The following is a 54,724-nucleotide window of genomic DNA, read 5'->3' as shown; positions in this document are numbered from 1 at the left end:
GCAACAATCGTCGTGCGCATGATGCGCTGGTTGCCGCAAACCCGAACGAATGCCCCAACTGCGGTGAGCTGAAGCGCCCGCATCACGTCTGTGCCGCCTGCGGCCACTACGGCGAGAAAGAGATCATCGCACAGGTTGATGAGATCGATCTGGACGAAGACGCGGCTTAAGACGCTTCCTCACGGGCTTACGCATGACGGCTTCGCCCGAGCATAGACAGGCAGACCGCAGACGGATCACCATCTCGGTCGATGCCATGGGCGGAGACGCCGGGCCCGCGGCTGTTGTCGCGGGCATTGCGTATTCCGCACAGAAAAATCCCGATATCGCGTTTATCCTGCACGGCCCCGAGGCCGAGCTGCGCCCGCTGGTCGAAAAAAAGCGCGGTCTGGCGGAACGTGTGCGCATCGTGAACGCCACCGACGTGGTCACGATGGAAGACAAGCCAAGCCATGTCATGCGCAATGGCAAGGGCACGTCCATGTGGTCGGCCCTGGAATCGGTGCGCGAAGGCGAGGCGCCTGTGGCAGTGTCTTGCGGCAATACCGGTGCGCTGATGGCGTTGAGCATGATCCGCCTGCGCAGATTGCCGGGCGTGAACCGACCCGCCATCGCGATTCTCTGGCCGTCGAGCAATCCGCAGGGCTTCAACGTGATGCTGGATGTGGGCGCCGATATCCGCGCCGATGCTCAGGACCTGCTGCAATATGCGCTGATGGGCGCGTCTTATGCGCGCAACGGGCTGGCCTTGAACCGCCCCCGCATCGGGCTTTTGAATGTGGGCACCGAAGAGCATAAGGGCCGGCCCGAGCTGAAAGAGGCGCATGAGCTGATCAAATCCTTTGCCGACAAGGCGAATTTCGACTTTGTGGGCTTTGTCGAAGGCGGCGATATTCCCGGTGACGTCTGCGACGTGATCGTGACCGATGGGTTTACCGGCAATGTGGCGCTGAAAACCGGCGAAGGCACAGCCAGCCTGATCGGCACGCTGCTGCGCGAGGCGTTCCGTTACACGCCGCTGTCACGGCTGGCGTCGCTTCTGGCGCTGACCTCGCTCAAACGGCTGCAGAAACGCATCGATCCTCGACGTGTGAATGGCGGCGTGTTCCTGGGCCTGAACGGCACCGTTGTGAAATCCCATGGCGGTGCGGATGCGACCGGTGTTTCCGCCGCGATCAAGCTGGCGTTCCAGCTTGCGCAGTCCGGGTTTTCGGAAAAGCTGGCCGCACGGGTTGCATCTGCCGCAGCTCTTGCTCAGGATAGCGAGGCGCAGACCGGAGACGGGGACAATCCGGGCAGCCAAAAGCAAGACGAATAAAGGACAGGCAACCCGATGACACGACGTGCGGTCGTGGTAGGCGTAGGCCACTACCTCCCGGAACGGATCGTTCCCAATTCAGAATTCGAGGAAACGCTGGACACCAGCGATGAATGGATTCGCGCGCGTTCGGGCATCGAACGGCGTCATTTTGCGGCAGAAGGTGAAACCACCTCGGATATGGGGGCTGCGGCGGCGCGCAACGCGTTGAAGGACGCCGGGTTAAACGCGGAAGATATCGACGCGGTGATCGTCGCTACCTCGACCGCTGATCTGACCTTCCCCTCTGCCGCCACGATGATTCAATCCGAGCTGGGCATGACCAGCGGTTTTGCCTTCGACGTGCAGGCGGTTTGCGCAGGCTTTGCCTATGCGCTGGCCAATGCCAATGCGCTGATTCTGTCCGATCAGGCCAAACGCGTGCTGGTCATTGGCGCGGAAACCTTCAGCCGGATCATGGATTGGACCGATCGCAGCACCTGCGTGCTGTTCGGTGACGGGGCCGGAGCGCTGGTGCTTGAGGCTCAGGAAGGCGCAGGCACGTCCGACGACCGGGGTATCCTGTCCACCGATCTGAATTCGGACGGCCGGTACAAGGACCTGCTGTATGTCGATGGCGGCGTATCGACCCAAAGCACCGGATATCTGCGCATGCAGGGCAATCAGGTGTTCCGCCATGCAGTTGAGAAATTGGCCGCAACCGCCGAAAAAGCCTTGGAAAAAGCCGGATTGACCAGTGACGACGTGGATTGGATCGTGCCGCATCAGGCCAATATCCGCATCATTCAGGGCACCGCCAAGAAGATGGGCCTGCCCATGGAGAAGGTGGTCGTGACCGTGCAGGACCACGGCAACACCTCTGCCGCGTCGATCCCCCTGGCGCTGTCAGTGGGCAAGGAACGCGGCCAGATCAAGCCGGGCGACCTGATCGTCACCGAGGCCATCGGCGGCGGGCTGGCCTGGGGGGCGGTCGTTCTGCGCTGGTAACGCGCGAAACCCCGCAAATTCAAACCCTTGCGGGATACGGTTGTTGACTCGCAAAGCGCTCAGACCCTATCGTCGTCCAAAACCAGGGGATTGGCATGGGCGAAAAGACTCTCACACGTATGGATCTGAGCGAAGCAGTGTTTCGCGAAGTGGGCCTGTCACGCAATGAAAGCGCTCAGCTGGTTGAATCGATGCTCAACCACATGTCGGATGCGCTGGTACGCGGGGAACAGGTGAAAATCTCGTCTTTTGGCACCTTCTCGGTGCGCGAGAAATCGGCCCGCGTGGGCCGCAACCCCAAGACCGGCGAAGAGGTGCCCATTCAGCCCCGCCGGGTTCTGACCTTCCGGCCCTCGCATCTGATGAAAGACCGGGTTGCCGCGGGGAACAAGAAGTAACCAGGGGGCGCGCACATGGACAAGTCACCCGACGCCTTCCGCACCATCAGCGAAGTGGCCGAATGGTTGGGTGTTCAGACCCATGTTCTGCGATTCTGGGAAAGCAAGTTCAGCCAGGTCAAACCGGTCAAGCGTGCCGGCGGGCGACGGTATTACCGCCCCAGTGACATGCAGCTTTTGGGGGGCATCAAGAAACTGCTGCACGATGATGGCATGACCATCAAGGGCGTGCAGAAACTGCTGCGTGAGGAAGGCGTGGCGCATGTGGCGGGATTTTCCCAGGATCTAGACGGCACGGCAGAGACTGCCGCTGAGCAGGAGGTTGGCGAAAACGTCGTCCGTTTCAACGCACGCCCGGAAGAGGCTGCCACGGCCGAACCTGCCATTACAGCTCCTCCTGCGCCGGCAACGACGCCTGAGCCCGAGGCCCCTTCCCCGCTTCCTGCTTTCCTGACGCAACCCATGGGCGGCGCGACCGAGGCCCAGGCAAAGAAACCCGATATCGTCGATGCGCCCGATCCGCCCGCGGATGACCAGATCACCGCGGCCGCCGGAGCGCTGAGCCATCTGGCCGGTCTGAACGCGGTGGACAGCGATGCCGCCAGGGCCCTTGCCCCTCTGATTGGGCGGCTTGCGGTTCTGCGTGACCGGATGGCCGAGGCCGGGGCCTAGTCCCGGATCGCAGAAGCGCACGCCGATCACGTGTTTGGACGAATTCCCCCTTGCCCCCGATGCCAAAACCAGTATGAACGCTGGCAAGTCGGGCTATGGCGCAGCCTGGTAGCGCGTCCGTCTGGGGGACGGAAGGTCGCAGGTTCGAGTCCTGCTAGCCCGACCAATTTCAAAGCCGCTCGTCCGGACATCCGGCGGGCGGCTTTGACATATGGGGGATGGACGCGATGAGAACCGGCGTGTTGGCCGACAGCCAGATCCGGCAGATGATCCAAAGCGGCGCCATCCGCGCCACTGACCCGATTCTCGACAACCAGATCCAGCCCGCCTCGCTTGACCTGCGGCTGGGCGATGTCGCCTACCGTGTGCGCGCATCGTTCCTGCCGGGCGCGTCCACGGTGGCAGAGCGTCTGGAGGATCTGACCATGCACAAGGTGCCGCTGACAGGCGGTGCGGTGCTGGAAAAGGGCTGCGTATACGTGGTGCCGCTGATGGAGGGTCTGACCCTGCCTTCGGGGATGACGGCGGCGGCATCGGCCAAAAGCTCGATCGGGCGGCTAGATCTGATGACGCGGGTGATCACCGATCAGGGGGTGGAGTTCGACCGAGTGCCCGAGGGCTATGATGGCCCGCTTTATGCCGAGTTGTGCCCGCAAAGTTTTTCCGTGGTGGCGCAACCGGGCCAGCTGTTGAACCAGATCATCTTCCGGCAGGGCAAGACCCTGCTGAGCGATGCCGAACTGCGCGCGGTGCACGCGCGCACGCCCATCGTCAATGGCGATCCGGTGATCTCGGACGGGCTGGGTTTTTCGGTCGATCTGAAACCGGCGCAGGGCGATCTGGTGGGATACCGCGCCAAGCCGCATACCGGCGTGGTCGATCTGTCGAAACTCGCCCATTACGACCCGGCGGATTACTGGGAAGAGGTCCGCACTCGCGACGGGCGGATCATCCTGGATCCAGGTGCCTTCTATATCCTGGTCAGCCGCGAAGCGATTGCCATTCCGCCCGATTGCGCAGCGGAAATGGCCCCTTATCTGGCGATGGTGGGTGAATTCCGCGTGCATTACGCTGGCTTTTTCGACCCCGGTTTCGGTTTTGACGCCGCAGGCGGGTCCGGGTCGCGCGGCGTTCTGGAAGTGCGCTGCCACGAAGCGCCCTTCGTTCTGGAGCACGGTCAGATCGTGGGACGGCTTGTCTATGAAAAGATGAGCGAAATTCCCGATCAGCTTTACGGTCAGGACATCGCGTCGAATTATCAGGGCCAGGGGCTGAAACTCTCCAAACATTTCCGCATGCCCGCCTGATCCCGCTTGCCGCATGGCAAAGCCCGGTTAGACTGGGGGCCAAGGATTTTCGAAAATCCTTGGCGCACCAGGAATGTGAAGCGGGGTCCGAATTTTCGAAAATTCGGGGCGCGCGGAAAGGATACGGGATGGCGGACGATACCAGCCGATTCATGGCGATGAAGGGGGCTGGATATTACAGCCAGGCCACTGTGGGCGCGCGCAACGTGATCACCGGTGCGATCCCTGTGGTCAAAGCGGCCCTTGCCGCGCAGGATCTGGGCACGCAGACCGGCGCGATCACCTTCACCGATATGGGCTGCGCGGATGGCGGCACGTCGCTTGACATGTGGGGGGCTGTGCTGGGCGATCTGCGCGCGGAGTTTCCCGGGCACGCGCTCCAGCTGACCTATACGGATCTGCCGAAGAACGATTTCAGCCAGCTCTTCCAAATCGTGCATGGGCTGACCGATCTGCCCTCTTACGCGGACAAGATCGACAACCTTTACATCATGGCGTCGGCCACGTCCTTTCACCATCCGATTGTGCCGCCCGGCACTTTGAACCTGGGCTTTTCGGCGACGGCCAGCCATTACATATCGGAAACGCCGGCGCAGATCCCCGATCACGTGCATATGGTGGGTTCAACGGGCGCGGTTCGCGACGCGTTCAGGGCGCAGGGCGCCCGCGACTGGGAGGCCTTTCTGCTGGCCCGCGCGCAGGAACTCGCGCCCGGCGGACGGCTGGTGCTGTACAATTTCGGGATCGATGAACAGGGCCGGTATCTGGGTCATACCGGCGGGCAGTCGATGTTCGACATGTTCGCGCGTCTGTGGCGCGCTCTGGTCGAAGACGGCACCATCACCGAAGACGAGTACCGCGCCACGAATTTCCCGCAGCATTACCGCACGGTCGAAGAATTCGCAGCACCCTTCCGCAACACGGATAACCCCGTCTACAAAGCCGGTCTGCGGCTGGAAGAGATCGGCACGCTGCACACCCGCTGCCCCTTTGAGCAAAGCTTCACCGAAGATCACAAGGACGCGGCGCGCTTTGCGAAGGACTATATTCCGACGCTCAGATCCTGGTCAGAACCCACCTTTGTCGCAGGCCTCAGCGGCACGCGCCCTGCGGAAGAGATCGCGCCGATCATCGACCGGTTCTATCAAAGCTATGAGGATGCCGTGGCGGCAGAGCCCGAAGGGCACGCGATGGATTACATCCATGCCCGTGTCGTGGCCTTCAAAGACGGCTGAGGCCGCGCCACACCTGCAGGTCTGGCCCGGTCACATGTCAGTCAGTGCAAAACGCGCTTAGCCGCGCGAGTTATCCTTGCGGTGCACGGGGTTGCCGTAATCGTCGATATAGACGTCATCGCCCTGCGCTTTCTTCCCGTTGCGCATCTTCTTTGCAGCGCTCGAGGCACCCTGGATGCCCATATCCACGCCTTTATTCACGGCAATGCGCATCACCCGGCGGATGATCATGTTGATGATTTGGTTCGCGTTCATCGCTGATACCCTTTCCTGCTCTCACCAGTGATATAGCAAGAAATCTTGACGATTTCAGGGCATTTCTGACGATTAATCCTCGAAAAGCTCGGATTGGTCGCCGTCGATCTCTTCTTCGTCCTCATCATCCGCGCCCAACGCGGCGATGGATCCGGGGGGTGGGCGGTTTTCCAACAGTCCTGCGGCGCGAAGTTCCTTGAGCCCAGGCAGATCGCGCGCGTTTTCCAGCCCGAAGTGATCCAGGAAATCCTGCGTGACCACGAAGGTCACCGGCCGGCCCGGCGTCATCTTGCGGCGGCCGAAGCGGATCCACTCCATCTCAAGCAATTGGTCGATGGTGCCGCGGCTGACCGACACGCCGCGGATCTCTTCGATTTCGGCCCGGGTGACGGGCTGGTGATAGGCGATGATCGCCAGCGTCTCGATGGCGGCGCGGCTGAGTTTGCGCGTCTCGACCGTTTCCTTCTGCATCAGGAAACCCAGATCGGGCGCGGTGCGCATCGCCCAGGCGTCGCCCACCTTCACCACGCGCACGCCGCGCCCTTCATAGCGTTTGCTCAGATGCACCAGCGCCTCGGCCGCGTCGCAGCCATGGGGCATGCGCCCCTGCAGTTCGCGCACGGTGATCGGTTCGGCGGTGGCAAACAGGATCGCTTCAACCATACGTTCCTGTTCGGCCATGGGCGGGGCTTCGAACAGGCTTTCTTCGACCGTTTGTTCGGCTTCGTTGCTCACTGGGGTTTATCCTTGCTGCGCAGCCTGATGGGCGCGAATGTCTCGCTTTGCTGGATTTCTAACCGGCCTTCCTTCACAAGCTCAAGCGTGGCCGCAAAGGTCGAGGCCGTGGCAGACCGGCGGCGGACCGGATCGACGTCCCATCCGTCGGGAAGATAGGCGGACAGATCCGTCCAGTCGGGCGAATACCCGATCAACCCTCGCATCCGTTCCAAAGCCTGTTCCATGGTGAAGACCGCTTCGCGATCCATCACGAAGGGGCGGAAATCGTCGCGGGTGCGGATACGGGCATAACCCTGCATCAGATCCAGAAGCGTTGCGGTATAGGTCACGCGTTTGACCCGCGTAACGTCTTCCGTCACACCGCGGGCAAAGAAATCCCGCCCGAGCCGGTCACGCGCCATCAGGCGGGCGGCGGCGTCGCGCATGGCCTGCAGGCGTTCAAGCTGGAAGGCCAGATGGGCGGCCAGTTCCTCGCCCGAGGGGCCGTCTTCTTCCGGATCGGGCGGCAGCAGCAGCCGCGATTTCAGGAAGGCCAGCCACGCGGCCATCACCAGGTAATCGGCGGCCAATTCGATCCTGAGCGCCTTGGCGCGTTCCACGAAAGCCAGGTATTGCCGCGCCAGCGCCAGGACCGAGATCTTGCGCAAATCCACCTTCTGCGTGCGCGACAACATCAGTAGAACGTCAAGCGGCCCCTCAAATCCGTCGACATCCACGACAAGCTGTTCCGCCGCCATCCGTTCGGCGACCGACACCTCGTCTTCTTCAAAGATGTTTTCAGCCATATACCTGCCCGCCCATGAGCGTTTTAAGCTCAGCCTCGCAGGCAGGAATGTCAATATCCATGGGGGGTTTCCGCGCGTCCAAAGCGGCCTCGGCGCGGGCTTGTGCGGCCTGCGTCATCTCTCCGGCGGCACGGGCGACCTCGGCGCGTTCGGTCAGGGTGCCGTTGCAATGCAGGATCACGTCGCAGCCCGCGGCCAGAGAAGCCTTTGCAATCTCTGTCAACGATCCTGAAAGTGCCTTCATCGAGATATCATCAGTCATGATCAGCCCGCCAAAGCCGATCTTGTTACGGATATACCCCATCACCTTTGGCGACAGCGTGGCCGGGCTGTCATCCAGCACGTCATAGACCACATGCGCCGTCATCCCCAAAGGCAGATCATTCAGCGCCTTGAAGGGGACGAAATCGCGCGCCTCAAGATCCTCAAGCGCGGCGGAGGTGCGCGGCAGGGCGTAATGGCTGTCGAGGGTCGCGCGGCCATGTCCCGGTATGTGTTTCAGGACCGGCAGAACCCCACCATCCAGATGCGCCTGCGCCGCCGCGCGGCCCAGAGCGCTGACGGTGTCGGGATCGCTGCCATAGCAGCGGTTGCGCAGGAAATCGTGAGTGTCAGGAAAGGTCAGATCGACCATGGGCGCGCAATTGCTGTCGATGCCCAGTCCGTGCAGCTCATGCGCGATCAGCCTGTAGCGAAGATAAAGCGCCCGCGTGGCCCCCTGCCCGGCGCGCGTCACATGATCCAGAGGCGGCAACCATTCCCGCGCCAGCGGCGCGCGCAGCCGTTGAACGCGCCCGCCCTCCTGATCGGTGGTGATGGGCGCGTCGCGCCCCACGGCGTTGCGGAAATCATCACACAGCGCACGGATCTGATCGGCGTTGTCGATATTGCGCGCAAACAGGATGAAACCGAACGGGTTCACATCGCGAAAGAATGCCTTTTCCTCGGCGCTCAGGCGCAGGCCGTCCGCGTCCAGGATCGTGGCGCCAAACCTCACCGCGTGACCACGGGGATACAATCGGCCCCTTCCGCCACCAGCGCCGAACAGAACCGGCGCGCATCACTGAGATCGTCAAAGCCGTGGACCCGCAGACGATAGAAGGTGCGCCCGCCGCTGGTGGCCTGCTGCACGATGCGGCGTTTGCCTTGCATGTAATCGCCAAAGCGCACGGCCAGCCTGTCCCATTCGGTGCGCGCGATCTCTCCGCTTTCATAGGCGCCCAGCTGGACCACGCGCGTGCCTGTCGGAACCTCTGCCGGATCGATGTCAAGCGCAGGCTCAGCGCTTTGCAACGCGGCTTGTGTCACGGTTTCGGGCGGTCCGCCTGCCGGACGCAGCTGCGGCCGAAGGGAGACGGCGACGCCGGGCACGTCACGGGCAACCGCAGGTGTCGCATCGTTCGCAGCGGCGGCAGCCGCAGAGGCCTCAACAACAACCGGCTCAGGCGCGACAATCTCTGGCGCGCTGGGTTGCGACGCTGGGTCAGGCGCAGATCGGGCCGCGGCATTCTCGGTGATCTGGGCCACGAGCGCCTCGATCTCATCCTTTTGCGTGGCGGGCCGTGAGGGCGCAACAGGCGCGGCTTCAGGACGGGCGGCGGGGCGAGACAGATCTGCGGTGGGCACGTCTTCTTCGCTCAGATCCAGCGGACGCGGCGCCAGGATCAATGTATCGGCCGGCGCGGCGGCGGAGCCTGCTGCGGCAACGGCATTCACGGCAAGCCCCTGGTGATCGGCCGGGCGGCCCCCGGGGTTTTCCGGCTGAATGCGCATCGGGCCTTCAAGGGCGCGCACCACCGGCACGCCGGACACGTCGCGCACCATCAGTTTATATCCCCAGATCCCGACACCAACCAGAAGCCCAAGGGAAATCGTAGCCCCTGCCAGGTTTGCAACAAAGCCCAAGCCGCCGCCCTGCGCGGGCGCGGCACGGGTCTGGTCCACATCGGCTGTGTACTCAATATCCGCCATGTCTGCCTCACTGCCCGGGATGCACATGCCATTGGCGGTGCCACCCAGGTTTCGGTTCTGCCTCAGACCCGGCGTCTTTCGTGTGCGTTTACCGCATTTCTTGCGCCGGTGTGACGCCAAGAATACCAAGACCTGCGGAAATCACAACGGATACAGCACGTGCCAGGGCGATTTTTGCCTGACTGGTGGCGGCGTCGCCCTCCTGAATGAAGCGCAGCGACGGGTCATCATTGCCCCGGTTCCACAGACCGTGGAAATCGCCCGCCAGTTCATACAGGTAAAACGCCACGCGGTGCGGTTCGTTGGTGCGTGCCGCGATCTCGACCAGGCGCGGCCATTCGGCCAGCTTGCGGGCAACGGTCAGCTCCGCCTCGTCGCTGATCAGGGACAGATCCGCCGCCTGCAGCGTGGCATCATCGACGGCAACCCCCGCTTCTGCCGCCTTGCGCAGCACGCTCATAATGCGCGCATGGGCGTATTGGACGTAAAAGACCGGGTTTTCCCGGCTTTGTTCCAGCACCTTGTCGAAATCGAAATCCAAGGGCGCGTCGTTCTTGCGGGTGAGCATCACAAAGCGCGTCACATCCGGGCCCACCTGATCGACCACATCGCGCAGTGTCACGAAATTGCCCGCGCGTTTGGACATCTTGAACGGCTCGCCATTCTTGAACAGCCGCACCAGCTGCGTGAGCTTGATATCCAGCGGCACCTTGCCCCCCGACAGCGCCGACACCGCCGCCTTCATCCGTTTGACATAGCCGCCGTGATCGGCGCCAAACACATCAATCAGCGCGTCGAAGCCCCTGGACACCTTGTCATAATGATAGGCGATGTCAGGCGCGAAATAGGTCCAGCTGCCATCGGATTTCTTGACCGGACGATCCACGTCATCGCCATGTTCGGTGGATTTGAACAGCGTCTGTTCGCGCGGTTCCCAATCCTCGGGCGTTTTGCCCTTGGGCGGCTCCAGCACGCCTTCATAGATCAGACCCTTGGACTCCAGATCCGCAAGCGCGGCCTCGATCCGGCCAGTCCCATACAGCGATTTTTCCGAGAAGAACTTGTCCATCTTCACGCCAAGGGCTGCCAGATCCTCGCGGATCAGGTCCATCATGGCATCAGTGGCGTAATTGCGCAGTTCTTCAAGCCAGACCTCTTCCGGCTGACCGACCCAGGCCTTGCCCTTTTCGCGGGCCAGCGCCTCACCTACGGGGATCAGGTAATCGCCGGGATATGTGCCGTCCTCAAACGCGACCTCCTGGCCCAGCGCTTCGAGATAACGCAAATAGACCGAACGGGCGAGCACATCGACCTGCGCGCCCCCATCGTTGATGTAATATTCGCGCGTCACGTCGAAGCCAGCATAATCCAGCAGGCTGGCCAGCGCGTCGCCAAACACCGCGCCGCGCGTATGGCCCACATGCAAGGGCCCTGTGGGGTTTGCCGAAACATATTCGACATTCACCTTCTGCCCAGCCCCCATATCGGACCGGCCATAGGCCGTACCTTCGGCCAGCACCGCCGCCAGCACACCCTGCCAGGCATCCGGCGCAAGGCGCAGGTTCAGGAAGCCGGGGCCTGCGACCTCGGTTGAGGCAATCCGGGGATCTTCGCCAAGCTTTGCGGCCAGCGCCTCGGCGATGTCACGGGGCTTGGCTCTGGCGGGCTTGGCCAGAACCATGGCCGCATTCGTCGCCATATCCCCGTGGGCCGCATCGCGCGGCGGCTCAACCGTGACATTGTCAAAGCTCAGGCCATCCGGCAGCGCGCCTTCGGCAACCATGGCGTCCAGCGCGGAAATGACGGCGGCACGGATATCGGCAAAAAGGTTCATGTCTCAGATCACCTTGTGAAGTCTGCGCACCGTTTAACAGGTGCGCTTGCATGGTCAACCACTGCGCCGGCAGGGGTCAATCGCCGCGCACCAGCCGTTCATGTTCCTGCAGGGCAAAGCGGTCGGTCATGCCGGCGATGTAATCCGACACGATGCGGGCCAGTGCCACCTCCCCTTCCGCCTCGGCCACGTCCTTGCGCCATTGTTTTGGCAGATGTTCGGGATGGGCCAGGAAGAAGGGGAACAGCTCTTGAACCACATGGGTCACCTCGCGCCGCATCTCGACGACCGACGGCGCGCGATACATGCGTTCGAACAGGAAGGCGCGAATGGTCTTGAGATCCTGAAAAAGATCGTTGGAAAACTGCACCAGCGGCCTGCCTGCCGCGCGGATATCGGCGACCGATTGCGGATCAAGCTCGGCCAGTTCAGCGCGGGCGTAGCGGATCACGTCTTCGACCAGAACGCCAAAGAAACGCCTGAGCGCCTCATGCCTGCGGCGATAGTAATTCAGATCGGGGTACTTGGCATCGACCTCGGCAAAGCAGGCATCCAGAATGGGCAGCGTGGCCAGTTCATCGGTTGAGAACAGCTCGGCCCGCAGCCCGTCATGCAGATCGTGGTGGTTATAGGCGATGTCATCGGCAATCGCGGCCACCTGCGCCTCCCCGCTGGCATAGGTGTCCAGTTCCAGATCATGCAGCGCGTTGTAATCGGCCAACGCCCAGGGCAGCGGATCTTCGGTGACGGGGCCGTTATGCTTGGCGATCGCCTCCAGCGTTTCCCAGGTCAGGTTCAGCCCGTCGAAATCCGCGTAGTGCCTCTCTAACCTTGTCACGATGCGAATGGCCTGTGCGTTGTGATCAAACCCGCCATAGGGCTCCATCAGCGCGTGCAGCGCATCTTCCCCGGTATGACCGAAGGGCGTGTGGCCCAGATCGTGGGCCAAGGCGACCGCTTCGGTCAGTTCACCATTCAGGCCCAGCGCGCCCGCAATGGTCCGCGCCACCTGCGCCACTTCGATCGAATGGGTCAGACGCGTGCGGTAATAATCCCCCTCGTGTTCCACGAACACCTGGGTCTTGTGCTTCAGCCGCCGAAAGGCGCTGGAGTGAATGATCCGGTCTCGATCCCGCTGGAAGCAGGATCTGAAGCTGCTCTCCTCTTCCCTGACGCGCCGTCCCCGGGCGCTGTCAGGGTCCGAGGCATAGGGCGCGCGCATTGGCGACACTCCTGTCCTTGAGTTGGGTCCCGAGGATTTCTATATTGCAGGCAGAGCATTATGAAAACCGGATGACACGGAAATGAACCTGCCTCCCAAAGTGACCGAGCGTGCATTTGAACGTCTGGCCGAAATCGGTGCGGCCGATCAGGGCCAAGCCCTGCGTGTGGCCGTCGAAGGCGGCGGCTGTTCGGGCTTTCAATATGAGATCGCGCTGGACGATCCCAAGGACGACGATCTGGTTCTGGAAGGCAAGGGCCAGAAGGTTGTGGTCGACGCCGTCTCCCTGCCCTTTCTGGAAAATGCCGTGATCGACTTTTCCGAAGAACTGATCGGCGCGCGGTTCGTCATCGACAATCCGAACGCCACCAGTTCCTGCGGCTGCGGAACATCCTTTTCGATGTAATCACGGATCGGTGCGGAACCGGCCCCGCGCAGACCAGATCGGTTTGCGCGCGCTTTCCGGTGTGTACTGATCCCACAGAAGATAAAGGCCCGAGCCAACCACGATCGCCACACCCAGATAGGTGCCGGCACTTGGGTATTCGCCGAAAAACGCGGCCCCTATCAGGACCATCCAGGCAAATTGCAGGTTCATCAGCGGCGTGACCACATAAGCTTCAAGCCGGCCCAAAGCGATAACAAGCACCCAGCGCGCCAGAAACAACAACCCGGCATAACCGGCAATCCACGCCAGATCGCCCAGCCCCATGGGTTTCCAGACAAACGGCAGAACCGCCCCCATCACCAAAGCAATCGCAAGGTTCGGATAGAAGACCTGCGCCAGCGCGTTGGTCTCATACCGTCCGATATAGCGCGCCATGACCATCGAAAACGTGCCCAGAAGGCAGGCGGACAGCGCCCAAAGATGCCCGGCCTGCACCCCTGACCAGCCCGAGGGAAACAGACACAGCACGCCGACAAAAGCCGCACACAGCGCCGCCCAGGCCGAAGGGCGTACCCGTTCGCCCAGAATCGGGCCGGACATCAGCCCGGCAAAGATCGGGATCAGGCCGACAAACAGGAACACATCGGCAAAGGGCAACAGCCGAAAGGCATAAAAGAAGCCCACCACGGCAAGAACCGTTGCACCTGCGCGCAGCGCCATCGCCCTGGGGCATGTGGTCTTCAACCCGCGCCGCTGACCCGGATGGCGGTCGGCCAGCAGGGACAGGGCCACAACGATCAGGCCCGAAATGGCGTAAAGCTGCGGTGCTTCGAACTGGCCTGCGATGAATTTCGTGATCCCGTCGGCACCGGACATCAGCGCGGTATAAAGAGCGACCAACGCCGCGCCGGTCAGAGCTGTGCTTTGCACCACGGCTTTCATCCCATAGCCTCCTGCCGGGATGCGGCCTGCAGATATGCAGCACGCGCGAAAACCGAAAAGAAATGGTCGAAATCAACGCAATTGGCTTCGGCCTCCATCAGGATGTCCTGACCGCGCGTATCCAGCACTTCGAACATCTGATGGCGCATAACCGACCAGTCTGCCTGGCGCAGCGGACCCAGCCCGAAAAGGGTTTCCGACAGCGCGCGCAGCGGCCCGGGCCAGCTGTCGCGGGTGAACTGCGCCCGGCAGAAATTCGGCGCGCTTTGGAAGCACTCGTCACCGCGCGCAGCCAGCAGCCAGTTGCAGACAAAATATTCATGGTAATTGTCGCCGACCTGCGCGCGCGGGCCTTCTGTCATCCGGAAGCCCGTCGCCTCGCGGGCGACCCAGTCTTCCCACAGCACCGGCGGCTCCTGCCCGGCATAGCGCAGAGCGACGCAGATCTCGGCCACCAGATCCAGGTTCTGGTCCAGATAGGCCAGCGTGCCCGCATAGCTCAGCGCGCGCAGCGCCGGCGCGTCCAGCCCGGGATCGCGGCGGCCATATTCGCTGAGGTAAAAGACGATATGCGTCAGCTCATAGGCGGCCTTCTTGTTGGGCAACGCAAAGGTCTCAGGCCGGTTGATGAACGCGCGCAGACGGTCATCCAGCCCCTTATCCGCAGCCATCGGATCGCGTCCGCGCCGCTGCATCAGACGCCGCGCCTCGGCCCGCTGCAGATCGGACAGTTCTGCCTGCGCAAGGCCCTGATCGGCGGCCCAGTTGACAAGCGCCTCCCCATGGTTGCCGGGAAGGCCAAGGTCTTCCAGATCCAGCGTGATCGACAGAAGAAAGCGGTAATATTGCGGAAAGAACGCCATCCGGTCGAGGACCTGGGCATAAAACCCCTCCATCGGGGCAAGGGCGCTGTCATCGGGCGTCAGGCCGGTGCAGTCCAGAATGCTGAGCAGTTCGGCGTTTTCCTTCAGCCAGAAAACATCTTCGCCAAAGCGGCGTTCTTCGGCAAAGCAATGGACAAGGCCCGCCAGCCTTTGGGTCAAAGGCTGGCGAGAAACGGGCAGGTTCAATCGGATGACATTCGACATTGGATGGATCCTTCGACGGTCAAAACGGGGGAATGAACTCGCCCGCAGGGAGAGGCTTAGCGCTTGGGCGCCATCGACGTGGAGAAGAGCGCTGTGCCCTCACCGTCGATTGCCTCGGAGGTCGCTTCGGGTGCCATGGAGGTGCTGAACAGCGCCGTGCCTTCCCCATCGGTGGTGGTGGCCTTCGCTTCGGGGCTCATCGACGTGGAAAAGAGCGCCGTGCCTTCGCCTGCGGATGCATCCGCCGTGATCTCGGGCGCCATGGAGGTCGAAAACAGCGCAGTACCTTCGCCGGAGACAACGTCACCGCGCGCACTGGGGGCCATGGAGGTCGAAAAAAGCGCTGTACCTTCACCGGAAACTGTGTCCGACTGGGCCGAAGGGGCCATCGAGGTCGAGAAAAGCGCCGTTGCGTCCCCGTCAAAGGCGTGCGCCGCCGTCTCAGGACCCATGCTGGTCGAGTAGAGCGCGGTGTGGTCACCGTCAAGCAGGCTGGTTTCGGTCAGATGAGCGGCGGTTTTCTCTTGGATTTTCTTCAGTGCAGACATGGTGGTTCTCCGTGGTTTCAGGGGTTTCAAACACCCCGTCACGGTGCAGCCTGTACGGTATTTTACAAAACACTTTTCTTGCTAAGGTTGTATTATCCTCGGCTTATCCACATCAAGGTTGCGTGCCAAGATCTGGACCTGACGATCAAGTTTGAATTGATACACGAGGCGAAAAAAACTTATCAACACTGCGCAAAATCATCGAAAATCTGCAGATTCTGACGGCTTTCGTGCGCGAATCAGGTGACGAATGCGGGGAATCAACTCGCTAGATTCTGCGAAAGCCAGGTGGCCATCTTGTGGCGCGCTGTGGGATCGGCGATAGAAGGGGACGACCACATTCGCGAAGGGACCGCCATGAAGATCGCCACCTTCAATATCAACGGGATCAAGGCCCGGATCAGCGCTCTTCCCGCATGGCTGGACACGGCGGCACCCGATGTCGTCGTTCTGCAAGAGATCAAATCCGTGGACGAAGCCTTCCCCCGCGAGATCTTTGAAGAACGTGGGTACAATGTCGAAACCCACGGGCAGAAAAGCTTCAACGGCGTGGCGATCCTGTCGAAATTGCCGCTTGAGGACGTGACCCGTGGCCTGCCCGGCGATCCCGAGGATGAACAGGCCCGCTGGATCGAAGCGACGGTCGTGGGCAAGACCGCCATCCGGATCTGCGGGCTGTACCTGCCCAATGGCAACCCGGCGCCGGGTCCGAAATTCGATTACAAGCTGGCCTGGATGGACCGGCTGCATCAGCGCGCCCAGGATCTGCTGGCCGATGAGATGCCCGCGATGATGGCCGGGGATTACAACGTGATCCCGCAGGACGAAGACGCCAAACGCCCCGAAGCCTGGCAGAAGGACGCGCTGGCGATGCCCGAAAGCCGCGCCGCGTTTCGCAGGATCCTCAACCTTGGCTTTACCGACGCCTTCCGCGCGCGGGTGCAGTCACCGGGGCATTACAGTTTCTGGGATTACCAGGCCGGCGCGTGGAACCGGAACGATGGGATTCGCATCGACCACATGCTGCTGACCCCGCAAGCGGCCGATCTGATCACCGATTGCGGCATTGATGCCGAAATCCGTGGCCACGACAAACCCTCTGACCATGTTCCGGTCTGGGTCGAGCTGGATCTCTGAGCGCGGACGCGTTTTCGAAAACGCGTCTCCCTGGCGGGTGAGATTTTTGGAAAAATCTCATACTCTCCGGATCACCCCCGTCGCATCATACTCATAGACCCAGTCCAGCCGTTTCGCCAACGCGCCGGCGCCCAGTGCCAGCACCATCTGCGCGCCCCAGGACCACGGCCGGGGCAAGTGAAACCGCCAGGCATTGCCCTTGGCCAGCGCAACGACCTGTTCCGCCCGTGCGCGGCGGGCAGCCTGATAGGCCTCGAGGCCCAGGGTAACGTCATGCGCGGCCTCGATGGCTTCGGCCAGAACCCAGGCGTCTTCCAGCGCCAGGCACGCGCCTTGCGCCATAAAGGGCAATGTCGGATGTGCCGCATCGCCCAGAAGCGCGGTGTGGCCCTGCACCCATTGCCGCGCCACAGGACGCAGATGCAGCGCCCAAAGATGCACCTGTTGGGCGCGTTGGATCCATTCCCTCTCCGGCCCGCGGAAATCGGCAAACCTGTCGCGAAACTCGGCGATATCGCCCTCCTGCCGCCAGCCTTCTTCCATCCAGCCGCTGCGCTCTTCCACGGCGACAAGGTTCATCAGACTGCCGCCCCGCAAGGGATAGCTGACCACATGCGCCCTGCTGCCCATGGACAGCGTCGCGGGCTGGTCGGGAAGCGGCGCACCATCCACCGGCACCAGCGCGCGCCAGGCCACCTGCCCGGTAAAGGCGGGGCTGACCGGGCCATCCACGACACTGCGCCACAGGCTTTGCGTGCCATCGGCAGCAATAACCAGATCGGCGTCAACGGACCCGGGCGTGACCACACGGTCGAGCGTGATGGACGCCCCTGCCTCTGTCGCCGCGGCGACCAGAAGATCCAACAGATCGGCGCGATGCATGTACCAGGTGGCCCCGGCCGAGGGCTGCGGAATGAACGCCACCTTCCGCCCCGAATGCCCATCGCGCATCTGCGTGCCCGGCGACACCTGCGCCCGTGCCCTGGCGGACATGCCCAGCGCCGCCAGCACGCGCTGGCCGTTGGCGCTGATCTGCAGGCCCGCGCCCACCTCTTCCAAGGCGGCGGCCTGTTCGAAAACCTCGACCTGCGCGCCGCGTTGGGCAAAGGCCGTCGCCACGGTCATGCCGCCTATGCCGCCCCCGATCACCGCAACCCGCATTCCGCTCAGCTTCATGTCGCACGTCCCTCAAAGCAAAAGGCGCCAAGCTTGCGCCTGACGCCTTTCTAAATCCTTTTCAAACCCTTGGCGCGGGTCTCAATCGTCGCGGTGGACTTTCTCGCGACGCTCGTGACGCTCCTGCGCCTCAAGGCTCATCGTGGCGATGGGCCGTGCATCCAGCCGTTTGAGAGAGATGGGCTCCCCCGTGACCGAGCAATAGCCATACTCACCTTCGTCGATCCGGCGCAGCGCCGAGTCGATCTTGGCCACCAGTTTGCGCTGGCGATCCCGGGTGCGCAGTTCAAGGGCGCGGTCGGTTTCTTCGCTGGCGCGGTCGGCCACATCGGGAATGTTGCGGGTGCTGTCCTGTAAGCCTTCGATCGTGTCTTTGCTGCCCGCCAGCAGCTCGGCCTTCCAGTTTAACAATTTGCGGCGGAAATATTCGAGCTGACGCTCATTCATAAACGGTTCGTCTTCGGCAGGACGATAGTCATCCGGCAGAAAAGCTTCCTGCTTCATTTTGGCTCCCTCGGCTTGGTCAACACCATCCATGACGCGTGATCACTCGTTCCAACTGGTCATTGACGCCCCCTAATGACGCAGCGTGTATCCGATGGCGCACCGATTGTCACTACACAATCCCGACGGTCTTGGTCTAAAAGCCGCCAAGCGCTAAGTGATGGGCTCAACAACCAGAAAAGGGTGGAACGGTATGAAATTCGAAGGCACCAAGGACTATGTTGCCACCGATGATTTGACCATCGCGGTGAATGCGGCGGTCACTTTGGAACGCCCGCTTCTGGTCAAGGGCGAACCCGGCACCGGTAAGACCGAATTGGCCCGGCAGGTCGCCGAGGCTTTGGGCCTGCGGATGATCGAATGGAACATCAAATCCACCACCCGCGCCCAGCAGGGCCTTTACGAATATGACGCCGTCTCGCGGCTGCGCGACAGCCAGCTGGGCGAAGAACGCGTCCACGACGTGAAAAACTACATCAAGAAGGGCAAGCTTTGGGAGGCCTTCGAAAGCGACGAGAAGGTCGTGCTTCTGATCGACGAGATCGACAAGGCCGACATCGAATTTCCCAATGACCTTCTGCAGGAACTCGACCGGATGGAGTTCTTCGTCTACGAGACGGGCGAGACGATCCGCGCCGAAACCCGGCCCATCGTGATCATCACGTCAAACAACGAAAAGGAGCTGCCCGACGCCTTCCTGCGCCGCTGTTTCTTCCATTATATCCGCTTCCCGGACGAGGCCACGATGCGCAAGATCGTCGAGGTGCACCACCCCGGCATCAAGGAAGCCCTTCTGACCACCGCGCTGACGCAATTCTATGAACTGCGCGAAACCGCCGGTCTGAAGAAAAAACCCTCTACTTCCGAGGTGTTGGACTGGCTGAAACTGCTTCTGGCCGAGGATCTGACCGCCGAAGACCTCAAGCGCGACGGCGCGAATGCCCTGCCCAAACTGCATGGCGCGCTACTGAAGAACGAACAGGACGTGCACCTGTTCGAACGGCTGGCGTTCATGGCGCGCGCAGGGCGGTAAGGCCGGGTCGCGCCAGGCCAGTCAGGCGGCTGGAAAGAACGACAAACCGCCTGACACTCCGGCCTGCGCGGCAAAGCTGTAAAGCAGGGGCAGCGGATCAATATCCGCATCCGAAGCGAGGGTTGGAAGCGTCGCCAACAACTGCCTGGCCGCTTCGGTATCTGGTCTCAGCACGCCCATCTCCCAATCGGGAAAGATCCGCTCATCCAGGTCGCCATCCGCCAGCATGATGAAATGGCGGTGCCGCTTGTCGCGCTGGATTCGTGCCAGCCTGCGCATCAGGGTCAGTTTCGGACCTTCAATATATTGAAGGAATTGTCCCCGCTCGAAATGCAGAAAACCTGTCAGCCCCTCACCCGAATTGTTGCGGTAGCTGTCCATCAGAATATCGAGGATCATCTCCTCGGTCATACGTCCGCTTGCTTCGCTGCGGTAGAGAACAAAATTCAAACGCATGGTCCCTCCGGTTCGGAATTGGGTTCATTTCATCGGCGGCAGAGGTTTACATTGGCTTAACTTGGCCCCACACAGAGCTTGAGACGACATCAAATTCTCAGCGCGGCGGTGATAACCAGGAACAGGTGTCAAAATCATGGCGGAAACAATCTGTTTCCTGACAGAACTGTGACGCTGCCCCATTTTTGCCCCATTTCAAACGTTTCTTGGCCAAGTTAATCTCAATCACGCCGTATTTGCTGCCAACCTACGGAATCCGCGATGTCTGCCGAATTGACAGTCACCATTCGCCCCCTGACCGCTGCGGACCGCAGCAGTTGGGCGCGCCTGTGGGACGCCTATCTTCAATTCTACAAGACCTCCGTGGCGCCCGAGGTTTATGGCAGCACCTTTGCGCGGCTTCTGGGAAACGACATCCGCGATTTCAACGCTTTCGTGGCCGAAATCGACGGCAAACTGGTGGGTCTGGTGCATTACCTGTTCCACCGGCACGCCTGGAAGGTCGAGGATGTCTGTTATCTGCAGGATCTCTACGCCGACCCGTCGGTTCGGGGAACCGGGGTGGGCCGCAAGCTGATTGAGGCTGTCTATGCGGCGGCGGATGCCAATGGCACCCCGTCGGTGTATTGGTTGACGCAGGATTTCAACGCAGAGGCGCGCAAGCTCTACGACCGAATCGGCGTTCTGACCCCGTTTATTAGGTATCAAAGACCGTTATGAAGTATTTTTCTCTGCTCGCTGCCCTGGCGCTTGGCGCCTGTTCCATTCCCTCTCCCGGTGATACACCCGTCACCCGCGCCGTGGTTGCCGAAAGCGCCCTGCCGCCGATGAAAGTGTTCCAAGCCCCGGCGCCGGTGATGCCGCGCATGTCAAACGGCACGATCGCCGCCGATTTCCTGTCGCTGCATTTTCAGCTGGAAAGCGGTCGGGAACTGACGCACTTCACCCGGTTCGAAGGGCCGATCACCGTGGGCGTTACCGGCAAACCGCCCGCCAGCCTGGGCCCGGATCTGTCGCGCCTGCTGGCACGGCTGCGCAACGAGGCCGGGATCGACATCCGCAGCATTGGCTCCAGCAACCAGACCCCGAATATCGTGATCGAAGCGGTCAGCCGCGCCGATATCCGCCGCGCCCTTCCGCAAGCGGCCTGTTTTGTGGTGCCCAATGTCACCAGTCTGGATGATTTCCGCCGCAGCCGCCGGTCGGACAAGACCAACTGGGTCAGCCTGCGCGACCGCACGCAGATGGCGATTTTCCTGCCCTATGACGCCAGCCCGCAAGAGGTGCGCGACTGCCTGCACGAAGAACTGGCCCAGGCCTTGGGTCCGCTCAACGACCTCTACCGCCTGCGGGAATCGGTGTTCAACGACGACAATGTGCACACCGTCCTGACGGGCTTTGACATGCTGGTGCTGCGCGCCACCTACGATCCCACGCTGCGTTCGGGCATGACGCGCGATCAGGTTGCCGCGCGCATTCCCTCGATCCTCGCCGCGCTGAACCCGGCTGGCAACAGCCTGCCCGGTGAACGCCAGCAGGCCACGCCCCGCAGCTGGATCGAGGCCGTGCAAGAAGCGCTTGGCCCCGGCAGCAGTTCGGCCGAGCGGCGCAACGCGGTGAACAAGGCGCTCAGCATCGCGCAAAGCAATGGCTGGACCGATCACCGCCGCGCTTTCAGCCACTATATCGCGGGCCGCATGACCCAGGCCTATGACGCGCAACTGGCCCAGCGCCATTACGCAAGTGCCGACCGCTTCTTCCGGCAAACTCCGGGGACGGAACTGCACCAGGCCTATCTCGCCGCGCAGACAGCAGCCTTTGCCGTGTCACAGGCCGATGGCCAGGAAGCCCTGCGCCTGATCGCACCGGCCGTGCCCGTGGCGCGCCGCGCCGAAAACGCGGCCCTTCTGGCAACCTTGATGCTGATCCAGGCCGAAGCCTATGAGCTGACCGGCCAATATGACGTGGCACGTTCCGTCAGACTGGACAGTCTGGGGTGGGCACGATACGGCTTCGGCTCGGATTGGGCGGTGCGGGCGAAGATGCGTGAAATCTCAGGTCTGAACCCCGCGCCCCGCAGCTGACGGAGCAGGGAATGATTGTACTGGCCGGCGCCATTCTGGGCGCCATCCTGGGGGTGTGGAACGCCAAGCGGCGCGGTGGCAATTGGCTGGACAAGCTGCAATACGGCACTGTGACGGCAATTGCCTTTGCGCTTGCAGGGCTTATCATTACCATCCTAATTCACCGATCGCTGGTCTGATATGTTCCTGCCCTTTTTCGATGCGCTTCGCTCTGGCGGTGTTCCGGTCTCTCTCCGGGAATACCTGACCTTTCTTGAAGGCATGAAACGGGGGCTCGCCACCTATGATGTGGAGGCGTTCTATTACCTGGCCCGCACCGCCATGGTGAAAGATGAACGCAACATCGACAAGTTCGACCGCGCTTTTGCGACGGCCTTCAAGGGCTTGGAAAACATCAGTTTCGATCAGGTGTTGGAGGCGGTGGATATCCCCGCCGACTGGCTGGAGAAAATGGCCGAAAAGCACCTGAGCGCCGAAGAAAAGGCCGAGATCGAGGCGCTTGGCGGCTTTGACAAGCTGATGGAGACGCTGCGCGAGCGGCTGAAGGAACAACAGGGCCGCCATCAGGGGGGCAACAAATGGATCGGTACCGCCGGCACGTCACCCTTTGGCGCTTACGGGTACAACCCCGAAGGCGTGCGGATCGGGCAAAAGGAAAGCCGCCACCAGCGCGCGGTCAAGGTTTGGGACAAGCGCGAATTCAAGAACCTGGACGACACTGTTGAACTGGGCACGCGCAACATCAAGGTCGCGCTCAAACGCCTGCGCCGCTGGGCGCGCGAGGGCGCGGCGGAGGAACTCGACCTCGACGGCACAATCCGCGCCACGGCCGAGCATGGCTATCTCGACGTCAAGACCCGGCCCGAGCGGCACAATGCGGTGAAGGTGGTAATGTTTCTTGATGTCGGCGGGTCGATGGACCCCCACATCAAGGTGGTGGAAGAACTGTTCTCGGCCGCCCGCAGCGAATTCAAGCATCTCGAATATTACTACTTCCACAACTGCCTGTACGAAGGCGTTTGGCGCGACAACCGCCGCCGCTGGGACGCGCAGACACCTACGCATGAGGTGCTGCGCACCTATGGCCCGGATTACAAATGCATCTTTGTGGGAGACGCGTCGATGTCGCCCTATGAAATCGCCTATCCAGGCGGCGCGAACGAGCACTGGAACCAGGAGGCCGGGCAGGTCTGGCTGCAGCGGGCGCGCGATCAGTGGAATTCCAACCTCTGGATCAACCCGGTGCCTGAGAAATACTGGGGCTACACCCATTCCATCGGCATGATCCGCGAGATCTTCGAGGACCGAATGGTACCCATGACGCTGGCCGGTCTGGAACAAGGCATGCGCGAACTGACGCGGTAAGGTCACGTATCGAGCAACGCCAGCAAGGCCGTTCCAACGGCCTTGGTAACACGCGTTCGAACGCGCGTTGAAACCGTCTTCCAAGACGGTTTTCACGCACCTCGCCCTGCCCGGTATCCGCCTACGCGTCTCCCGATTTCAGAAAAACCTTGCACCGACTCACTTTCTTGCCGCCAAATGTCTGACATTTGAAGCGCCCCTCACACCGCGCTTCAAACATCAGTATCGGCAAAAAGACGGAGAAAACCCGCAAGTGTCGTCCCGATTATCCAGTCTTTGGGAGGAGACAAGAATGAATTTGAGACCAGACCCCACATTTCACCCCACAGCGCAGATGGCCATGGCCGCCCCGGTTGAGACACTGGCCTTCACCCTGATGCTCAGCCCCGACGGTTCGCAGCCCGACGGGCTTGCCGTGGTCGATGTCGATCCGAAATCGAAAAGCCATGGCCAGATCGTGCATGAGCTGATCATGCCCAACAAGGGCGACGAATTTCACCATTTTGGCTGGAACGCCTGTTCGTCAGCCCTCAGCCCGCTTACCGGGCACGCCTTCCTGGAACGCCGGTACCTGATCATCCCCGGCATCCGGTCCTCGCGCATTTACGTCATCGATGTGAAAGACCCGCTGAAAGCGAAAATTCACAAGATTATCGAACCCGAAGAAGTCTTTGAAAAAACAGGCTATTCCCGCCCCCACACCATCCATTGCGGGCCCGAGGGCATCTATGTCTCCACCCTCGGCGGTGGCGGCAAGGATGGCACCGATGGCCCTCCGGGCATCTTCATCATGGATTGCGAAACCTTCGACATCCTCGGCCGCTACGAGATGGACCGCGGCATTCAGGACAAGCATTACGACTTCTGGTGGAACCTGCCGCGCGATTACATGGTCAGTTCCGAATGGGGCCTGCCACCGCAGTTCGAAAACGGCATCGTGGCCGAGGATTTGCTGAGCAACAAATACGGTCACAAGATCCACTTCTGGGACCTGCGCGGGCGCAAGAACATCCAGACGATCGATCTGGGCGAAAACCACCAGATGGCGCTGGAAATCCGGCCCGCCCATGACCCCGCCAAGCAATATGGCTTCTGCGGCGTGGTGGTCGATACGACCAATCTGCAAGGCGCGATCTTCACCTGGTGGCGCAACGAAGACGGCACGTTCGAAGCAAAGAAAACCATCACGATTGATCCGCAACCGGCCTCCCCCGACGATCTGCCGGACCTGCTGAAAGGGTTCGAGGCGGTACCGCCGCTCGTCACCGATATCGACCTCAGCCTGGATGACAAGTTCCTCTATGTCGCCTGCTGGGGCACGGGGGAAATGCATCAATATGACGTCTCCGACCCGATGAACCCGAAACTGGCAGGCAAGGTCGAGATTGGCGGGATCGTGAAAAAGACCAAGCATCCCAACGGCAAAGACTTCGGATATGGCCCGCAGATGGTGGAAATCAGCCGCGACGGCAAACGCGTCTATTGGACGAACTCGCTTTATTCCACCTGGGACGATCAGTTCTATCCCGGCGACCGTGGTGCCGCGATGGTGATGGCGAACGCCAACCCGAATGGCGGGCTGGAGCTGGCCGAAAACTTCTGGGTCGAGTTCCCCGAAGGCTACCGCTCCCACCAGATCCGGCTGGAGGGCGGAGACTGTTCGACCGACAGCTTCTGCTATCCTAACACCTAACCCATGGAAGAGACTTCGGTGGCGGCCCTCTGGTGGGCCGTCATCGCCGCAGGCATTTACCATGGCGTGAACCCCGGCATGGGCTGGCCCCTGTCGGTTTCAGCGGCCTTGTTCGAACAGAAACGCAGCGCCTTGTTCAGGGCGCTGGGGCTTCTGGCGCTGGGTCATTTCCTGGCAATGGCGGCGATACTCTTGCCGTTCTCAGCCATGTTCGTGCTGGTGGAACACGAGCGCGAAATCCGCATCGGCGCGGGCGCGCTGGTGATCGCTGCCGGGGTTTACCTGCTGATCAACCGCCGCCATCCAAGGGCGCTCAGCCGGGTCAAACCGACCCGCCTGGCATTGTGGTCCTTTCTCGCGGCCATGGCCCATGGCGCCGGGCTCATGCTGGTGCCGCTTTATCTGGGCCTTTGCGACATCGATGCGCTGGATACCGGGCACCGGGCTGCGAACGCGTTGATGACCAGCAACTTTCTGACGGCTCTGCAAGTGGCGCTGGCCCATACGGTCGCCATGACCCTTGCAGGGGGCATTATCGCCTGGGGCGTCTACACCTGGATGGGGCTGAAATTCCTGTCAAAGGCCTGGTTCAATATCGACATCCTCTGGGCGCTCAGCCTGATTGCAGTGGGCCTTTTCGGCATCTGGACCGCGCATTAGGTCTCAGTGCCGGGGGTTCCGCCCCTTCTGGATGCGCTGCACCTCTTCGGGCCAGGTCGACCGGATATAGGCCAGGATGTTCCAGATCTCCTCATCGCTCAGTTGATCGCCAAAGGCGGGCATGGCGCTGGTAAATCCGGTCACACCGCGCATCTCAAGCGCAACCTGCCCGCCCAGCTTGGTATAGTCGAACAGAAGGACATTATCGTGATGCCAGGTATGGCCCGTTTCATCATGGGGGGGCGCAGGCAAGGTGCCGTCTGCATTGGCGCTGCGCCAGTTGGGCGCGCCCTCCAGATCGGCGCCGTGACAGGCCGCGCATTGTTCCTGATAAAGCCCGGCACCCCGCGCTACATCGCGCCCGTCAAGTTCATGATCGGCCGCCGCTGCCCCGGCCCATATCGTCATGGCCGCCATCAGTACAGTCTGCTTTACGCCTGTTCGCATCGTTTCAAACCCATCTGTTGTCATGGAGGGGTGACCGCCGATGTCAGCACAGCCGTCACCAGGAAAATCACCCAAAACACCGCCCATTCCGCCCGGATCGTCCGCCTCAGCGCTTGTCCGGCCCCGGCATGTCCGGCGCGCAGATCAGGTACGTGCTTCACCTTGTTGCGCGCACCCAGCCCCAGCAAAAGCGCCACGCACCCAAGCTTCGCCAGCAGCACAAGGCCATAGCCCGTGCCAAGAAGCGCGCCGACCGATCCAACCAGCCGTAGCGCCATCCACAGACCTGCAACGACCAGCACGGCGATAAACCCGATCGCCGCCACGCCGAAACGGTGCCCCAGTTCGGCCGCCTGCGCGCGTCGCTCCGCGTCGCCCGCCAGCCACGCCAGCGGGCTCAGCACGCCGACCCATGCAGCAATCGCCAGCAGATGCAGGAACAGTGTGACCTGCAACGCCAGCGCGCCCGTATCTGACACATGCCCCAGCAGCACAAAGGACCAAAGCGCCGCCAGACCGCCCGCCAGCGCCAGCCAAAGCCCCACGCCACCGATCAGGCTGCCCAGCAGGACCGCCGCCAGACCGGCCACCTGCCAGATCAGCACATCGCCCACCGGCGTTTGCCAGAGGACCCCCAGCATTTCTGGATCCGTCAGACCGCTCGCATCCCCGGTCAGCGCAGCCCCCCGCAGACTGAAGGCCCCCAAGGCCGCAAGGATCCCCAACGCAGCGAAGATCCCCGCACGCCTGCGCAACGGGGCATCCAGCCCGCCAAGCAGGCCCGAAAAGACAAGGCGCATCACCACCATCCCGGTGGCAACCAGTGCACCGGCATAAAGCGCCGTCCGCGCCAGGACGGCGGCCCAAACCCAGGGATCGGAAATCATGGGCCGGTGACGGTAAAGCGGATCTCGTCCTGCATCGCGTGACCATCGATGCTCAGGCCGCGCCACTCGATCACGTGCTCGCCCGCGCCGCTCATTGCCATGGGCACGGACAGCTCGGTCACGAAACCGCCCTGCCCGCTCAGATCCAGATCCGCCTCGGCACCGTCCGGCCCGGCCTGCACAATCCGCGTCACACGGATCCCCTTGTCGAACCTCAATTCCAACATCTCAGGCATGGTCTCAAGCACCGCGCCCTTCGCAGGAACGGTATCGTTCATCTTGGAATGGGCAAAGGCACTGCTGGCCCAAATGACCAGGCCAAGACACATCAAGACGCGTTGAGCAAACTTCATAACATCAATCCCGATTGCTGATTTGCGCCAACCGTAAAGGTTCCGGCAGGGGGAAGGTCAACCCCCGCCGAATGCTTCCGAAGGCATGACCGATTGCACTTTTTCGCGACCGGCCTAATCTGGCTCCATGTCCAACGCCCCTGTCACCGAAATCGACCCCGCAGCCTTTGCCGCCGACCCCTATCCGGCGCTGGCGCAGATGCGGGCCGGGGCGCCGATCACCTATGTTCCGCAACTGGGCGCGACCCTGATCACCCGCCGTGACGACATCCATCGCGAGGAAAAGCGCACCCATATCTTCTCCTCTGACCAGCCCGAGGGGCTGATGACCCTGCTCATGGGCCAGAACATGATGCGCAAGGACGGCGCCGATCACATGGCCGAGCGCAAGGCGCTCTTTCCCACCGTCTCGCCCAAAACGGTGAACACCCATTGGAAACCCCTTTTCGAGGCCCGCGCGCTTCAAATTCTCGCAGACCTCAAACCCAAAGGCGCCTGCGATCTGGTCACCGATTACGCCATGCCGGTCTCGGCCGAGGCGCTGAAGCTGATCACCGGCCTGACCCAGATGACCGCTGCCGAAATGGACGGCGTCAGCCAGGCCATGATCGACGGCTGCGCCAATTACGCGGGCGATCCGCAGATCGCGGCGCGCTGCCACGAAGGCACCGCCTTGATCGACGCCCATATCGACAGGATGTGGGACAGCGCGGCGAAGTATTCGGCCCTGAAAGTCCAGCGTGACGCAGGGGTCAGCGACTATTCCACACGCGCCAATATTAAGCTGATCATCTCGGGTGGGCAGAACGAACCACGCGATGCGATTGCAGGCACCATCTGGGCACTTCTGACCCATCCCGACCAACTGGCGCTGATCCGGCAGCGCCGCGCCACCTGGGAGGACGCCTTTGCCGAATATACCCGCTGGCAAAGCCCCATCGGCATGTCGCCCCGCCGCGTGGCGCAGCCCGACACCGTGAACGGGGTGAGCTTCGACACCGATGACCGCGTCTTCCTGATGTTCGGCTCCGCCAATCGCGATGGCGCGCATTTCAACGATCCCGACCGGTTCGACGTCACCCGCGACACCGCGGCCTCCATCCCCTTCGGCGCTGGCCCGCATTTCTGCGCAGGCGCCGCCGCCTCGCGCTGCCTGATCACCCAGATCGCCCTGCCGCTGGCCTTCGAGCACCTGCCGGGCCTGCGGCTGACAGGCGATGTCCCCTTCACCGGCTGGGCGTTTCGCGGCCCAACCTCTGTCCCAGTGGTCTGGAATGTCTGACGCACCCGTAACCGAAATCGATCTCGACGCGTTCATCGCCGATCCCTACCCGGATCTGGCGCGCATGCGGGCGACAGCGCCTGTCACCTATGTCCCGCAACTGCGCGCCACCCTGTTCACCCGCCGCGACGATGTGTTTCGCGAGGAAAAGCGGATCGACCTCTTCTCCAGCCACCAGCCCAAGGGGCTTGTGGAACAGATCATGGGCGCCAATCTCATGCGCAAGGATGCCCAGGCGCATATGGCCGAACGCAAGGCGCTTTTCCCCGCGCTCAGCCCGCGCACGGTGCGCGACCACCTATCGCCCGCCTTTGAAAAGATCGTCCACACCCATCTTGCCCGGATCAAACCGATGGGCCGCGCCGATCTGGTGACGGACTATGCCCTGCCTGTCGCCGCCGATGCGCTGCGCGTCATGACCGGGCTCACCAACATCACCGCCGAGCAAATGAACGCCGCCAGCCAGGAGATGATCGACGGCTGCGCCAATTACGCAGGCGACCCGGATATCGCCGCCCGCGCCTATGCGGCCTCTGCCAATGTGGACGCGGCGATTGATGCGCGCATGGACGCCCTGCGCGCCAACCCCGATCATTCCGTGATCTCGGTGCTGGATCAGGCGGGGCTCAGCCGCGCGCAGATCTCAGGCAATATCAAGGTGATCATCGGCGGCGGTCAGAACGAACCGCGCGATGCGATTGCAGGCACGATCTGGGCGCTTCTGACCCACCCGGAGCAGCGCGCGCTGATCGACGCGGGCCAGGCCACCTGGGACAACGCCTTTGACGAATATGTCCGCCTGGTGACCCCATCGGCATGGTCCCCCGCCGCGTCGCCAAACAGGGCGAAGCCTGCGGCATCCGGTTTGAGCCGGAAGAAACCATCTTCCTGATGTTCTCCTCTTCCTGCCGGGACGAGGCGCATTTCCAAAATCCCGATGCCTATGATCTCACCCGCGACACCGGCCCCGCCATCCCTTTCGGCGCAGGCCCGCATTTCTGCGCAGGCGCCGCCGCCTCGCGCTGCCTCGTGGCCCGGCATGCGGTCCCCGCGGCCCTCGCCGCCCTGCCAAATCTCCGCCTCGACGGCACGCCCATCTTCAAAGGCTGGGCCTTCCGGGGCCCGACCCAACTGCCCGTGGCCTGGGATATCTGACCGCCCCCTGCTTCTTTCTGGCCAAAAATACCCCTCTCCCACGGCTTGCCGCGGGCGCAACACAGGCCCATATCAGCCCCATGATCAAAGTGACCCCGATCCTTCTGGCCCTTCTTTATGGGATTGTGATGTATCGCTTCTCCGTCTGGCGCACCCGGAAGGAGCTCGATACCCGGTCCACCGAACTGGCCGATCCCAAACTCAAGGCCATGACCGATCAGCTGGCCCGCGCCCTCGATCTGCCCAAGGTCCGCGTCCACATCTACGAGATTGACCCGGTCAATGGCCTCGCTGCGCCCGATGGGCGTATTTTCATCACACGCGGCTTTTACCGCAAATTCCAGCAGGGCGAGGTCACGGCCGAGGAACTGGCCAGCGTCATCGCCCATGAACTGGGCCATGTGGCGCTTGGCCATGCGCGCCGCCGGATGATCGACTTTTCCGGCCAGAACGCCATGCGCGCCGCGCTTGGCATGATCCTCAGCCGCATCATTCCCGGTATCGGTATGTGGATCGCCAATATGCTGACCACGCTTCTGGCCGCCCGCCTTTCGCGCGGCGATGAATACGAGGCCGACGCCTATGCCGCCGCGCTCCTAACCAAAGCCGGGATTGGCATAGGTCCGCAAAAATCGCTTTTTCAGAAACTCGAAGCGCTGACCCAGCAGCGCGCGGGCGTTGTCCCCGCCTGGCTGATGAGCCACCCGAAAACCGATGACCGCATCAAGGCGCTCGAAGCGCTGGAGGCGCGCTGGCAGCAGGAACTGACCTGAAACCCCGAACAATTTGATGAAAACTCAACGGGATGTTTCGCGCGCGAAACATTTTGCGCGCCCCTCTCTTCTTCTCTTTCCAAATACCGGCGGGGGAGGCCCGCAGGGCCGGGGGCAGCGCCCCCTATTGCGCCAACGCCTTGCCCAGGCGCGGCAGGCGGGCCTTCTTCATCAGCCGCCGCATATCCCAGTCCTGCCCCGACAACGCGCGCGCCTCGTCCAGAACCGCCGTGCCGATCCGGGCGATCTCTTCGGGGCGTTCCTGCCAGAACTGCATCATCAACCCGTCCGGGTCGATACGGATCAGGCCTTCCTCGGCCAGGATGTTGCGGGGAAAATCCCTGGCATTCAGCGTCACGATCCCGTCGGCGGATGATGCCACCGCCACGGCCAGCACATGCAGGTCGCTCGCGTCAGGCAGCCACAGCCGCGCCTCGATCCCCGGCGCGGGCGGAGCTTCGGCTTTCGGAAAAGCGGCCTGCGCCAGGGCAATCTCGCCGCGCGCCTGTGCCTCCTGCGCCGGATCCAGACGCGCCGCCGCGCGCGCCCATTCCTCCAGCAGACGGGCAGACCAGATCGGCTCGAAACAGCCCGCTTTGGCTGCGCCCAGCAGGACCTCGCGCATCACCGTAGGATACAGAACGCAGGCGTCCAGAACCAGTCTCATAGCCGGAAAAACAGCGCCTTGAGATATCCGCTTTCGGCCAGTTGCGGCAGTTCCGGGTGGTCAGGCCCCGCAGCCCCCGTATGCAAAAGCTGCGCCATCCGCCCCGCGCGCCCGATCCCGCGTAATGATGCGCCGCGAAACTTGGGCAGATCCGCCGCATGCGAACAGGAACAAAGCACCAGATAGCCGCCTTCCGCCACAAGGGGTGCTGCCAGCCGCGCCACGCGCTCATAGGCGCGCAACCCCGCCTCCAGTGCCGGTTTTGACGGCGCAAAGGCCGGCGGGTCGCAGATCACCACGTCGAACCGCGCACCCTCCTGCCCCAGCGCCTGCAGCACGTCAAAAGCATCGCCCTGCCGGGTGTCGAACCGATCCGACACGCCCATCGCCTCGGCCCCCTTGCGCGCCAGATCCAGTGCCGGCGCAGATCCATCCACCGCCAGGGCCTGCCCGGCACCACCCGCCAGCGCGGCCAGTGCAAAGCCGCCCACATGGGAAAACACATCCAGCACCCGGCTTCCCTGCCCCGCCAGCCGCGCGGCAAAGGCGTGGTTGGGCCGCTGGTCAAAGAACAGGCCGGTTTTCTGCCCGCCCGTCAGATCGGCCATGTAAATCGCACCATTCATCGGCACCGGCACCGGAGCCTCCGGCGCATCGCCCACCAGCGTCACCGACAGATCGTCCAGCCCCTCCAGCGACCGCGTGCGGCCGCTGGCGTTCTTCAGAACCGTTCGCACGCCCGTCACCTCGGTCAGGGCGGCGACCAGATCGTTCAGACAGGCCTCTGCCCAGGCGGCGTTGGGCTGCAGCACCGCGATGTCGCCAAAGCGGTCGATGACAACGCCGGGCAGGCCATCGGCCTCGGCATGGACCAGCCGATAGAAAGGCGCATTATACAACCGCTCGCGCAGCGACAACGCACGGGCCAGCCGCGCGGCGAACCAGGCCCGATCAATTTCCGCCTCGGGATTGGCATCCAGAAACCGCCCGATGATTTTTGACACCGGATTGACCGCGAACAGCCCCATGGGCTGGCGCGCGTCATCCTCCAGCACCGCAATCGTGCCGGGATCCAGCGCGCGGGTGCGCCGGTCGGTGACCAGTTCATTGGCATACACCCAGGGAAAGCCGCGCCGGATCGCGCGGGCATTGGCCTTGGGTTTCAGCCGGACAGTGGGTCGGGAATGCAAAGAGGGCGCCGTCATGGCGCCCTCGTAATCCTTTTGTCTGAACTGCGAAAGGGCTCAGAACTGGTTGAGCACCTGGATCAGACCCAGATTGGCGGTTTTGTACCCGCCTGGAACGGTCAGTTCCTGGCGCAAGACCTCGGCCAAAAAGGCGGTAATCCGCACTTTCTGTGTCTCACCCCGGGCCTCGGCCAGGATCGCTTGCTGGCCACCGAAGGCATCCAGATCTGCGCGGATTTCGCGCCAAGGGGCCACAATGTCGCCGGTCACGGGATCGGCCAGGGCCAGATCGAACACGATGTTATGGACGCCGCCCGTGGTGTAACGCGCCTTTTCGGTCAGCGCATGGAAGCGTTTGACATTGATCAGCAGGTCAACCGGGCGTTCGCCCTGGATGGTCTGCGCACCGCGCAGCATGGCGGTTTCGAAAATTGCCTGCACCTGCGCGTGACGGTCCCCGATGGGATCACCGCGCCAGACGATATCGCCTGCGGGCAGATACCGGTTGGCTTCGGACACTTTCAGCGAACGCGGCACATTCACAAGCACGTTCTGGATACGCACCGGCGCCTGCGCTTGCGCAACCGGAGCTGTCACATCTGCGGCCGGCACGGACACGCGCTGCGCCTGGCTGACTGTTTGGGTCTCGAACGGGGCATTGCGCGTTACGGTATCGACCGCGGCACAGGCAGAAAGGCCAAGGCCAACCGCCAGCAATGCAATGATGCGCACATAGTTCATATCTGTCTCCTTACACGGCCCGAAGGGACCGCATGATAGTCCTGCTCACGGTAAGGAATGACGACGGATTGAGGCGAATTTGAGACAGATTCCGTGAAAAATCAGGGCTTTCGGGCAGCGCTGCCCGTCCGGGCCGGGCCGGCCAAGCCACGCAGGATCACGGGCGATTCCTGCTTTTCCAGCCCCCGCGCCGCCTGGGCTTGGCCATGCCGACCAGCCCGTCGCGCATCACCTGGTTCATCGGATGGCCCGGGTGGCCGGGTTCGTATTGCGCCAGAAGGGCGCTCAGCGCCTCGGGCGTGTCGGCATCCACGGGCAGGCTCAGCGCCCAGTCCAGAAAGATCGACCGGCATTCTTCGGCCGTGATCCCTTCGATCTGGTAACTTTCGAAGATCAGCCCCTTGGGGTCTGTTCTGGGATCACCTTTTTTCATGTGTCGATCTCCCGCCTGATCGCTGCGCTGACGATCGCATCCACCCGCTCATAATGATCCTGAAGCGAGGCGCGCAAGGCCTCGACGTTTTCAGCAGGGCTTGCGCGCAAAAGAAACGCAAGCGCCCCCTCGCCCAGCGTGTCATCCGATACCGCCCCCGGTGTCAGCAGGCGCGTGGCGTAAAGAATTCTGACATAAAGCCAATAGGCCTTGGCAAGCTCGACCGCCTCGTCCGCTGTCAGCCAGCCCACCGCCTTGCCCGCCAGGAGGGAGCCCGGCACCTCGCGACTGCCCTTGCCTGACAACAGCGAGGCCGCCTGCGCCACAAGGTCGATGTCCTGCAGCCGCCCTGCCCCGGTCTTGGTGTCCCAGATCCCATCGGGCGCCTTTGCATCGGCGATGCGCTTGCGCATGTCGTCGACGGCGCGCAGAACCTCTTTCAGATCGCGCGGGCGGGCCAGAAGTTCGCTGCGAAACGCCTCGATATCGGCGGCCAGATCCGGCGGGCCGGCCACGACCTGTGCGCGGGTCAGCGCCAGATGTTCCCATATCCAGGCCTCGTCCTGCTGATAATTGCGGAAGCTGGTCAGGCTGGTCGCCACAGGCCCCTGATTGCCCGAGGGCCGCAGGCGCATATCAACCTCGTACAGCCTTCCCTGGCTCATCGGGGCGGTCAGCGCGGTGATCATCGCCTGGGTCAGACGGGCGTAATAGGGTCGCGCGGCCAAGGGGCGCGGCCCTTCGGAATATTCCGCCTCACCGGGGTCATAGATCACGATCATGTCCAGATCGGACGTTGCCGTCATCCGGCCCGATCCCAAAGACCCCATGCCGACAATCGCGGCCCCGCGTCCAGGCGGCGGGCCATGTTTGAGCGCGAACTGATCAATAACCACCGGCCACAGCGCCTGAATCACTGCGCGCGCCAGCACGGTGTAGTAATGGCCCTCACGGCCGTAATCGAGCAGCCCGCGCAGATGGTGCACGCCGATGCGGAAATGCCAGTCCTTGGTCCAGGCGCGCGCGGTGTCCAGCTTGCGCTCGTAATCCTCGTCCCGCGCCATCTTTTCCGCGAGTTCGTCGCGTAATTCGGCCCCCTCTTTCCAGTCGGCAAAAAAATCCCCCCCGATCACCGCATCAAAGACCGAGGCATTGCGCGACAGGTAACTGGCCAGCGCGGGCGACGTGCCGGCGATATCGACAAGCAGATCGATCAGAAGGTGGTTCGATTGAAACAGCGAAAAGATCTGCACACCGGCAGGCAGCCCGCGCAGGAAGCCATCCAGCGCCGCCAGAGTTTCTTCAGGTTTGGCGGTTTTGGCGACACGCGCCAACAATTCAGGTTTCAGCCGGTCAAAGAGCGTACGCGCCCGTTCCGACCGCAAGGCCGGATAGGTCAGCCAGCGCGCCAGCAGATCGGGGTCAAGATCGCCCAGATCCGCGTCAGGCGCGGGCGCCGATTTGAGGGCAGAGCCCGCGAAAAAGCCTTCGGTCAGCTCGTGCACTTCGGTCAGGCGCGATTTGATCTGGTTCTGCAAATCGGCCGGATCGCTGTCCATCAGACAGGCCACCCGCGCGATCCCGTCAGCGGTGTTGGGAAAGATATGTGTCTGCGCGTCATGCACCATCTGGATGCGGTGTTCGACCTCGCGATGGGCGCGGTAATGATCGATCAGCGTCCTGGCCACGTCGGTTGGCACCCAGCCCTTGTCGGCCAGGGTTGCCAGCCCCTGCCAGGTCATGCGCGACCGCAGATCGGGATCGCGCCCGCCGGAAATCAGCTGCCGGGTCTGGGTGAAGAACTCGATCTCGCGAATGCCGCCGCGGCCCAGCTTCATGTCGTGGCCCGGCACGTTGATCGGACCGACATATCCCTTGTGATCGCGGATGCGCAGGCGCATGTCATGGGCGTCTTCGATGGCGGCGAAATCCAGATGTTTGCGCCAGACGAAGGGCGTCAGCGTTTTCAGGAAGCGCTCACCGGCGGCAAGATCGCCCGCGCAGGGCCGCGCCTTGATATAGGCGGCGCGCTCCCAGGTGCGGCCCAGGCTTTCGTAATATCGCTCGGCCGCCTCCATCGCGATCACGACCGGTGTGACCGACGGATCGGGCCGCAGCCGCAGATCGGTGCGAAACACATAGCCTTCGGCCGTCCGGTCGCTGAGCATTGCGCACATGTTGCGCGTGGCTTTGACAAGGCTTTGGCGCGCCTCGAAGAAGTCGTCCGGATCATAGCGGGTTTCGTCAAACAGACAGATCAGATCGATATCCGAGGAATAGTTCAGTTCATGCGCACCCATTTTGCCCATGGCCAGCACAGTCATGCCTGCGGCGGTCTCGAGATCATCTTCGGTCTGGCCCGGCAGCTTGCCGCGCCGGATCAGCGGGGCCAGCGCGGCTTTCAGCGCCAGATCGGTGGCCTGATCGGCAAATTCGGTGAGCACCCACGTGACCTGATCCACCGCCCATGACCCCGACAGGTCGGCCAGCGCAATGGCCAGCGCATGGCGCGCCTTGGCCCGGCGCAGCGCGGAGGCGAGTTCATCCGGTGCGGTTTCCTGAAGCGCGGCACGTTCGGCCTTCAGCGCGCCCTCCGGGTCGGCCAGCGCTTGCGGCAGCCAGTCGGCCTGGGCGTGGATCAGCCCGTTGAGATAGGGGCTGGATCCGGCCGTCCCCGCGATCAGATCCCCCATCGGTTTGGACAGGCCCGGCACGGCCTGCCGCGCGGCCTCTCCCAGTTCAGGGTCGAAGGCACGCGGTGTGCGGGTTATCCAGGCATCGATACTCATTGCGCGACTGTGCGGCTGGCGTCTGGCAAGGTCAATCACTCAGCCACAGGGGTGTCTTGTGAAAAAACGTTTCGCCAGCCCTGATCGCCGCGTACCCAGAGAGAGCTGACGAACATCCGCTCTTCCGCCTTCTCAGGTCGTGCGAAACGCGCCTGATAGCTGAGCATGACGTGATCCGGTCCGACGGTCAAAATCCGGGCGTCCAGCACGGCAAATTCCAAAACAGAGGGTCCGTCCTTCAGCTGATCGGCGTGATCCTGACGGCTGGCAAACCCGGATGGGTAGACACCAAGGAAATCCGGGGCGAGCAAAGCCAGATCAGCCTCTGCGCCGCCATCGACAAGCGCCTGCCAGACCTGGGTTTCCAGAGCGACAAAAAAGGACAGTGACGGCAGGTCAGGATTGTCTTCCGAAGTCATGTGCAGGATCTTCACCATTTGGAACCAAGGTAAGAGAGAAGCAGGATGAGCAAAAGCCTCAAACGGGTGCGCGCGGCGTTGGAAGCGGCGGGCTTGGCAGTGGATATCCGCGAGACCCATCTTGCGCGCACCGCGCAGGATGCGGCCAATGCGGTGGACTGCACCGTCGACCAAATCGCGAAATCCATCATCTTTCGCGGGGAAGAGAGCGGCGAGGCCATTCTGTTTCTGACCGCCGGCGGCAATCGTGTCGATCCGGACAAGGCCGCCGCATTGGCGGGGGAGCCGCTGGGCAAGGCCGATGCGGCGCTGGTGCGGGCGCAGACGGGATTTGCGATTGGCGGCGTGTCGCCTGTCGGGCATCTGAACCCGATCCGCGCCTTTCTGGATCCACGGCTTCTGGAGTTTGATATTGTCTGGGCCGCGGCCGGCACGCCGCACCACGTTTTCGCGATAAATCCGACGCTTTTGGAACAGATGACTTCAGCTCAAACATCTGATTTCGCATCATAAAAAATGTAAATGTAAAAAACTTTCACATTTTCTCTTGAAACTGCGGCGGGGAAGTCCGATCTGTTGTAATGTGAAAAGGCTTCACATTGACCTGACCCCAATAAGGAGACACCTCAGATGACCGCACTCGCCTCGACCGAGACCCCTCAGCGCCAGGGCAACTGGCTCTCGCGCAGCGAGGCCTGGCTTGATGCCCGTGGCAAAGGCGCATGGATCGCCGCCATGGTCCTTGGTTTCATCTTCTTCTGGCCGATTGGCCTGGCCCTTCTGGCCTATATGATCTGGAGCAAACGCATGTTCAGCACGTCCTGCAATCACCGCAAATCCTGGAGCCGCCATGGCATGAGCGCCATGACCACCACCGGCAACAGCGCCTTCGACGCCTATAAGGCCGACACGCTGGCCCGGCTGGAGCGCGAGCAGCACGAGTTCGAGAGCTTCCTGGAGCGGCTGCGCGAGGCAAAGGACAAGGCCGAGTTCGACCAGTTCATGGACGAACGGGCGCGCAAGGCCAATGATGTCAGCGATGACATGGATGACGACGAAAGCTCGCAAGACAAATCGTAATCCCCATATGAATGCTGCGCCGCCCCGTTCCGGGGCGGTGCTGACCTGTCAGACCGGAAGTTGAAGAATGACCCACCTGCCCGACCCTTTCACGCAATCTCAATTCTATGACGGTGTTGCAATCAAGCGCCTTCTGGCCTGGGTCGTTGACACTGTACTTATCGTTCTGGTGGCGGTTGCGGTCCTGCCCTTTACCGCCTTCACGGGGATCTTCTTTTTCCCGTTCCTGATCCTGGTCGTTGGCTTTGTTTACCGCACCGTCACGCTGGCGGGCGGATCGGCCACCTGGGGCATGCGGCTGTTCGCGATCGAGTTCCGCACCATGCATGGGGAACGCTTCGACCTGGGCACGGCCTTCGCGCATACACTGGGCTATACCATCTCGCTGGCGATGTTTCCGGCGCAGGTTGTGTCGATCATCCTGATGCTGACCACGTCGCGCGGTCAGGGCCTGACGGACCATGTTCTGGGCACGGTGGCGATGAACCGCCGCGCGATCCTGGCCTGAGCCGCGAAAAACCTGCCACAAGCCCCTTGGCGCACGGAAAGACCAAGGTTATCGTTTGGGCAGACGACAAGTGAGACCATATGCGCCACACGCTGCCCATAGCGCCACAATTCTACGTGACGGCCCCTCAGCCCTGCCCCTATCTGGAGGGGCGGATGGAGCGCAAGCTGTTCACGGCCCTTCAGGGCGAGAATGCCGAACGGCTGAATGACAGCCTGTCGCAGCAGGGGTTCCGCCGGTCTCAGAACGTGCTGTACCGTCCGTCCTGCGCGGAATGTTCGGCCTGCCTGTCGGCGCGGATCGACGTGGCGGCTTTCACCGCCAACAAGAGCCAGAAGCGCACCTTGCGGCGCAACGCGCATCTTGACCGGCGCGCGACCTCGCCCTGGGCCACGGAAGATCAATACGATCTGTTCCGCCGTTATCTGGATTCGCGCCACGCCAATGGCGGCATGGCCGATATGGACGTGTTCGAATTCGCCGCCATGGTGGAAGAGACACCGATCCGGTCGCGCGTGGTGGAATACACCGACGCCAGCACCAAGGAGCTGGTCGCCGTCAGCCTGACGGATGTGCTGCAAGACGGGCTGAGCATGGTCTACAGCTTTTATACCCCCGACCTGCCGAAACAGTCCCTGGGCACTTTCATGATCCTCGATCATATCGAGATCGCCCGGGAAAACGGCCTGCCTTACGTCTATCTGGGCTATTGGGTGCCGGGCAGCAGAAAGATGGGATACAAGGCCAAGTTTTCCGGTCTTGAGGTTTATGTGGGTGGGGAATGGCGCAAGATGACCAACCCGGATGCCTTTTGCGCGGACACCCATCCCCTGTCGACCGACCCGATTGCCGAACAGGTGGCCAATATCCAGCTGCCTGACCGGGTTCCGCCCTCCAAGGGATAATCTCTCAAGACACCAGTTCAGCGCGCCGATTTCTTGAAAAGAAATCGGGCCGGAAAGTTTGAAACTTTCCGGCCCGTCCGTGTTTTACCCGACCCCGATCAGATCCGGGACGATGGTGACAATCCCCGGGAAGAACCACAGGATGGCCAGCCCCAGCACCTGGATCAGCACGAAGGGCACGATCCCGCGATAGATATGGCCCGTGGTAATGCCCGCCGGCGCCACCCCCCTAAGATAGAAGAGCGCGAAGCCGAAGGGTGGTGTCAGGAACGAGGTCTGCAGGTTCACCGCGATCATGATGGTCACCCATTTCGGATCGAACGACCCGCCATAGATCACCGGACCCACAATCGGGATCACGATGTAGATGATCTCAAGGAAATCGAGCACGAAGCCCAGGATGAACAGGACCAGCATCACGATCAGGAAGACTTTGTATTCGTTGTCAAAGCTCTTCAAGAATTGCTGGATGTAATGCTCACCCCCGAAGGAGATCACCACGAGGTTCAGAAGCTGCGACCCGATCAGGATGGTGAAGACCATCGAGGTCACCTTGGCCGTCTCGCGCACAACGGGGCTGAGAACGCCGTTGGTGAACAGAACCCAGCAGCCGAACAGAAGCCCGAACAGCGCATAGAGATAGGCGCCATAGGCCAGGAAGAAGGCAACCCAGGTTTCGAACGTGACGACCTCGTTATTGATGCGCAGGTCGAAATTCACGCCGATCAGGATACAGATGATGATCGCGAAGGTGGACCAGATGATCACCTTGCCGGACTGGTCCAGATCTTTCAGCTTGCGGTATGCCGCCAGCATGATCGCGCCACCCGCCCCAAGCGCGGCAGCGGGCGTCGGGTTGGTGATACCACCCAGGATCGAGCCCAGCACCGCAACGATCAGCACCAGCGGCGGGAAAACCACACGGATCAGATCATTCTTAGCCAGACGCGCGGCTGCATGGCTGCAGCCGTAAAGCGCAATACCCACGGGGATCAGCATCAGCAGCCATTCCGCGCCCGAGCTGGTGGTTGGGGCGACCAGCAGAATGTCGACCATCAGCATCAGCACCAGACCGATACCCCCGATCAGAAGCGGCTTGGGATCGCCGGAAGGCGAGACGCCGCGCGCGGTGGTCAGAACCAGGCCCAGCAGGATCACCAGGATGGCCACGCCCGTGCCGATGGGGGCTGCATTGGCAATCTTGGCTTCCAGCGCTGCGGCCATTTCCTCTTCGCTCAGACGTTCGGATTGGGCCACGCCGCCCGCCGCGTCGATCTGCTCTTGTTCGGCCAGGGCTGCGTTCCAGGCTTCCTGCCCGTGCAGCTCGATCATTGAGGCCGCGCATTCCTCGGACACATTGGTGCGCAGCGAGGCGCTTTCGCCCACATCCGAGAAGGTCGAGATATCGAGATTCTGCGAACCGACCACATTCAGGCTGCTGAGCAGAATGGTCCCGCCGATCAGTAGAACCGGCGCGCCAAGGAACCAGGTGAAGGCTTCGTTTCGGGTGACGGGTTCACTGTTGGTGCTGCCCAGTTCCACCGCGGGGGCCTTGGACGGGTTCAGCAGGGCAAAGCCAAAGGCATAAAGCGCATAAAGCAGCGCCAGCATGATCCCCGGCAGAAGGGCCGCCTGGAAGAGCGTGCCCACCGAGACCACCGCCGGCTCACCCAGATAGGTCAGCGCGTCGGAACAGCCCGCCGTCTGCGCACGGGCTTCCTGCGCGGTGGAATAAAGATCGCCCGCGAGCGTGCCCAGCAGAACGATCACGATCGAGGGCGGAATGATCTGCCCCAGCGTACCGGAGGCCGCGATCACGCCCGTCGCCAGTTCCGGCGAATAATTGTTGCGCAGCATGGTCGGCAGCGCCAGCAGGCCCATGGTGACCACGGTTGCGCCGACGATGCCGGTGGAGGCCGCCAGGAACGCACCCACAACCACGATGGACACGGCCAGACCACCCGGCAGCGGGCCGAAGACGCGCGCCATGGTGGTCAAAAGGTCATTGGCGATCTTCGAGCGTTCCAGCGTGATGCCCATCAGAACGAACATCAGCACCGCCAGCAGCGTTTCGATCGACGCACCGGCCAGAACACGTTCGTTGATCCGGTTCACGATAAAGGACACGTTGCGATCAAGCGCCACTTCCCAGCCTTGCGGGAAGACGGGTTCTCCGATCCGCGGAAGCTCAGGATATCGGAAGACCGATATGTCCGAGGCCTTGGCCCCCCCTGCAATCAGGTCGGCATAGGCCTGGCTTGACGTATCAATGGCCTGGTGGATCAGCAGCCCCGCGCTGTCCAGTGCCGCGATGATCGCGAAGGAAATGACACCGGCGCCGCCGATGGCGAAGGCCACCGGGAAGCCAGACAGGATACCCCCGAAGAGGCAGATGAAAACGATGATCAGGCCGATTTCGACGCCATCAAGACCGAATAGCATGTGTGCTGCCCCTAAATTTAGTGTGCGCCTTCGTAGGCTTCTTCACCTTCGCCAAGGCTGTCCTTGTCGAGGTATTTGTTTTCGCTCTCTTCCCCTTCGCGCCATTCCAGGAACGAGCGATAGAAGAAGGCCACCGCGTGGATAAAGACCATCGCCGCAAAGGCGCAAAGCAGGATCTTGAACAGGAAATACCCGTTGAACCCGTTCGGGCTGAAGCCGATGGTTTCCACGTTCCAGCGCAGGGCGCGGGACTTCATCAGCAGACGATCCAGGCTTTCAGAGGCCGAGGGTTTCGGCACGATCAGGTGCCGCCAGAGGAAATACCACCCATACATCCAGGTGATCACCGCCATGGGGGCCATGAAAATCACGGCGCCCACCATGTCGATCACCTTCTTGGTGCGGAATTTCACGGTGGAATAGATCAGGTCAACGCGGACATGGCCGCCCTGCACGAAGGTATACGCGCAGCACAGCGCCACGACCATGGCGTTATAGAGTTTCAGCTCTTCCGCGAACCAGCTCACATCGAACTGCATCGGGATGCCGAACCCGATTGAGATGTCGGGCCGCGCGAAGACGCGCTGCATGAAGATGATGATGATCTGCTGCAACACCATCAGCAGGCCGGCCCAGGCAAAGAAGCGCCCGGTGACGTTGGCAAAGCCTTCCAAACCGCGCACGACGGCCCAAAGGAAGTTGCCTCGCCAGATTCCGATCAGGAAAATGACCAAGGTTAGGGTGAAGCAGACAAAGAAGAATTCGACCGATCCGCCATAGTAGACGAACCGCATGATGGCCTCGTTGTTGGACCAATCCAGCCAGAGGCCGGGATGCGTGATCGCATAGGCGAAGTTGTAAAACGACATTCCGATCTGGCTTACGAACCAGATCAGACCGTCCAAAAGCGCAGCGAAACCGCCGCCTTCGGTTGCGTTTTCTTCCATCTGAGCTCCCCCACCGGGCCCTCCCGTTAAGGCCCGTCTAGCAATGTCCCCGCGCAGGCGTATCACTGCAGCTTTGTTTTGGTCGAAAGAGGCCCGGTGCGATTGCACCGGCCCTCTCTCAGCTTGTCTTCCTGTGGTTTTATCCCGTTTCGGGCGTTTAGCCCAGAACGCGGTCGCGCTGTGCGACGTAAACGCCCGAGGACTGCTTGATCCAGCCCGACGACGACTTCATCGACGCCATGGCGCTGTCGTGGATCTTCTTGAACAGCTCGTCGCCCATGTTCTCGTCGAGAACTTCGCGCGATGCGGTGCCGAAGGCATCCCAGACGCTGTCGGGGAATTCCAGAACCTTCACGCCCGATGCCTGCAGACGTTGCAGAGCGGCACCGTTATTGGCCAGGAACTGGGCCAGGTTCCACTGGTGGCACTCGCCCGCAGCGATCTCGATGATGCGCTGATGCGCGGGGCTCAGGCTTTCGAAGACTTCGCGGTTGGTGGCCAGCGACAGACCTGCGCCCGGCTCGTGGAAGCCAGCGGCGTAGTAGGTCTTGGTGATTTCCTGGAAGCCGGCTTTTTCGTCCGCCCAGGGGCCGATCCACTCGGTGCCGTCGATGGCGCCCGATGCCAGCGCTTGGTACACTTCCGAACCCGGCAGGTTCTGAACCGATGCGCCCAGTTTGCCCAGAGCTTTACCGCCCAGGCCCGGCATACGGAACTTCAGACCGTTGAAGTCTTCGGGCGACGTGATCTCGCGCGAGTACCAGCCGCCAGCTTGCGCGCCGGTGTTGCCCGCCAGGAAGGATTTCAGGCCAAAGATCTGGCCCAGCTCGTCATGCAGCTCCATGCCGCCGTCGAAATAGTACCAGTTCACCAGTTCTTGCGCCGTCATGCCGAAGGGCACGGCGGTGAAGAAGGCATAGCCGGGATGCTGACCGACGAAGTAGTAGTCAGCGGCGTGATACATATCGGCCTGACCGGCGGTCACAGCGTCGAACACTTCGAACGCACCCACCAGTTCACCGGCGGCTTTCAGGTCAACTGTCAGCGAACCACCGGACATTTCGGTGATCATGGTTGCTGCACGCTCGGCGGCGTCATGCACACCAGCAAGGCCACGGCCCCAGCTGGTGACCATGGTCAGCGTGCGGTTGCCCTGGGCATAGGCCGGTGCGGCCAGCGCGCCGGTGGTTGCTGCAGCGGCACCACCCAGAGCAGAGGTTTTCAGAAATTTGCGACGATCCATAGGGTCACTCCTCCCGTTATGGTTAACGCCCGCCTCGTGACGACGGGCGGATCGTGAAAGTGGCGTAAACCTACTGATTTGGTCGGACTTGTGAATACCTACTACTGCGTAGAGATCGCGGTTTTTTCGACCTGCCCCTGAATAAGATATCCGGTTTTCCTTTGCCTTTCTTGCATCGCCAACCGCGAAAGACGCAGCAGACTGGTCTTTGGCGCGATTCCGCCGTATCGATTCGACATGAGCTTCTTGCGCAATCTGTGGACCCCGAACTATGCCCAGAAGCTGTCGCTTCTGGCGGCGGTGCCGCTGATATTTGCGGTCACGCTGATCGCCGTTCTGGTGGCGTACCAGTCACGCGCGCTGACAAATCGCGAGATCGAGACACTGCAGGAACAGCTGATCGAGGCCAAGAAGGCCGAGCTGCGCAACTATGTCACCCAGGCGCGCAACGGGTTCTACTTCATATATGGCCGCGCGCCTTACGACGATACGTACGCCAAGGATCAGGTCTCGCAGATCCTGGCGGCGATGATCTATGGCAAGGACGGGTCTTTCTTTGTTTATGATTACGACGGCAACAACCTTGTGAACCCGCGTCACACCGATCTGATCGGTGGCAACTGGAGCGGTCTGACCGACAGCGCGGGCACGCCGGTGGTCGATGAACTGATCCGCCTTGCACGCGAGGGGTCGGGTTATCATCAGTTCTTGTGGACCAAACCCTCCACCGGGGAAGAGGCGCAGATGATCGCCTATGTTCTGGGTCTGCAGGACTGGCGGTGGGCTGTGGGAACGGGCGTGTTTATTGACGACATCCTGGCATCCGTGGCCGCCCAGCGCGCAGATGTGGAGGAACGCACGCAAAACACGTTTATCTATATCGGCGCGATTGCCCTTGTGGCCCTTCTGGTCGTGTTCGTTTCGGGCATGGTTCTGAACATCCGCGAACGCAGGCTGGCGGATGCCAAGCTGAAAGAGCTGACCCAGCGCGTGTTTGACGCGCAGGAAGAGGAACGCAGCCGCGTGGCACGCGAATTGCATGACGGCATCAGCCAGATTCTGGTCGGTGTGCGCTATGCACTGGACAATGCCCGCAGGCGGTTTCAGCGCGGCGATGACAAGGCCGGCGATGCGCTTGAAACAGGGATCACCAATCTGGGCCAGGCCATCACCGAGGTGCGCCGGATCAGCCGTGACCTGCGCCCCGGCGTTCTGGACGATCTGGGCCTGGGTCCGGCAATCAAATCGCTGGCCGACGATTTCAGCGCCCGCACGGGGATCGAGGTTGAATTCAGCACGGTTGTCTTCCGCAACCGGCTGGATCAGGATGCCAAGATCGCCCTCTATCGCATTGCCCAGGAGGCACTGACCAATATCGAGCGCCATTCGGGCGCAACGCAGGTGTCGGTGGACCTGCGTGGCCATAAATCGGGCGCCACCCTGCGGATCAGCGACAATGGCCGCGGCATGCCGAATGATCGCAAGCCACATCCCGGGCTGGGCCTGCGCAACATGCAGGAACGTATCGAACAGCTTGACGGCAGCTTGCGAATATTGTCCACAAAGCCCGCCCGAGGCGCCAGCGGCGGCACGGTGATCGAGGCGCGCGTGCCTCTGACCCATTTGCTGCCGCCCGATGGGCGCGCACAGTCAGATTGGGAGGCGCAGGCATGAGCGCACCTGTCAAAGTTCTTATCGTTGACGATCACCCGATGGTGGCCGAAGGCATCCAGTCCATTCTTGAGACTTACGACGACATCGCGGTCGTGGGCACTCTGGGCAACGGTCAGGACGCGGTGGACCAGGTCGATGCGCTGGACCCCGATGTCATTCTGATGGATCTGAACATGCCGCGGCTGGGCGGGCTGTCGGCCACCGAGATCCTTCTGGAAAAACGCCCCGACACCCGCATCCTGGTTCTGTCGATGCATGACAGCCCCGAATACATTTCAAGCGCGCTGAGCCATGGCGCGATGGGCTATGTGCTGAAAGATGTGCCCACGGATGAAATCAAGCAGGCCATCGACACCGTCATGCGCGGCGAGCGGTATCTGTGCACCGGTGCCGAAGGATCGCTGAAGCCCAAAACCGACGCGCGCGAGGCGCTGACCGGGCGCGAACAGACGATCCTGTTGCAACTGGCGCAGGGCAAATCGAACAAGGATGTCGCCGAAGGTCTGAATATCTCGGTCCGCACGGTGGAAACCCATCGCAAGAACATCAAGCGCAAGCTGGGCATTTCCTCGACCGCGGGGCTGACACGTTATGCAATGGAACATGGCGTGCTGCAGGGCACCGGATCGGCCTTCTGACGCGCGGCAAAATTCGTTGTATTCGAAATAAGCCGGCGCCCGTAAACGGGATGTTAGCAACCAGGCCATACCCACGGGGCACAGAATCCATTTTGCCGTGGGGTGTGCCCTGTGAAACTACGCTATTTGATGATCCTGATGATCGCGCCGCTGATCTCGATCGCGGGCTACTTCGTTTGGCTTGAAAAAGCACGCCTGCAGGCGACCATCGACAGTGCAGAGGAATCGACGCGCGCGGCAACCGAATTGCTGCTGGCTGCGGAACTGATCCACGAATTGCAGAAAGAACGGGGGTATTCCGTCGGCTTCGTGGCGTCTGAGGGGCGCAATTTCCAGGACGCCGTGCGCACCCAGCGGAGCAAGACCGACGCGACCTGGTCAAACAGCCGGGCAAACCTGCCTTTCCTGACGGACCACCATCCGGGCGACCTTCGTCGCTTGACGACCGCGATGAATGATATCGGGGCGATTCGGCTTGAGGTGACGAACAGGACCATCCCGGCGCCTGAGGTTGCGGCGTCCTACACGAAGATCGTCGAGGATGTGATGGGCGTAACATCGAAGGTGATCACTGCCATCAACAGCGGTGAGCTTGAGCATTATGCACGTGCATCCGTGCTAATGTCGCAGGCAAAGGAATCCGCCGGTCTTGAACGCGCCGCCGGGGCCGCCGGGTTGGGGCGCGAGGTTTTCCCACGCGATGTCTTTGCCCGCTTCATCGCGCTGCAGGCAGCCCAGAACAAGGCCCTGAAGCTGGCAAGCGCGGAACTTGGCGGCGACAGCGTTGTGGACCGGCTGATGTTGAAACCGGTCTATGCGCGACTGAGCAACTTGCGCGAAGGGGTCGATGAGGCCGTTGCCGCCAACACCCAGGCCGATGTCACGGCAGAAGAGTGGTTTGACGCCGCGACCGACTGGATCGATGCGCTGAGCGCGCTGGAGCGGTCGATGATCACGACAGTGCGCGACAATGCAGAGGTGATGCTGGCCGATGCGCGCAAAACGCTCACGCGTGAGCTGTGGCTGAGCATCTCTATCACCTGTGTGGTCCTGCTGATCGCACTTGCGACATTCGAATATGTCATTTTCCGGGTGAAACGGCTGACCCGCGCGATGCAACGTTTCACAGAGGGGGAGTTCAACGTCTGGATCCCCGGCATCAAAAATCGTGATGAAGTGGGTCAAATGGCCTCTGCCCTTTATCATTTCAAGCAGGAAACCCTGGCGATGCGGAAAGCCGCGGAGGAGCAAAAGGCCGATGATGAAGCCGCGATTCTGGGCAAAGCTCAAAAAGTCGTGGACCTGGTCACCGAAGGGCTTGGTGCACTGGCCATGGCGGATTTGTCCTGTCAGTTCGATACGCCGCTGGATCCCGAATATGACAAGATCCGAACTGACTTCAACGCGGCCAATCAAAGACTGCGCGACGTGATGCTGGCAATCGTACAAACCGCGGAGGAGCTGGACCAAAGTGCACAAACGCTAATGCAGTCCTCTTCTGATCTGGGTCATCGCACAACCGAGCAGGTGGATACCATCGCGTCGACGAACGATCGGGTGTCCAAGCTGTCAAGCGAGGTCGCGGAGTTCGCGTCGCATGTCCGAAACGCATCCGAGCGCGCCAGTTCGGCCAAGAGCACGGCCGACAGATCAGGAGCCGTTGTCAAATCGGCGGTCGATGCGATGGACAGGATCGCGAATTCCTCCAAGGAAATCGGCCGCATCATTTCGATGATCGAAGACATCACGTTCCAGACCAATCTTCTGGCGTTGAACGCGGGTGTCGAAGCCGCGCGCGCCGGCGAAAGCGGCCGGGGCTTTGCCGTCGTGGCATCGGAGGTGCGCGAACTGGCCAAACGGTCCAGCACCGCGACGCAGGAAATACGCAGCCTTATCGAAGACAGCGGCAAAACCGTTGAAGAAGGCGTCGGGCTGGTGGGCCAGGCCGGCGACTCGCTGGAAGATATCTTTGCGCAGATCACCGAGATAGACGAGGTTTTGGGCCGCGTCGCGGAAGGCTCTGCCACCCAGGCGACAGACCTGCAGGACATTGCCAACGAGGTGATGCGACTGAATGATCTGGCCAGCCGCAATATCGAGGTTGTCGATGCCTCGGGCCAAACCTCGCAGGAGACGGCGCGCATGTCCAAACGGATGACCCATCTGATCCGTGATTTCCGCCTTCAGCCCCTTGCGCCCGGGAGCCCCGGGAGAGAACGTGCGGCCTGAACCTCCGACGGCAGGAAATCCCACGCACCGGCCCGCGGTCGTCAGACATGTTTATCCGGCCGCCCCCACATTTCGTTTGGCATATTTTAACGCATCGAGGGTCTGAGCAATATTCGGAAAGATTTCTTTGCCGTCACGACATCTTTTTGCAATTTTGCCGGTTGACGCCCCCTGCACACGACCATAATGTCCGCCGCGTATGAAGGAGCGAGTTGAGTGACCCGTCTAGTCGTCATTGTAGGACACACGCGCATGGGCCGGTAACGGTTAACCATAATCAGACCCATGCGCCTCGGACCAAAAATCCGGGGCTTTTTTATGCGACAAGGAAGATCTCGATCGGAGCACATGAGATGACCAAGGACATGACCGGAGCGAAAATGGTGGTTCAAGCCCTCAAGGATCAGGGTGTGGACACGGTATTTGGATATCCCGGTGGTGCCGTCCTGCCGATCTATGACGAGATTTTCCAGCAAAACGACATTCGCCACATCCTGGTGCGCCACGAACAGGGCGCGGTACATGCCGCCGAGGGCTATGCCCGCTCCACCGGAAAACCCGGAGTGGTTCTGGTGACCTCCGGCCCCGGTGCCACGAATGCGGTTACGGGCCTGACCGACGCGTTGATGGATTCCATTCCGATCATCGTTCTGACCGGTCAGGTTCCCACGTTCATGATCGGCTCGGACGCCTTTCAGGAAGCCGACACCGTGGGCATCACCCGCCCCTGCACCAAGCATAACTGGCTGGTCAAGGAAACCGACGCACTGGCCAAGACAATTCACGAAGCCTTCCACGTCGCCACATCGGGCCGCCCCGGCCCGGTCCTGGTGGATATTCCCAAGGATGTGCAGTTTGCGTCCGGCACCTATCAGGGTCCGAAACCGTCGGCGTCGCATTACCAGCCTGCAGTCAAAGGTGACATGGAAGAGATCACCGAACTTGTGGCCGCGATCGAAAAAGCCAAGCGCCCGATTTTCTATACCGGCGGCGGTGTGATCAATTCCGGCCCGGCAGCGAGCCAGCTGCTGCGCGAACTGGTGGATGCCACGGGCTTTCCCATCACCTCGACCCTGATGGGGCTTGGTGCGTACCCCGCGTCGGGCAAGAACTGGGTCGGGATGCTGGGCATGCATGGCCTTTACGAGGCCAATATGGCGATGCATGACTGCGACCTGATGATCAATATCGGCGCGCGGTTCGACGACCGGATCACCGGCCGCATCGACGCGTTCAGCCCAAAATCGAAAAAGGCGCATATCGATATTGACCCCTCGTCGATCAACAAGGTGATCCGCGTCGATATCCCGATCATCGGCGATGTGGCCCATGTGCTGGAAGATGTGCTGAAGGTTTGGAAATCGCGCGGCCGCAAAACCAATGCCGAAGGGCTGTCGAAATGGTGGAGCCAGATCAACGACTGGCGCAAGATCGACTGTCTGGCCTTCACCCAGCAGGGCAAGACGATCAAACCGCAATATGCGCTGGCACGCCTGGAAGAGCTGACCAAGCACCGCAAGGACCGCTACATCTGCACCGAAGTGGGCCAGCACCAGATGTGGGCCGCGCAATATCTGGGCTTTGAAGAACCCAACCAATGGATGACATCGGGCGGTCTGGGCACGATGGGTTATGGGTTCCCGGCCTCGATCGGTGTGCAGATGGCGCATCCGGATGCCCTGGTCATCAACGTGGCGGGTGAGGCCTCGTGGTTGATGAACATGCAGGAAATGGGCACGGCCGTGCAGTATCGCCTGCCGGTGAAGCAGTTCATCCTGAACAACGAACGCCTGGGCATGGTGCGCCAGTGGCAAGAGCTTCTGCATGGGGAGCGCTATTCCCACAGCTGGTCGGATGCCCTGCCCGACTTCATCAAACTGGCCGACGCCTTTGGGGCCAAGGGCATTTTGTGCAAGGATCCCGATGATCTGGATGACGCGATCATGGAGATGCTGAACCATGACGGACCGGTCCTTTTCGACTGCCTTGTCGAAAAACACGAAAACTGCTTCCCCATGATCCCTTCGGGCAAGGCGCATAACGAAATGCTTCTTGGCGAAGCGGAAACCCAAGGCGTGATTGACGCGAAAGGCAGTGTCCTGGTGTAACGCAAGAGTTTTGCAAAACTCTTGCCAGCGCCCGGCTGCACCCACTCTCTTTCCCGATCCTTCCAAGGATCGGGACCCCGCGAAAGGAAAAGACATGTCCGCCCTGAAAATCAAGAAAGGCGCCACCAGCCATTCCGCATATAACCTGCGCCCCACGTTCTCGGATGTGGAAGAGCGTCACACGCTTGCGGTTCTGGTGGAAAACGAACCGGGCGTTCTGGCCCGTGTCATCGGTCTGTTTTCCGGGCGTGGCTATAACATCGAAAGCCTGACCGTGGCCGAGGTGGACCACACGGGCCATCTGTCGCGCATCACCATCGTGACCACGGGCACTCCGCAGGTGATTAACCAGATCACAGCGCAACTGGGTCGGATCGTGTCAGTGCACGAGGTGCATGACCTGACCGTGGAAGGCCGCAGCGTGGAACGGGAGCTGGCCATGTTCAAAGTGGTGGGCACCGGTGAAAAGCGGGTCGAGGCATTGCGCCTTGCCGATATTTTCCGCGCGAATGTGGTGGATTCAACGCTGGAGAGCTTCATTTTCGAAATCACCGGCGCACCCGAAAAGATCGACGCCTTCGCCGATCTGATGCGCCCGCTTGGTTTGCAGGAAATGGCACGCACGGGCGTCGCCGCATTACTGCGCGGCGACTGACACCGTTTCAGCCGGTTTTGACGGACAGTTCACGCTCTTTTCTTTGGGCGACCGGGGCATCCTGAAAGAGCGGGATGACCTCGGCCACGCGCTTTTCCGGCAGAGCGTCTTCGACCTTGAGTAAAATATTCTGTTTCCGCGCGTCCAACACCTCGGGAAGATCGCGATAAAGACCGCCCTTAACCACTTGGGGATTCAGGGCAAATCGCAGGTGACGCACGGTCTCCACATCAAACTGCACAAGATCGCCGGGGGCGAATTCCGGGCTGGTTGAATGCCCCTCGTCCACCCTGCGGTAAAAGGCCAGTTCTCCGTGGTCTTCACACCAGATTACCGCCTTCCCTTCCCGAGGATCACTCCAAAGGACAACACCCAACATTTCTTTTCCGACCCGTTTCTTATTCCTACCCTTAAGTATTGCTTCAAAACAGCGTCAGGCGCAGGCGGAAATGCTGCGTCTGCAACTTGCAATTTGTGTCTATAACAGTAGGTTGGAGCAACTGTTCAGCGTCACCCTTGTCTCTATTTGGCGTCACATTGCGAATAATTATGCAAATGACACTTTTTTGACGAGGATTCGGCGCAACAGTGGAACCGAACTGATAAGACTGTGGCCTGCTATGCCCAAAACAACGCGATCTCCGTCCGAACTCAGGAACATGTTTGGCGCTAACTTGCGCGTGATGGCGCGGGACTATCCGTCCATTTCCGAGCTGTCGCGCCAGTTGGGCATTAATCGCACCCAGTTCAACCGCTATCTGGCCGGCGAAAGCTTTCCCAGACCGGACGTTCTTGACCGGATTTGTACCTTCTTTGGCGTCGATGCGCGTATTCTTCTGGATCCAGTAGACTCGCTCTCGTCCGGATCTGACCCGCTGACCGGGGATTTTCTGAAGAACTTCGTGGGCAAAGGTGTGCACGAGGTGACGGAAGAGTTCTTTCCAACCGGCTTCTACCGCTTTTCCCGACGTTCCTTCGTAGATCAGGACAAATTCGCCATGGGCCTGGTCTATGTGTTCCGCGACGGCGACACGTGTTTTGTGCGGGGCTATGAACCCGTCGCCGCAATGCGGGCGCAAGGCTTTCCCCTGGACAGTCGGGCACGCGAGTATCGTGGGATTGTTCTGCGCGAAGAAAACGGTGTCACATCGTTGATGTCGCGGCGCGGAACGATGACATGTTCGTTCAATTTCCTCAGCCGCGTTGCGTCCTTCGACAACAATTTCTGGGTGGGTTATGTGACGCGCACCGTGGCCGAAACGCTCAGCACGACGCGGGCTGTCCGCATGGTTTACGAATATCTGGATTGTCCGTTCACGGAAGTTCTGCACATGGCGCGCAACATGGGCTTCATCACTGAAGACCAACTGCCCCCCTTTCATGCACGCCTTCTAGAGCCGAACCGCCCGTTTCGCTGACATGTCGCCCCTGACAAAGTGACGTCGCCAACATGCGCGATGGCTGATGCCGCGCGCGTTAGGATCGTGAGCAGTCACATCAAGGAGGTGGTGCGATGTCTGCCACATTTACCGATCTTCAGAAGGTTCGCCGACCCATCGCCGATGCCAATGGCCTGTCCAACGCCCATTACATCGACCCCGCCGTGTTCGAAGAAGAAAAACACGCGGTTCTGGGGGCTAACTGGGCCGGGCTGTCTGTGGCGGCCGCCGTGCCGGAACCGGGCGATGCCATCCCGATGGAGTTTCTGGGCCAACCCCTCCTGCTGATCCGGGATCGTGCGGGCCAGGTGCGCGTCTTTCTGAACATCTGCCGCCATCGCGGGATGATCCTTGTTGAAAAACCCGGAAAGATCGAAGGGGCCATCCGCTGCCCCTATCACAGCTGGTGCTATTCCAGCGACGGGCGGCTGGTCAGCACCCCGCATGTGGGCGGTCCTGGATACAACACCCATGAAGGGATCGACCGCAGCACGCTGGGCCTTGTCGAAGTGCGCAGCCATATCTGGCGCGATGTGGTGTTCATCAACCTGTCAGGCACCGCCGCACCGTTTGAAGAGGCGATGGCCAATGTGATCGCCCGCTGGGCGGAGTTTGACAAACCGCTTTATCACGGCGGCGCGGAAAGTGCGTTTCAGCTTGAGGTCAATTGCAACTGGAAGCTGGCGGTCGAGAACTACTGCGAAAGCTATCACCTGCCCTGGGTGCATCCCGGCCTGAACAGCTATTCCCGGCTGGAAGATCATTATCACATCGAAGAACCGGGCCGGTTTTCCGGTCAGGGCACGCTGGTCTATCGCCAGTTGCAGGGCGAAGACGGCGCGGTCTTTCCCGATTTTGACGGGCTTTCCGACAAATGGGATACGGCCGCGGAATACATCGCGGCCTTTCCGAATGTGCTGTTCGGGGTCCACCGCGATCATGCCTATGCGATCATCCTGGTGCCCGAGGGGTTGGACCGCACGGTGGAGCATGTCCACATCTATTACGCAACGCCCGATACGGATGAGGCATTGCGCGCCAAGAACGCGCAGCTTTGGAAAGGTGTCTTTGTCGAGGACGTCTTTGTCGTCGAAGGCATGCAGCGCGGGCGTCACGCCGATGGCTTTGACGGCGGGCGGTTTTCCCCGGCGATGGATGGGCCGACGCATCTATTCCACGATTGGGTCGCGGGCCAGATCGAAGCCTATCGCGATCTGCCGCGCGCGGCGGAATGACGGATCTTGATGCGCAGCTTCTGGCCGCGCATGAGGCCTGTGACGCCCCTGCCCTGATCCGCCTGTATCAGCGCGCGGCGGATCAGGCAGCGACGCTGGATGCGGCCTGTTTCTATCTGACTCATGCCTATGTCTTCGCGCTGGAGGCCGCCCACCCGGATGTGGAGGCCATCCGCGCGCGGCTGGTGGCCGAGGGCCGCGAACCCGCCTAGGCGGTGGCCAGCCGGTACAGATGCCAGGTCGCGTGCCCCAGAAGCGGCAGTACGATCAACAGCCCCAGAAACCACGGGATCAGCGCAAGGAAGGTGATCACCGCGATGAAGACGGCCCAGCCCAGCATGGGACCGGGATTGTTCTGCACGTATTTGAAACTCGTGATCATCGCGGTGACGAAATCCACCTCGCGGTCCAGCAAAAGCGGCAGGGACAGCACCGTGATCATGTACAGCAGCAGCGCAAACAGTGCGCCCACCAGCGTGCCGAATGCCAGCATGCTTAGGCCGTTGACCGTCAGAAACACCTCGAACGAGCTGTGGATATTCGTCATCGTGGTCAGCCCCAGGAACAGCGCAAAGATCATGTGACCCACGAAGAACCAGAACAGGAAGACCACAACGATGATTGCGCAGATCGACGGCAATTGCCGACGGCTCTGGCGCAGGATGACGCCAAAGATTTCGCCCATGCGCAAC

At 61.5% G+C, this 54,724-nt stretch carries 59 protein-coding genes and 1 tRNA gene (1 of these 60 cut by a window edge); 33 read left to right on the top strand and 27 right to left on the bottom strand.

The window, feature by feature from the left end; genetic code table 11:
• The 8 genes from rpmF to TR61_RS11025 form a co-directional block, all read left to right on the top strand.
• On the top strand, positions 1–170 hold the 3' portion of the coding sequence (gene rpmF / locus TR61_RS11060; RefSeq protein ID WP_050930049.1) for a 50S ribosomal protein L32. Its footprint begins 37 nt before the window's first position; only the last 170 of its 207 coding nucleotides appear in the window; its start codon lies beyond the left edge, outside the window; it ends in the stop codon at positions 168–170.
• Positions 171–193: 23 nt separating this feature from the next.
• Positions 194–1,318, top strand: a complete 1,125-nt coding sequence (gene plsX / locus TR61_RS11055) for a phosphate acyltransferase PlsX (protein ID WP_050930048.1) — start codon at positions 194–196, stop codon at positions 1,316–1,318.
• Between the two features lie 15 nt (positions 1,319–1,333).
• Positions 1,334–2,305 carry a beta-ketoacyl-ACP synthase III gene (locus TR61_RS11050; RefSeq protein WP_050930047.1) on the top strand — a complete coding sequence of 324 codons (972 nt, stop codon included), beginning with the start codon at positions 1,334–1,336 and terminating at the stop codon, positions 2,303–2,305.
• A gap of 95 nt (positions 2,306–2,400) precedes the next feature.
• On the top strand, positions 2,401–2,703 hold the full coding sequence (gene ihfA / locus TR61_RS11045) for an integration host factor subunit alpha (RefSeq protein WP_050930046.1): 303 nt from the start codon (positions 2,401–2,403) through the stop codon (positions 2,701–2,703).
• A 15-nt stretch (positions 2,704–2,718) separates the two neighbouring features.
• On the top strand, positions 2,719–3,375 hold the full coding sequence (locus TR61_RS19675) for a MerR family transcriptional regulator (RefSeq protein ID WP_082181935.1): 657 nt from the start codon (positions 2,719–2,721) through the stop codon (positions 3,373–3,375).
• A gap of 89 nt (positions 3,376–3,464) precedes the next feature.
• Positions 3,465–3,541 (top strand) — tRNA-Pro (locus TR61_RS11035).
• 61 nt (positions 3,542–3,602) lie between these two features.
• Positions 3,603–4,682, top strand: coding sequence for a 2'-deoxycytidine 5'-triphosphate deaminase (locus tag TR61_RS11030; protein WP_172676967.1), 1,080 nt, complete (start codon positions 3,603–3,605; stop codon positions 4,680–4,682).
• 128 nt (positions 4,683–4,810) lie between these two features.
• Complete coding sequence (locus TR61_RS11025; protein ID WP_050930044.1) at positions 4,811–5,917, top strand: class I SAM-dependent methyltransferase; 1,107 nt, start codon at positions 4,811–4,813, stop codon at positions 5,915–5,917.
• A gap of 57 nt (positions 5,918–5,974) precedes the next feature.
• Here TR61_RS11025 and TR61_RS11020 read toward each other — a convergent pair whose 3' ends face one another.
• From TR61_RS11020 to TR61_RS10990, 7 genes are all read right to left on the bottom strand, one after another.
• Positions 5,975–6,172, bottom strand: a complete 198-nt coding sequence (locus TR61_RS11020; RefSeq protein ID WP_050930043.1) for a hypothetical protein — start codon at positions 6,170–6,172, stop codon at positions 5,975–5,977.
• 72 nt (positions 6,173–6,244) lie between these two features.
• The gene (gene scpB / locus TR61_RS11015) at positions 6,245–6,853 is read right to left on the bottom strand and encodes an SMC-Scp complex subunit ScpB (RefSeq protein ID WP_050930055.1); all 609 of its coding nucleotides are present in this window, start codon (positions 6,851–6,853) and stop codon (positions 6,245–6,247) included.
• 50 nt (positions 6,854–6,903) lie between these two features.
• Complete coding sequence (locus tag TR61_RS11010) at positions 6,904–7,695, bottom strand: segregation and condensation protein A (RefSeq protein ID WP_050930042.1); 792 nt, start codon at positions 7,693–7,695, stop codon at positions 6,904–6,906.
• A complete protein-coding gene (gene nagZ, locus TR61_RS11005) occupies positions 7,688–8,692 on the bottom strand; it encodes a beta-N-acetylhexosaminidase (RefSeq protein ID WP_050930041.1) in 1,005 nt (334 codons plus the stop codon). Before nagZ ends, TR61_RS11010 begins: the two co-directional genes overlap by 8 nt.
• Positions 8,689–9,666, bottom strand: coding sequence for an SPOR domain-containing protein (locus TR61_RS11000; protein WP_082181939.1), 978 nt, complete (start codon positions 9,664–9,666; stop codon positions 8,689–8,691). The genes nagZ and TR61_RS11000 overlap by 4 nt, the downstream gene beginning before the upstream one ends.
• Positions 9,667–9,754: 88 nt before the next feature.
• Positions 9,755–11,500: an arginine--tRNA ligase gene (gene argS, locus TR61_RS10995; RefSeq protein ID WP_050930039.1), complete on the bottom strand. Its 1,746-nt coding sequence runs from the start codon at positions 11,498–11,500 to the stop codon at positions 9,755–9,757.
• Positions 11,501–11,576: 76 nt separating this feature from the next.
• Entirely contained in the window at positions 11,577–12,722 is a 1,146-nt protein-coding gene (locus TR61_RS10990) for a deoxyguanosinetriphosphate triphosphohydrolase (protein ID WP_050930038.1), read from the bottom strand.
• Positions 12,723–12,804: 82 nt separating this feature from the next.
• Here TR61_RS10990 and TR61_RS10985 point away from each other — a divergent pair, with 82 nt between their 5' ends.
• Positions 12,805–13,128 carry a HesB/IscA family protein gene (locus TR61_RS10985; RefSeq protein ID WP_050930037.1) on the top strand — a complete coding sequence of 108 codons (324 nt, stop codon included), beginning with the start codon at positions 12,805–12,807 and terminating at the stop codon, positions 13,126–13,128.
• On the opposite strand, the gene TR61_RS10980 is transcribed toward TR61_RS10985, so the two are convergent.
• Genes TR61_RS10980 through TR61_RS10970 form a run of 3 tightly spaced genes read right to left on the bottom strand, consistent with a single transcriptional unit; the run spans position 13,129 to position 15,688 of the window.
• The gene (locus tag TR61_RS10980) at positions 13,129–14,052 is read right to left on the bottom strand and encodes a DMT family transporter (RefSeq protein WP_050930036.1); all 924 of its coding nucleotides are present in this window, start codon (positions 14,050–14,052) and stop codon (positions 13,129–13,131) included. It abuts the gene before it with no gap.
• A complete protein-coding gene (locus TR61_RS10975) occupies positions 14,049–15,140 on the bottom strand; it encodes a DUF6902 family protein (protein WP_050930035.1) in 1,092 nt (363 codons plus the stop codon). Before TR61_RS10975 ends, TR61_RS10980 begins: the two co-directional genes overlap by 4 nt.
• Before the next feature lie 56 nt (positions 15,141–15,196).
• Positions 15,197–15,688 carry a DUF6749 family protein gene (locus TR61_RS10970; RefSeq protein ID WP_050930034.1) on the bottom strand — a complete coding sequence of 164 codons (492 nt, stop codon included), beginning with the start codon at positions 15,686–15,688 and terminating at the stop codon, positions 15,197–15,199.
• Positions 15,689–16,045: 357 nt separating this feature from the next.
• Here TR61_RS10970 and xth point away from each other — a divergent pair, with 357 nt between their 5' ends.
• Positions 16,046–16,825: an exodeoxyribonuclease III gene (xth, locus tag TR61_RS10965; RefSeq protein ID WP_050930054.1), complete on the top strand. Its 780-nt coding sequence runs from the start codon at positions 16,046–16,048 to the stop codon at positions 16,823–16,825.
• A gap of 57 nt (positions 16,826–16,882) precedes the next feature.
• On the opposite strand, the gene TR61_RS10960 is transcribed toward xth, so the two are convergent.
• Both TR61_RS10960 and dksA read right to left on the bottom strand, forming a co-directional pair.
• Complete coding sequence (locus tag TR61_RS10960) at positions 16,883–18,001, bottom strand: FAD-dependent monooxygenase (protein WP_050930033.1); 1,119 nt, start codon at positions 17,999–18,001, stop codon at positions 16,883–16,885.
• An 81-nt stretch (positions 18,002–18,082) separates the two neighbouring features.
• Positions 18,083–18,505, bottom strand: a complete 423-nt coding sequence (gene dksA / locus TR61_RS10955; protein WP_050930053.1) for an RNA polymerase-binding protein DksA — start codon at positions 18,503–18,505, stop codon at positions 18,083–18,085.
• A gap of 193 nt (positions 18,506–18,698) precedes the next feature.
• Here dksA and TR61_RS10950 point away from each other — a divergent pair, with 193 nt between their 5' ends.
• On the top strand, positions 18,699–19,538 hold the full coding sequence (locus TR61_RS10950; RefSeq protein ID WP_050930032.1) for an AAA family ATPase: 840 nt from the start codon (positions 18,699–18,701) through the stop codon (positions 19,536–19,538).
• Positions 19,539–19,559: 21 nt separating this feature from the next.
• Here TR61_RS10950 and TR61_RS10945 read toward each other — a convergent pair whose 3' ends face one another.
• The gene (locus TR61_RS10945) at positions 19,560–19,994 is read right to left on the bottom strand and encodes a BLUF domain-containing protein (protein WP_082181934.1); all 435 of its coding nucleotides are present in this window, start codon (positions 19,992–19,994) and stop codon (positions 19,560–19,562) included.
• A gap of 261 nt (positions 19,995–20,255) precedes the next feature.
• Between TR61_RS10945 and TR61_RS10940 the strand changes: the two genes are divergently transcribed.
• From TR61_RS10940 to TR61_RS10920, 6 genes are all read left to right on the top strand, one after another.
• A complete protein-coding gene (locus tag TR61_RS10940) occupies positions 20,256–20,714 on the top strand; it encodes a GNAT family N-acetyltransferase (RefSeq protein WP_050930030.1) in 459 nt (152 codons plus the stop codon).
• Complete coding sequence (locus TR61_RS10935; protein WP_050930029.1) at positions 20,711–22,078, top strand: DUF2927 domain-containing protein; 1,368 nt, start codon at positions 20,711–20,713, stop codon at positions 22,076–22,078. The genes TR61_RS10940 and TR61_RS10935 overlap by 4 nt, the downstream gene beginning before the upstream one ends.
• 11 nt (positions 22,079–22,089) lie before the next feature.
• Positions 22,090–22,257: a hypothetical protein gene (locus TR61_RS20165; RefSeq protein WP_172676966.1), complete on the top strand. Its 168-nt coding sequence runs from the start codon at positions 22,090–22,092 to the stop codon at positions 22,255–22,257.
• A 1-nt stretch (position 22,258) separates the two neighbouring features.
• Positions 22,259–23,443, top strand: a complete 1,185-nt coding sequence (locus tag TR61_RS10930) for a vWA domain-containing protein (RefSeq protein ID WP_050930028.1) — start codon at positions 22,259–22,261, stop codon at positions 23,441–23,443.
• A 292-nt stretch (positions 23,444–23,735) separates the two neighbouring features.
• Positions 23,736–25,136 carry a selenium-binding protein SBP56-related protein gene (locus tag TR61_RS10925; protein WP_050930027.1) on the top strand — a complete coding sequence of 467 codons (1,401 nt, stop codon included), beginning with the start codon at positions 23,736–23,738 and terminating at the stop codon, positions 25,134–25,136.
• Positions 25,137–25,139: 3 nt separating this feature from the next.
• Positions 25,140–25,796 carry a hypothetical protein gene (locus TR61_RS10920; protein WP_050930026.1) on the top strand — a complete coding sequence of 219 codons (657 nt, stop codon included), beginning with the start codon at positions 25,140–25,142 and terminating at the stop codon, positions 25,794–25,796.
• Between the two features lie 3 nt (positions 25,797–25,799).
• On the opposite strand, the gene TR61_RS10915 is transcribed toward TR61_RS10920, so the two are convergent.
• Genes TR61_RS10915 through TR61_RS10905 form a run of 3 tightly spaced genes read right to left on the bottom strand, consistent with a single transcriptional unit; the run spans position 25,800 to position 27,408 of the window.
• Entirely contained in the window at positions 25,800–26,243 is a 444-nt protein-coding gene (locus TR61_RS10915; RefSeq protein ID WP_082181938.1) for a c-type cytochrome, read from the bottom strand.
• 20 nt (positions 26,244–26,263) lie between these two features.
• Entirely contained in the window at positions 26,264–27,130 is an 867-nt protein-coding gene (locus tag TR61_RS10910) for a copper resistance D family protein (protein WP_050930025.1), read from the bottom strand.
• Entirely contained in the window at positions 27,127–27,408 is a 282-nt protein-coding gene (locus tag TR61_RS10905; RefSeq protein WP_245626873.1) for a copper resistance CopC family protein, read from the bottom strand. Before TR61_RS10905 ends, TR61_RS10910 begins: the two co-directional genes overlap by 4 nt.
• Positions 27,409–27,610: 202 nt before the next feature.
• On the opposite strand from TR61_RS10905, the gene TR61_RS10900 reads away from it, so the two are divergent.
• The 4 genes from TR61_RS10900 to TR61_RS10890 all read left to right on the top strand — a co-directional run bounded on the left by TR61_RS10900 (position 27,611) and on the right by TR61_RS10890 (position 30,693).
• Positions 27,611–28,765 (top strand): cytochrome P450, encoded by a 1,155-nt coding sequence (locus TR61_RS10900; RefSeq protein WP_050930024.1) that lies wholly within the window; start codon positions 27,611–27,613, stop codon positions 28,763–28,765.
• Positions 28,758–29,657 carry a cytochrome P450 family protein gene (locus TR61_RS10895; protein ID WP_245626872.1) on the top strand — a complete coding sequence of 300 codons (900 nt, stop codon included), beginning with the start codon at positions 28,758–28,760 and terminating at the stop codon, positions 29,655–29,657. Before TR61_RS10900 ends, TR61_RS10895 begins: the two co-directional genes overlap by 8 nt.
• Entirely contained in the window at positions 29,582–29,920 is a 339-nt protein-coding gene (locus TR61_RS20375; protein WP_245626871.1) for a cytochrome P450, read from the top strand. Before TR61_RS10895 ends, TR61_RS20375 begins: the two co-directional genes overlap by 76 nt.
• Before the next feature lie 80 nt (positions 29,921–30,000).
• Positions 30,001–30,693, top strand: coding sequence for a M48 family metalloprotease (locus TR61_RS10890; RefSeq protein WP_050930023.1), 693 nt, complete (start codon positions 30,001–30,003; stop codon positions 30,691–30,693).
• A 124-nt stretch (positions 30,694–30,817) separates the two neighbouring features.
• Here TR61_RS10890 and TR61_RS10885 read toward each other — a convergent pair whose 3' ends face one another.
• The 6 genes from TR61_RS10885 to TR61_RS10860 all read right to left on the bottom strand — a co-directional run bounded on the left by TR61_RS10885 (position 30,818) and on the right by TR61_RS10860 (position 36,947).
• Positions 30,818–31,360 carry an RSP_2648 family PIN domain-containing protein gene (locus tag TR61_RS10885; protein ID WP_050930022.1) on the bottom strand — a complete coding sequence of 181 codons (543 nt, stop codon included), beginning with the start codon at positions 31,358–31,360 and terminating at the stop codon, positions 30,818–30,820.
• Positions 31,357–32,565 carry an RSP_2647 family RNA methyltransferase gene (locus tag TR61_RS10880; RefSeq protein WP_050930021.1) on the bottom strand — a complete coding sequence of 403 codons (1,209 nt, stop codon included), beginning with the start codon at positions 32,563–32,565 and terminating at the stop codon, positions 31,357–31,359. The genes TR61_RS10885 and TR61_RS10880 overlap by 4 nt, the downstream gene beginning before the upstream one ends.
• A 39-nt stretch (positions 32,566–32,604) precedes the next feature.
• A complete protein-coding gene (locus TR61_RS10875) occupies positions 32,605–33,288 on the bottom strand; it encodes a DUF6778 family protein (protein ID WP_050930020.1) in 684 nt (227 codons plus the stop codon).
• Between the two features lie 157 nt (positions 33,289–33,445).
• Positions 33,446–33,721 carry a hypothetical protein gene (locus tag TR61_RS10870; protein WP_050930019.1) on the bottom strand — a complete coding sequence of 92 codons (276 nt, stop codon included), beginning with the start codon at positions 33,719–33,721 and terminating at the stop codon, positions 33,446–33,448.
• On the bottom strand, positions 33,718–36,510 hold the full coding sequence (locus TR61_RS10865) for a [protein-PII] uridylyltransferase family protein (RefSeq protein ID WP_050930018.1): 2,793 nt from the start codon (positions 36,508–36,510) through the stop codon (positions 33,718–33,720). The genes TR61_RS10870 and TR61_RS10865 overlap by 4 nt, the downstream gene beginning before the upstream one ends.
• A gap of 35 nt (positions 36,511–36,545) precedes the next feature.
• Complete coding sequence (locus TR61_RS10860) at positions 36,546–36,947, bottom strand: nuclear transport factor 2 family protein (protein ID WP_245626870.1); 402 nt, start codon at positions 36,945–36,947, stop codon at positions 36,546–36,548.
• A 27-nt stretch (positions 36,948–36,974) separates the two neighbouring features.
• Between TR61_RS10860 and TR61_RS10855 the strand changes: the two genes are divergently transcribed.
• From TR61_RS10855 to TR61_RS10840, 4 genes are all read left to right on the top strand, one after another.
• A complete protein-coding gene (locus TR61_RS10855) occupies positions 36,975–37,442 on the top strand; it encodes a YbaK/EbsC family protein (RefSeq protein WP_050930016.1) in 468 nt (155 codons plus the stop codon).
• 117 nt (positions 37,443–37,559) lie between these two features.
• Entirely contained in the window at positions 37,560–38,009 is a 450-nt protein-coding gene (locus tag TR61_RS10850; protein ID WP_050930015.1) for a DUF2852 domain-containing protein, read from the top strand.
• A 67-nt stretch (positions 38,010–38,076) separates the two neighbouring features.
• Positions 38,077–38,517 carry an RDD family protein gene (locus TR61_RS10845; RefSeq protein WP_050930014.1) on the top strand — a complete coding sequence of 147 codons (441 nt, stop codon included), beginning with the start codon at positions 38,077–38,079 and terminating at the stop codon, positions 38,515–38,517.
• Positions 38,518–38,597: 80 nt separating this feature from the next.
• The gene (locus TR61_RS10840; RefSeq protein WP_050930013.1) at positions 38,598–39,422 is read left to right on the top strand and encodes an arginyltransferase; all 825 of its coding nucleotides are present in this window, start codon (positions 38,598–38,600) and stop codon (positions 39,420–39,422) included.
• Positions 39,423–39,506: 84 nt separating this feature from the next.
• Here the strand turns inward: TR61_RS10840 and TR61_RS10835 are convergent, their stop codons facing one another.
• The 3 genes from TR61_RS10835 to TR61_RS10825 all read right to left on the bottom strand — a co-directional run bounded on the left by TR61_RS10835 (position 39,507) and on the right by TR61_RS10825 (position 44,054).
• A complete protein-coding gene (locus TR61_RS10835) occupies positions 39,507–41,864 on the bottom strand; it encodes a TRAP transporter large permease (RefSeq protein WP_050930012.1) in 2,358 nt (785 codons plus the stop codon).
• 17 nt (positions 41,865–41,881) lie between these two features.
• Positions 41,882–42,811 (bottom strand): TRAP transporter small permease subunit, encoded by a 930-nt coding sequence (locus TR61_RS10830; RefSeq protein WP_050930011.1) that lies wholly within the window; start codon positions 42,809–42,811, stop codon positions 41,882–41,884.
• A 157-nt stretch (positions 42,812–42,968) separates the two neighbouring features.
• Positions 42,969–44,054 carry a TRAP transporter substrate-binding protein gene (locus TR61_RS10825; RefSeq protein ID WP_050930010.1) on the bottom strand — a complete coding sequence of 362 codons (1,086 nt, stop codon included), beginning with the start codon at positions 44,052–44,054 and terminating at the stop codon, positions 42,969–42,971.
• 237 nt (positions 44,055–44,291) lie between these two features.
• Here TR61_RS10825 and TR61_RS10820 point away from each other — a divergent pair, with 237 nt between their 5' ends.
• The 5 genes from TR61_RS10820 to ilvN all read left to right on the top strand — a co-directional run bounded on the left by TR61_RS10820 (position 44,292) and on the right by ilvN (position 51,358).
• Positions 44,292–45,728, top strand: a complete 1,437-nt coding sequence (locus TR61_RS10820) for a cache domain-containing protein (RefSeq protein WP_050930009.1) — start codon at positions 44,292–44,294, stop codon at positions 45,726–45,728.
• On the top strand, positions 45,725–46,366 hold the full coding sequence (locus tag TR61_RS10815) for a response regulator transcription factor (RefSeq protein ID WP_050930008.1): 642 nt from the start codon (positions 45,725–45,727) through the stop codon (positions 46,364–46,366). Before TR61_RS10820 ends, TR61_RS10815 begins: the two co-directional genes overlap by 4 nt.
• Positions 46,367–46,495: 129 nt before the next feature.
• Complete coding sequence (locus TR61_RS10810; RefSeq protein ID WP_050930007.1) at positions 46,496–48,595, top strand: methyl-accepting chemotaxis protein; 2,100 nt, start codon at positions 46,496–46,498, stop codon at positions 48,593–48,595.
• A 353-nt stretch (positions 48,596–48,948) separates the two neighbouring features.
• A complete protein-coding gene (locus TR61_RS10805; RefSeq protein ID WP_050930006.1) occupies positions 48,949–50,703 on the top strand; it encodes an acetolactate synthase 3 large subunit in 1,755 nt (584 codons plus the stop codon).
• Positions 50,704–50,797: 94 nt separating this feature from the next.
• Positions 50,798–51,358, top strand: a complete 561-nt coding sequence (ilvN, locus tag TR61_RS10800; protein WP_050930005.1) for an acetolactate synthase small subunit — start codon at positions 50,798–50,800, stop codon at positions 51,356–51,358.
• Between the two features lie 7 nt (positions 51,359–51,365).
• Here the strand turns inward: ilvN and TR61_RS10795 are convergent, their stop codons facing one another.
• Positions 51,366–51,737 carry a hypothetical protein gene (locus TR61_RS10795; protein ID WP_050930004.1) on the bottom strand — a complete coding sequence of 124 codons (372 nt, stop codon included), beginning with the start codon at positions 51,735–51,737 and terminating at the stop codon, positions 51,366–51,368.
• A 241-nt stretch (positions 51,738–51,978) separates the two neighbouring features.
• On the opposite strand from TR61_RS10795, the gene TR61_RS10790 reads away from it, so the two are divergent.
• From TR61_RS10790 to TR61_RS10780, 3 genes are all read left to right on the top strand, one after another.
• A complete protein-coding gene (locus TR61_RS10790) occupies positions 51,979–52,776 on the top strand; it encodes a helix-turn-helix domain-containing protein (RefSeq protein WP_082181933.1) in 798 nt (265 codons plus the stop codon).
• A gap of 95 nt (positions 52,777–52,871) precedes the next feature.
• Positions 52,872–54,032: an aromatic ring-hydroxylating oxygenase subunit alpha gene (locus TR61_RS10785; RefSeq protein WP_050930002.1), complete on the top strand. Its 1,161-nt coding sequence runs from the start codon at positions 52,872–52,874 to the stop codon at positions 54,030–54,032.
• On the top strand, positions 54,029–54,244 hold the full coding sequence (locus TR61_RS10780) for a hypothetical protein (RefSeq protein ID WP_050930001.1): 216 nt from the start codon (positions 54,029–54,031) through the stop codon (positions 54,242–54,244). Before TR61_RS10785 ends, TR61_RS10780 begins: the two co-directional genes overlap by 4 nt.
• Here the strand turns inward: TR61_RS10780 and TR61_RS10775 are convergent.
• A partial coding sequence (locus TR61_RS10775) for a DUF2189 domain-containing protein (protein WP_157440889.1) occupies positions 54,241–54,724 on the bottom strand: 484 nt, incomplete at its 5' end. The two genes, TR61_RS10780 and TR61_RS10775, sit on opposite strands and share 4 nt — an antisense overlap.

This window comes from Aestuariivita boseongensis, assembly GCF_001262635.1.
GTDB lineage: Bacteria > Pseudomonadota > Alphaproteobacteria > Rhodobacterales > Rhodobacteraceae > Aestuariivita > Aestuariivita boseongensis.
Note: the sequence above shows the minus strand (reverse complement) of the source record. Positions and strands in the feature narration are given on the sequence as shown.

What these genes read in the sequence shown, in the direction of transcription:
- TR61_RS11050 (WP_050930047.1), top strand. Translation starts at nt 1,334, where the DNA reads ATGACACGACGTGCGGTCGTGGTAGGCGTAGGCCACTACCTCCCGGAA.
- TR61_RS10925 (WP_050930027.1), top strand. Translation starts at nt 23,736, where the DNA reads ATGAATTTGAGACCAGACCCCACATTTCACCCCACAGCGCAGATGGCC.
- TR61_RS10860 (WP_245626870.1), bottom strand. Translation starts at nt 36,947, where the DNA reads ATGGTGAAGATCCTGCACATGACTTCGGAAGACAATCCTGACCTGCCG.
- TR61_RS20375 (WP_245626871.1), top strand. Translation starts at nt 29,582, where the DNA reads ATGGTCCCCCGCCGCGTCGCCAAACAGGGCGAAGCCTGCGGCATCCGG.
- TR61_RS10915 (WP_082181938.1), bottom strand. Translation starts at nt 26,243, where the DNA reads ATGCGAACAGGCGTAAAGCAGACTGTACTGATGGCGGCCATGACGATA.
- TR61_RS10875 (WP_050930020.1), bottom strand. Translation starts at nt 33,288, where the DNA reads ATGAACTATGTGCGCATCATTGCATTGCTGGCGGTTGGCCTTGGCCTT.
- TR61_RS11000 (WP_082181939.1), bottom strand. Translation starts at nt 9,666, where the DNA reads ATGGCGGATATTGAGTACACAGCCGATGTGGACCAGACCCGTGCCGCG.
- TR61_RS19675 (WP_082181935.1), top strand. Translation starts at nt 2,719, where the DNA reads ATGGACAAGTCACCCGACGCCTTCCGCACCATCAGCGAAGTGGCCGAA.
- TR61_RS10900 (WP_050930024.1), top strand. Translation starts at nt 27,611, where the DNA reads ATGTCCAACGCCCCTGTCACCGAAATCGACCCCGCAGCCTTTGCCGCC.
- TR61_RS10870 (WP_050930019.1), bottom strand. Translation starts at nt 33,721, where the DNA reads ATGAAAAAAGGTGATCCCAGAACAGACCCCAAGGGGCTGATCTTCGAA.
- TR61_RS10785 (WP_050930002.1), top strand. Translation starts at nt 52,872, where the DNA reads ATGTCTGCCACATTTACCGATCTTCAGAAGGTTCGCCGACCCATCGCC.
- dksA (WP_050930053.1), bottom strand. Translation starts at nt 18,505, where the DNA reads ATGAAGCAGGAAGCTTTTCTGCCGGATGACTATCGTCCTGCCGAAGAC.
- ihfA (WP_050930046.1), top strand. Translation starts at nt 2,401, where the DNA reads ATGGGCGAAAAGACTCTCACACGTATGGATCTGAGCGAAGCAGTGTTT.
- scpB (WP_050930055.1), bottom strand. Translation starts at nt 6,853, where the DNA reads ATGGCCGAACAGGAACGTATGGTTGAAGCGATCCTGTTTGCCACCGCC.
- TR61_RS10910 (WP_050930025.1), bottom strand. Translation starts at nt 27,130, where the DNA reads ATGATTTCCGATCCCTGGGTTTGGGCCGCCGTCCTGGCGCGGACGGCG.
- TR61_RS10885 (WP_050930022.1), bottom strand. Translation starts at nt 31,360, where the DNA reads ATGAGACTGGTTCTGGACGCCTGCGTTCTGTATCCTACGGTGATGCGC.
- TR61_RS10830 (WP_050930011.1), bottom strand. Translation starts at nt 42,811, where the DNA reads ATGGAAGAAAACGCAACCGAAGGCGGCGGTTTCGCTGCGCTTTTGGAC.
- TR61_RS10980 (WP_050930036.1), bottom strand. Translation starts at nt 14,052, where the DNA reads ATGAAAGCCGTGGTGCAAAGCACAGCTCTGACCGGCGCGGCGTTGGTC.
- TR61_RS10970 (WP_050930034.1), bottom strand. Translation starts at nt 15,688, where the DNA reads ATGTCTGCACTGAAGAAAATCCAAGAGAAAACCGCCGCTCATCTGACC.
- TR61_RS10805 (WP_050930006.1), top strand. Translation starts at nt 48,949, where the DNA reads ATGACCAAGGACATGACCGGAGCGAAAATGGTGGTTCAAGCCCTCAAG.
- TR61_RS10950 (WP_050930032.1), top strand. Translation starts at nt 18,699, where the DNA reads ATGAAATTCGAAGGCACCAAGGACTATGTTGCCACCGATGATTTGACC.
- TR61_RS10780 (WP_050930001.1), top strand. Translation starts at nt 54,029, where the DNA reads ATGACGGATCTTGATGCGCAGCTTCTGGCCGCGCATGAGGCCTGTGAC.
- TR61_RS10990 (WP_050930038.1), bottom strand. Translation starts at nt 12,722, where the DNA reads ATGCGCGCGCCCTATGCCTCGGACCCTGACAGCGCCCGGGGACGGCGC.
- TR61_RS10815 (WP_050930008.1), top strand. Translation starts at nt 45,725, where the DNA reads ATGAGCGCACCTGTCAAAGTTCTTATCGTTGACGATCACCCGATGGTG.
- TR61_RS10960 (WP_050930033.1), bottom strand. Translation starts at nt 18,001, where the DNA reads ATGAAGCTGAGCGGAATGCGGGTTGCGGTGATCGGGGGCGGCATAGGC.
- TR61_RS11025 (WP_050930044.1), top strand. Translation starts at nt 4,811, where the DNA reads ATGGCGGACGATACCAGCCGATTCATGGCGATGAAGGGGGCTGGATAT.
- TR61_RS10850 (WP_050930015.1), top strand. Translation starts at nt 37,560, where the DNA reads ATGACCGCACTCGCCTCGACCGAGACCCCTCAGCGCCAGGGCAACTGG.
- TR61_RS10840 (WP_050930013.1), top strand. Translation starts at nt 38,598, where the DNA reads ATGCGCCACACGCTGCCCATAGCGCCACAATTCTACGTGACGGCCCCT.
- TR61_RS10795 (WP_050930004.1), bottom strand. Translation starts at nt 51,737, where the DNA reads ATGTTGGGTGTTGTCCTTTGGAGTGATCCTCGGGAAGGGAAGGCGGTA.
- TR61_RS11010 (WP_050930042.1), bottom strand. Translation starts at nt 7,695, where the DNA reads ATGGCTGAAAACATCTTTGAAGAAGACGAGGTGTCGGTCGCCGAACGG.
- TR61_RS11020 (WP_050930043.1), bottom strand. Translation starts at nt 6,172, where the DNA reads ATGAACGCGAACCAAATCATCAACATGATCATCCGCCGGGTGATGCGC.
- TR61_RS10975 (WP_050930035.1), bottom strand. Translation starts at nt 15,140, where the DNA reads ATGTCGAATGTCATCCGATTGAACCTGCCCGTTTCTCGCCAGCCTTTG.
- TR61_RS20165 (WP_172676966.1), top strand. Translation starts at nt 22,090, where the DNA reads ATGATTGTACTGGCCGGCGCCATTCTGGGCGCCATCCTGGGGGTGTGG.
- xth (WP_050930054.1), top strand. Translation starts at nt 16,046, where the DNA reads ATGAAGATCGCCACCTTCAATATCAACGGGATCAAGGCCCGGATCAGC.
- TR61_RS10920 (WP_050930026.1), top strand. Translation starts at nt 25,140, where the DNA reads ATGGAAGAGACTTCGGTGGCGGCCCTCTGGTGGGCCGTCATCGCCGCA.
- TR61_RS10820 (WP_050930009.1), top strand. Translation starts at nt 44,292, where the DNA reads ATGAGCTTCTTGCGCAATCTGTGGACCCCGAACTATGCCCAGAAGCTG.
- TR61_RS10810 (WP_050930007.1), top strand. Translation starts at nt 46,496, where the DNA reads ATGATCCTGATGATCGCGCCGCTGATCTCGATCGCGGGCTACTTCGTT.
- TR61_RS10835 (WP_050930012.1), bottom strand. Translation starts at nt 41,864, where the DNA reads ATGCTATTCGGTCTTGATGGCGTCGAAATCGGCCTGATCATCGTTTTC.
- TR61_RS11030 (WP_172676967.1), top strand. Translation starts at nt 3,603, where the DNA reads ATGAGAACCGGCGTGTTGGCCGACAGCCAGATCCGGCAGATGATCCAA.
- TR61_RS10945 (WP_082181934.1), bottom strand. Translation starts at nt 19,994, where the DNA reads ATGCGTTTGAATTTTGTTCTCTACCGCAGCGAAGCAAGCGGACGTATG.
- ilvN (WP_050930005.1), top strand. Translation starts at nt 50,798, where the DNA reads ATGTCCGCCCTGAAAATCAAGAAAGGCGCCACCAGCCATTCCGCATAT.
- TR61_RS10935 (WP_050930029.1), top strand. Translation starts at nt 20,711, where the DNA reads ATGAAGTATTTTTCTCTGCTCGCTGCCCTGGCGCTTGGCGCCTGTTCC.
- TR61_RS10930 (WP_050930028.1), top strand. Translation starts at nt 22,259, where the DNA reads ATGTTCCTGCCCTTTTTCGATGCGCTTCGCTCTGGCGGTGTTCCGGTC.
- TR61_RS10855 (WP_050930016.1), top strand. Translation starts at nt 36,975, where the DNA reads ATGAGCAAAAGCCTCAAACGGGTGCGCGCGGCGTTGGAAGCGGCGGGC.
- TR61_RS10825 (WP_050930010.1), bottom strand. Translation starts at nt 44,054, where the DNA reads ATGGATCGTCGCAAATTTCTGAAAACCTCTGCTCTGGGTGGTGCCGCT.
- TR61_RS10790 (WP_082181933.1), top strand. Translation starts at nt 51,979, where the DNA reads ATGCCCAAAACAACGCGATCTCCGTCCGAACTCAGGAACATGTTTGGC.
- TR61_RS10865 (WP_050930018.1), bottom strand. Translation starts at nt 36,510, where the DNA reads ATGAGTATCGATGCCTGGATAACCCGCACACCGCGTGCCTTCGACCCT.
- TR61_RS10905 (WP_245626873.1), bottom strand. Translation starts at nt 27,408, where the DNA reads ATGAACGATACCGTTCCTGCGAAGGGCGCGGTGCTTGAGACCATGCCT.
- TR61_RS10845 (WP_050930014.1), top strand. Translation starts at nt 38,077, where the DNA reads ATGACCCACCTGCCCGACCCTTTCACGCAATCTCAATTCTATGACGGT.
- TR61_RS10890 (WP_050930023.1), top strand. Translation starts at nt 30,001, where the DNA reads ATGATCAAAGTGACCCCGATCCTTCTGGCCCTTCTTTATGGGATTGTG.
- TR61_RS10880 (WP_050930021.1), bottom strand. Translation starts at nt 32,565, where the DNA reads ATGACGGCGCCCTCTTTGCATTCCCGACCCACTGTCCGGCTGAAACCC.
- TR61_RS10985 (WP_050930037.1), top strand. Translation starts at nt 12,805, where the DNA reads ATGAACCTGCCTCCCAAAGTGACCGAGCGTGCATTTGAACGTCTGGCC.
- TR61_RS10940 (WP_050930030.1), top strand. Translation starts at nt 20,256, where the DNA reads ATGTCTGCCGAATTGACAGTCACCATTCGCCCCCTGACCGCTGCGGAC.
- TR61_RS10895 (WP_245626872.1), top strand. Translation starts at nt 28,758, where the DNA reads ATGTCTGACGCACCCGTAACCGAAATCGATCTCGACGCGTTCATCGCC.
- plsX (WP_050930048.1), top strand. Translation starts at nt 194, where the DNA reads ATGACGGCTTCGCCCGAGCATAGACAGGCAGACCGCAGACGGATCACC.
- argS (WP_050930039.1), bottom strand. Translation starts at nt 11,500, where the DNA reads ATGAACCTTTTTGCCGATATCCGTGCCGCCGTCATTTCCGCGCTGGAC.